The 56,723-nt window shown below is 64.5% G+C and carries 54 protein-coding genes (2 of these 54 only partly in view); 27 read left to right on the top strand and 27 right to left on the bottom strand.

Going from position 1 to position 56,723, the window contains the following annotated elements; genetic code table 11:
• The 10 genes from AC0L2O_RS00520 to AC0L2O_RS00475 all read right to left on the bottom strand — a co-directional run.
• Positions 1-313: the start of an ABC transporter substrate-binding protein gene (locus AC0L2O_RS00520; RefSeq protein WP_473368314.1), read on the bottom strand. The gene continues 1,196 nt to the left of window position 1, outside the view; the window shows 313 of its 1,509 coding nt (coding positions 1-313); its start codon is at positions 311-313; its stop codon lies beyond the left edge, outside the window.
• A 22-nt stretch (positions 314-335) separates the two neighbouring features.
• Positions 336-1,442: an ABC transporter ATP-binding protein gene (locus AC0L2O_RS00515; RefSeq protein ID WP_473368313.1), complete on the bottom strand. Its 1,107-nt coding sequence runs from the start codon at positions 1,440-1,442 to the stop codon at positions 336-338.
• On the bottom strand, positions 1,442-2,431 hold the full coding sequence (locus AC0L2O_RS00510) for an ABC transporter ATP-binding protein (RefSeq protein WP_473368312.1): 990 nt from the start codon (positions 2,429-2,431) through the stop codon (positions 1,442-1,444). Before AC0L2O_RS00510 ends, AC0L2O_RS00515 begins: the two co-directional genes overlap by 1 nt.
• Positions 2,428-3,138 (bottom strand): DUF1028 domain-containing protein, encoded by a 711-nt coding sequence (locus AC0L2O_RS00505; RefSeq protein WP_473368311.1) that lies wholly within the window; start codon positions 3,136-3,138, stop codon positions 2,428-2,430. The genes AC0L2O_RS00510 and AC0L2O_RS00505 overlap by 4 nt, the downstream gene beginning before the upstream one ends.
• Positions 3,139-3,148: 10 nt before the next feature.
• Positions 3,149-4,954, bottom strand: a complete 1,806-nt coding sequence (locus AC0L2O_RS00500) for a gamma-glutamyltransferase family protein (RefSeq protein WP_473368310.1) — start codon at positions 4,952-4,954, stop codon at positions 3,149-3,151.
• 81 nt (positions 4,955-5,035) lie between these two features.
• Positions 5,036-6,025: an ABC transporter ATP-binding protein gene (locus tag AC0L2O_RS00495; RefSeq protein WP_473368309.1), complete on the bottom strand. Its 990-nt coding sequence runs from the start codon at positions 6,023-6,025 to the stop codon at positions 5,036-5,038.
• On the bottom strand, positions 6,022-7,008 hold the full coding sequence (locus tag AC0L2O_RS00490) for an ABC transporter ATP-binding protein (RefSeq protein WP_473368308.1): 987 nt from the start codon (positions 7,006-7,008) through the stop codon (positions 6,022-6,024). Before AC0L2O_RS00490 ends, AC0L2O_RS00495 begins: the two co-directional genes overlap by 4 nt.
• 13 nt (positions 7,009-7,021) lie before the next feature.
• On the bottom strand, positions 7,022-7,990 hold the full coding sequence (locus AC0L2O_RS00485; protein ID WP_409189606.1) for an ABC transporter permease: 969 nt from the start codon (positions 7,988-7,990) through the stop codon (positions 7,022-7,024).
• Positions 7,991-8,971 (bottom strand): ABC transporter permease, encoded by a 981-nt coding sequence (locus AC0L2O_RS00480; RefSeq protein WP_369725424.1) that lies wholly within the window; start codon positions 8,969-8,971, stop codon positions 7,991-7,993.
• 115 nt (positions 8,972-9,086) lie between these two features.
• Positions 9,087-10,688: an ABC transporter substrate-binding protein gene (locus tag AC0L2O_RS00475; RefSeq protein ID WP_473368307.1), complete on the bottom strand. Its 1,602-nt coding sequence runs from the start codon at positions 10,686-10,688 to the stop codon at positions 9,087-9,089.
• 301 nt (positions 10,689-10,989) lie between these two features.
• On the opposite strand from AC0L2O_RS00475, the gene AC0L2O_RS00470 reads away from it, so the two are divergent.
• From AC0L2O_RS00470 to AC0L2O_RS00445, 6 genes are all read left to right on the top strand, one after another.
• Complete coding sequence (locus tag AC0L2O_RS00470) at positions 10,990-11,247, top strand: DUF6489 family protein (RefSeq protein WP_369725422.1); 258 nt, start codon at positions 10,990-10,992, stop codon at positions 11,245-11,247.
• Entirely contained in the window at positions 11,247-12,038 is a 792-nt protein-coding gene (locus tag AC0L2O_RS00465) for an esterase/lipase family protein (protein ID WP_473368306.1), read from the top strand. Before AC0L2O_RS00470 ends, AC0L2O_RS00465 begins: the two co-directional genes overlap by 1 nt.
• Before the next feature lie 47 nt (positions 12,039-12,085).
• Positions 12,086-13,636: a wax ester/triacylglycerol synthase family O-acyltransferase gene (locus tag AC0L2O_RS00460; protein ID WP_473368305.1), complete on the top strand. Its 1,551-nt coding sequence runs from the start codon at positions 12,086-12,088 to the stop codon at positions 13,634-13,636.
• Between the two features lie 10 nt (positions 13,637-13,646).
• Positions 13,647-14,642 carry an alpha/beta fold hydrolase gene (locus AC0L2O_RS00455; RefSeq protein ID WP_473368655.1) on the top strand — a complete coding sequence of 332 codons (996 nt, stop codon included), beginning with the start codon at positions 13,647-13,649 and terminating at the stop codon, positions 14,640-14,642.
• 132 nt (positions 14,643-14,774) lie between these two features.
• On the top strand, positions 14,775-18,011 hold the full coding sequence (locus AC0L2O_RS00450; protein ID WP_473368304.1) for a bifunctional cytochrome P450/NADPH--P450 reductase: 3,237 nt from the start codon (positions 14,775-14,777) through the stop codon (positions 18,009-18,011).
• Positions 18,012-18,128: 117 nt separating this feature from the next.
• On the top strand, positions 18,129-18,803 hold the full coding sequence (locus AC0L2O_RS00445) for a spermidine synthase (protein WP_473368303.1): 675 nt from the start codon (positions 18,129-18,131) through the stop codon (positions 18,801-18,803).
• A gap of 170 nt (positions 18,804-18,973) precedes the next feature.
• On the opposite strand, the gene AC0L2O_RS00440 is transcribed toward AC0L2O_RS00445, so the two are convergent.
• The gene (locus tag AC0L2O_RS00440; RefSeq protein ID WP_473368302.1) at positions 18,974-19,894 is read right to left on the bottom strand and encodes an alpha/beta fold hydrolase; all 921 of its coding nucleotides are present in this window, start codon (positions 19,892-19,894) and stop codon (positions 18,974-18,976) included.
• A 164-nt stretch (positions 19,895-20,058) separates the two neighbouring features.
• On the opposite strand from AC0L2O_RS00440, the gene AC0L2O_RS00435 reads away from it, so the two are divergent.
• The 16 genes from AC0L2O_RS00435 (at position 20,059) to AC0L2O_RS00360 (ending at position 34,217) form a co-directional block, all read left to right on the top strand.
• Entirely contained in the window at positions 20,059-20,439 is a 381-nt protein-coding gene (locus tag AC0L2O_RS00435; protein ID WP_369725412.1) for a hypothetical protein, read from the top strand.
• The gene (locus AC0L2O_RS00430) at positions 20,436-21,518 is read left to right on the top strand and encodes an alpha/beta fold hydrolase (RefSeq protein ID WP_473368301.1); all 1,083 of its coding nucleotides are present in this window, start codon (positions 20,436-20,438) and stop codon (positions 21,516-21,518) included. The genes AC0L2O_RS00435 and AC0L2O_RS00430 overlap by 4 nt, the downstream gene beginning before the upstream one ends.
• Positions 21,515-22,108, top strand: a complete 594-nt coding sequence (locus AC0L2O_RS00425; RefSeq protein ID WP_409189597.1) for a GNAT family N-acetyltransferase — start codon at positions 21,515-21,517, stop codon at positions 22,106-22,108. The genes AC0L2O_RS00430 and AC0L2O_RS00425 overlap by 4 nt, the downstream gene beginning before the upstream one ends.
• A 199-nt stretch (positions 22,109-22,307) precedes the next feature.
• Positions 22,308-22,763: a phasin gene (locus AC0L2O_RS00420; RefSeq protein ID WP_100179008.1), complete on the top strand. Its 456-nt coding sequence runs from the start codon at positions 22,308-22,310 to the stop codon at positions 22,761-22,763.
• 172 nt (positions 22,764-22,935) lie between these two features.
• Complete coding sequence (locus tag AC0L2O_RS00415) at positions 22,936-24,222, top strand: DUF445 domain-containing protein (RefSeq protein ID WP_409189595.1); 1,287 nt, start codon at positions 22,936-22,938, stop codon at positions 24,220-24,222.
• 188 nt (positions 24,223-24,410) lie between these two features.
• Positions 24,411-25,181 carry an esterase/lipase family protein gene (locus AC0L2O_RS00410; RefSeq protein ID WP_473368300.1) on the top strand — a complete coding sequence of 257 codons (771 nt, stop codon included), beginning with the start codon at positions 24,411-24,413 and terminating at the stop codon, positions 25,179-25,181.
• Positions 25,182-25,274: 93 nt separating this feature from the next.
• Entirely contained in the window at positions 25,275-26,141 is an 867-nt protein-coding gene (gene paaX / locus AC0L2O_RS00405; RefSeq protein WP_473368299.1) for a phenylacetic acid degradation operon negative regulatory protein PaaX, read from the top strand.
• 76 nt (positions 26,142-26,217) lie between these two features.
• A complete protein-coding gene (paaA, locus tag AC0L2O_RS00400) occupies positions 26,218-27,210 on the top strand; it encodes a 1,2-phenylacetyl-CoA epoxidase subunit PaaA (RefSeq protein ID WP_473368298.1) in 993 nt (330 codons plus the stop codon).
• 10 nt (positions 27,211-27,220) lie between these two features.
• A complete protein-coding gene (gene paaB, locus AC0L2O_RS00395) occupies positions 27,221-27,508 on the top strand; it encodes a 1,2-phenylacetyl-CoA epoxidase subunit PaaB (RefSeq protein ID WP_008136594.1) in 288 nt (95 codons plus the stop codon).
• Complete coding sequence (gene paaC, locus AC0L2O_RS00390; protein ID WP_473368297.1) at positions 27,508-28,284, top strand: 1,2-phenylacetyl-CoA epoxidase subunit PaaC; 777 nt, start codon at positions 27,508-27,510, stop codon at positions 28,282-28,284. Before paaB ends, paaC begins: the two co-directional genes overlap by 1 nt.
• On the top strand, positions 28,278-28,781 hold the full coding sequence (paaD, locus tag AC0L2O_RS00385; protein ID WP_473368296.1) for a 1,2-phenylacetyl-CoA epoxidase subunit PaaD: 504 nt from the start codon (positions 28,278-28,280) through the stop codon (positions 28,779-28,781). The genes paaC and paaD overlap by 7 nt, the downstream gene beginning before the upstream one ends.
• A gap of 138 nt (positions 28,782-28,919) precedes the next feature.
• Complete coding sequence (gene paaE, locus AC0L2O_RS00380; protein ID WP_473368295.1) at positions 28,920-30,002, top strand: 1,2-phenylacetyl-CoA epoxidase subunit PaaE; 1,083 nt, start codon at positions 28,920-28,922, stop codon at positions 30,000-30,002.
• Between the two features lie 55 nt (positions 30,003-30,057).
• Positions 30,058-30,507: a hydroxyphenylacetyl-CoA thioesterase PaaI gene (paaI, locus tag AC0L2O_RS00375; protein WP_473368294.1), complete on the top strand. Its 450-nt coding sequence runs from the start codon at positions 30,058-30,060 to the stop codon at positions 30,505-30,507.
• Positions 30,508-30,539: 32 nt separating this feature from the next.
• Entirely contained in the window at positions 30,540-31,871 is a 1,332-nt protein-coding gene (paaK, locus tag AC0L2O_RS00370) for a phenylacetate--CoA ligase PaaK (RefSeq protein ID WP_369725390.1), read from the top strand.
• A 179-nt stretch (positions 31,872-32,050) separates the two neighbouring features.
• Complete coding sequence (locus AC0L2O_RS00365; protein ID WP_369725388.1) at positions 32,051-33,055, top strand: quinone oxidoreductase family protein; 1,005 nt, start codon at positions 32,051-32,053, stop codon at positions 33,053-33,055.
• Positions 33,056-33,161: 106 nt separating this feature from the next.
• Positions 33,162-34,217: a YeeE/YedE family protein gene (locus AC0L2O_RS00360; protein ID WP_473368293.1), complete on the top strand. Its 1,056-nt coding sequence runs from the start codon at positions 33,162-33,164 to the stop codon at positions 34,215-34,217.
• Here AC0L2O_RS00360 and AC0L2O_RS00355 read toward each other — a convergent pair.
• Positions 34,196-35,113 carry a DMT family transporter gene (locus AC0L2O_RS00355; RefSeq protein WP_473368292.1) on the bottom strand — a complete coding sequence of 306 codons (918 nt, stop codon included), beginning with the start codon at positions 35,111-35,113 and terminating at the stop codon, positions 34,196-34,198. The genes AC0L2O_RS00360 and AC0L2O_RS00355 overlap by 22 nt on opposite strands.
• Positions 35,114-35,213: 100 nt before the next feature.
• Between AC0L2O_RS00355 and pdxR the strand changes: the two genes are divergently transcribed.
• Positions 35,214-36,641: a MocR-like pyridoxine biosynthesis transcription factor PdxR gene (gene pdxR / locus AC0L2O_RS00350; RefSeq protein ID WP_473368654.1), complete on the top strand. Its 1,428-nt coding sequence runs from the start codon at positions 35,214-35,216 to the stop codon at positions 36,639-36,641.
• A gap of 4 nt (positions 36,642-36,645) precedes the next feature.
• Here pdxR and AC0L2O_RS00345 read toward each other — a convergent pair whose 3' ends face one another.
• Genes AC0L2O_RS00345 through AC0L2O_RS00325 form a run of 5 tightly spaced genes read right to left on the bottom strand, consistent with a single transcriptional unit; the run spans position 36,646 to position 41,406 of the window.
• Complete coding sequence (locus tag AC0L2O_RS00345; protein WP_473368291.1) at positions 36,646-37,869, bottom strand: bifunctional alpha/beta hydrolase/OsmC family protein; 1,224 nt, start codon at positions 37,867-37,869, stop codon at positions 36,646-36,648.
• Positions 37,870-37,895: 26 nt separating this feature from the next.
• Positions 37,896-38,561 carry a sulfite oxidase-like oxidoreductase gene (locus AC0L2O_RS00340; RefSeq protein WP_473368290.1) on the bottom strand — a complete coding sequence of 222 codons (666 nt, stop codon included), beginning with the start codon at positions 38,559-38,561 and terminating at the stop codon, positions 37,896-37,898.
• A 3-nt stretch (positions 38,562-38,564) separates the two neighbouring features.
• A complete protein-coding gene (locus AC0L2O_RS00335) occupies positions 38,565-39,887 on the bottom strand; it encodes an MFS transporter (RefSeq protein WP_409189584.1) in 1,323 nt (440 codons plus the stop codon).
• A gap of 31 nt (positions 39,888-39,918) precedes the next feature.
• Positions 39,919-41,139 (bottom strand): cytochrome P450, encoded by a 1,221-nt coding sequence (locus tag AC0L2O_RS00330; RefSeq protein WP_473368289.1) that lies wholly within the window; start codon positions 41,137-41,139, stop codon positions 39,919-39,921.
• Between the two features lie 57 nt (positions 41,140-41,196).
• Entirely contained in the window at positions 41,197-41,406 is a 210-nt protein-coding gene (locus AC0L2O_RS00325; RefSeq protein ID WP_369725377.1) for a ferredoxin, read from the bottom strand.
• A gap of 150 nt (positions 41,407-41,556) precedes the next feature.
• Here AC0L2O_RS00325 and AC0L2O_RS00320 point away from each other — a divergent pair, with 150 nt between their 5' ends.
• Positions 41,557-42,204 carry a TetR/AcrR family transcriptional regulator gene (locus tag AC0L2O_RS00320; RefSeq protein WP_473368288.1) on the top strand — a complete coding sequence of 216 codons (648 nt, stop codon included), beginning with the start codon at positions 41,557-41,559 and terminating at the stop codon, positions 42,202-42,204.
• Here AC0L2O_RS00320 and AC0L2O_RS00315 read toward each other — a convergent pair.
• The 4 genes from AC0L2O_RS00315 to AC0L2O_RS00300 form a co-directional block, all read right to left on the bottom strand.
• A complete protein-coding gene (locus AC0L2O_RS00315) occupies positions 42,201-42,839 on the bottom strand; it encodes an aspartate/glutamate racemase family protein (protein WP_473368287.1) in 639 nt (212 codons plus the stop codon). The genes AC0L2O_RS00320 and AC0L2O_RS00315 overlap by 4 nt on opposite strands.
• Before the next feature lie 69 nt (positions 42,840-42,908).
• Positions 42,909-43,922: an amino acid ABC transporter substrate-binding protein gene (locus AC0L2O_RS00310; RefSeq protein ID WP_473368286.1), complete on the bottom strand. Its 1,014-nt coding sequence runs from the start codon at positions 43,920-43,922 to the stop codon at positions 42,909-42,911.
• A gap of 12 nt (positions 43,923-43,934) precedes the next feature.
• A complete protein-coding gene (locus AC0L2O_RS00305) occupies positions 43,935-45,284 on the bottom strand; it encodes an aspartate aminotransferase family protein (protein WP_473368285.1) in 1,350 nt (449 codons plus the stop codon).
• 3 nt (positions 45,285-45,287) lie between these two features.
• Positions 45,288-46,160, bottom strand: coding sequence for a MurR/RpiR family transcriptional regulator (locus tag AC0L2O_RS00300; RefSeq protein WP_473368284.1), 873 nt, complete (start codon positions 46,158-46,160; stop codon positions 45,288-45,290).
• Positions 46,161-46,247: 87 nt separating this feature from the next.
• Here AC0L2O_RS00300 and AC0L2O_RS00295 point away from each other — a divergent pair, with 87 nt between their 5' ends.
• Positions 46,248-47,435, top strand: coding sequence for an amino acid ABC transporter permease (locus tag AC0L2O_RS00295; protein ID WP_473368653.1), 1,188 nt, complete (start codon positions 46,248-46,250; stop codon positions 47,433-47,435).
• Positions 47,436-47,437: 2 nt separating this feature from the next.
• Positions 47,438-48,544 carry an amino acid ABC transporter permease gene (locus AC0L2O_RS00290; protein ID WP_473368283.1) on the top strand — a complete coding sequence of 369 codons (1,107 nt, stop codon included), beginning with the start codon at positions 47,438-47,440 and terminating at the stop codon, positions 48,542-48,544.
• Positions 48,545-48,729: 185 nt separating this feature from the next.
• Here the strand turns inward: AC0L2O_RS00290 and AC0L2O_RS00285 are convergent, their stop codons facing one another.
• Positions 48,730-50,148, bottom strand: a complete 1,419-nt coding sequence (locus AC0L2O_RS00285; protein ID WP_473368282.1) for an amidase — start codon at positions 50,146-50,148, stop codon at positions 48,730-48,732.
• Between the two features lie 125 nt (positions 50,149-50,273).
• Entirely contained in the window at positions 50,274-51,050 is a 777-nt protein-coding gene (locus AC0L2O_RS00280; RefSeq protein WP_473368281.1) for an SDR family oxidoreductase, read from the bottom strand.
• A gap of 156 nt (positions 51,051-51,206) precedes the next feature.
• Between AC0L2O_RS00280 and AC0L2O_RS00275 the strand changes: the two genes are divergently transcribed.
• Positions 51,207-52,280, top strand: coding sequence for a tartrate dehydrogenase (locus AC0L2O_RS00275; protein ID WP_473368280.1), 1,074 nt, complete (start codon positions 51,207-51,209; stop codon positions 52,278-52,280).
• 179 nt (positions 52,281-52,459) lie between these two features.
• Here the strand turns inward: AC0L2O_RS00275 and AC0L2O_RS00270 are convergent, their stop codons facing one another.
• The 4 genes from AC0L2O_RS00270 to AC0L2O_RS00255 all read right to left on the bottom strand — a co-directional run.
• A complete protein-coding gene (locus tag AC0L2O_RS00270; RefSeq protein WP_473368279.1) occupies positions 52,460-53,533 on the bottom strand; it encodes a malate/lactate/ureidoglycolate dehydrogenase in 1,074 nt (357 codons plus the stop codon).
• A gap of 9 nt (positions 53,534-53,542) precedes the next feature.
• Positions 53,543-54,454, bottom strand: a complete 912-nt coding sequence (locus AC0L2O_RS00265) for an NAD(P)-dependent oxidoreductase (protein WP_473368278.1) — start codon at positions 54,452-54,454, stop codon at positions 53,543-53,545.
• Positions 54,455-54,466: 12 nt separating this feature from the next.
• Positions 54,467-55,717 (bottom strand): allantoate amidohydrolase, encoded by a 1,251-nt coding sequence (locus AC0L2O_RS00260; protein WP_473368277.1) that lies wholly within the window; start codon positions 55,715-55,717, stop codon positions 54,467-54,469.
• 118 nt (positions 55,718-55,835) lie between these two features.
• Positions 55,836-56,723, bottom strand: partial view of a LysR family transcriptional regulator gene (locus tag AC0L2O_RS00255; protein WP_473368276.1) — the 3' portion only. It continues 30 nt past the right edge of the window; 888 of the gene's 918 nt are visible here — the last part of the coding sequence; its start codon lies off the right edge, out of view — the gene reads right to left on this strand; it ends in the stop codon at positions 55,836-55,838.

The following is a 56,723-nucleotide window of genomic DNA, read 5'->3' as shown; positions in this document are numbered from 1 at the left end:
CGGCCTCCGCGTCGAACGATTCGCCGTCGTGGAATTTCACGCCGGGCCTGAGCTTGATGACGAGGCCTTTGCCGTCATCGACCGTCTCGCTCGACAGCGCGAGCTGCGGCACGATGTTGAGCTTCTCGTCGATGTCGAACAGCTTGTCGCAGAAAGCGGAGAAAACGATGCGCCCGACATAGGTGCGTGCCAGGGTCGGATCGAGGATATCGGGATCCTCAGCGAGGCCGATACGCAGCGTGGTCTGCGCCTGGGCGGCCCCAAGCGACAGCAGGAACGCAGCCGCGGTTGCGGCCAGGCGAAATATCTTCATCGGACAGTCCCCATTGCTCCGGCTACGTTGTTGCAGGCCTTGCACTCTGTATACCAACCCCGGCCGGGCTCGCGCCTTCCGTCTTTCGGCTGAAGGCTGCGACTAATTTTGCCAGTTCCGGCGTGAACCCGCCCGCTGTGGGCAGGATGCTGTCCGCCGGAGGCAGCTCGCTGACGCGATGGCAGGCGGTGGCGTGGCCAACCTCGTCTGCCCCCAACGCGGGCGCCTCGGTGCGGCAACGGTCGATCACGAAGGGACAGCGGGTGTGGAAGCAACAGCCGGCTGGCGGATTGAGCGCGCTCGGGATCTCGCCTTGCAACACGACCTTCGCCCGCCTGGCGCGAGGCTGAGGCACCGGGATCGCTGACAACAGCGCGCGGCTATAGGGGTGGCGCGGCGCGGCGAACAGCGCATCCGCCTCGGCCGTCTCGACGATCTGGCCGAGATTCATCACGGCGACATGGTCGGCGATGTGCTTGACCACCGCGAGATCATGCGAGACGAAGATGTAGGCGAGGCCGAGCCGATCCTGGAGCTCGCGCAGGAGATTGAGGATCTGCGAGCGGATCGAGACGTCGAGCGCCGAGACCGGCTCGTCGCAAATGATCAGCTTGGGCTCGACCGCGAGCGCGCGGGCGATCGCGATGCGCTGGCGCTGGCCGCCGGAGAACTCGTGCGGATAGCGCCGCGCCAGCCGCGGCTCCAGGCCGACCAGCCGCAAAAACTCCTCGACACGTTCGCGCCGCCGCGCCGGCGGCACCAGATTGTGCAGCGCCAGCGGCTCGGTGAGGATCTGGCCGACGGTCATGCGCGGGTTGAGCGAGGCGTAGGGATCCTGGAAGATGATCTGCGCCTCGCGGCGGAACGCGCGCAAGCCGCCGGCGTCGAGCGCGAGGAGATCGCGCCCGTCGAAGCGCACGCTGCCTGCATCCGGCTCGATCAGCCGCAACACGAGGCGGCTGACGGTGGATTTGCCGCAGCCGGATTCGCCGACCAGGGCCAGCGTCTTGCCGGCCTCGAGCGAAAATGACACGCCATCGACCGCTTTGACATGCGCCAACGCCCGGCCGAACAGCGAGCGCTCGGCGACGAAATGCTTGACCAGGCCTTGGACCTCGAGCAACGCCATCACGACACCAGACGTTCGAGCGGCGCGCGGATGCAGCGCGAGAGATGGCCCAAGCTGGTTTCGACCAGCGGCGGCGGCGCCTTGGTGCAGGCCTCCAGCACAAACGGGCAGCGCGCGGCGAAGCGGCAGCCTTCGGGCGGCTGCGCCATGTTCGGGACCATGCCCTCGATCGTCGCTAGCTGCTCGGCGCGGTGGTCGAGCCGCGGAATCGAGCCGAGCAGGCCGACCGTATAGGGATGTTGCGGCGCCGCGAACAGGGCGTCGACCGGCGCGCGCTCGACGATCTCGCCGGCATACATCACCGCGACCTCGTCGCAGACCTCGGCGACCACGCCGAGGTCGTGGGTGATCAGGATGATGGCAGCGCCGCTCGCGGCCTTCAACTCGCGCATAAGCTCCAGGATCTGCGCCTGCAGGGTGACGTCGAGCGCGGTGGTCGGCTCGTCGGCGATCAGCAGGCGCGGGTCGCAGGCGAGCGCCATCGCGATCATCACGCGCTGGCGCATGCCGCCGGAGAGCTTGTGCGGATATTCGTCGATGCGCCGCTCGGGCGACGGGATGTGGACGCGGCGCAGCAGGTCGATCGCCCGCTCGCGCGCGCTCTTTCGCGAGCCGCCACGGTGACGCAGGATCGTTTCCATGATCTGGTCGCCGATGGTAAAACTCGGGTTGAGCGAGGTCATCGGCTCCTGGAAGATCATCGCGAGCCGGTTGCCGCGGAGGTCGCGTAGCGTCTGGTCCGAGGTCTTCAGGAGGTCGAACCCGTCGAAGTGGATCGCGCCTGATATTTCCGCGCTTTGTTTCGGCAACAGTCCCATGATCGCCAGCGACGTCACGCTCTTGCCGCAGCCGGATTCGCCGACCAGGCCGAGCGTCGCGCCATTGGTGACACTGAGGTCGACGCTGTCGACCGCGTGGGTGACCCGGCCGTCGTCGCCGTGGAAGCGGATACGCAGATCCTTGATCTCGATGAGCGGGCTCGCGCTCATGATTGCCTAGCGCGCGCCGCGGCGATGCTGGCGTCGATCACGCTGCGATCGGTGTTGCCAGCCGGGTTCTGCCGGGTCGGCAGCGAGCCACGGAAGTGGACCCAGAGTTCGTGACTGACCTGTTCGAGCCGTTCGAGCTCGCCAAGGGGATCGGGATGATCATCGGCGCGAATGTCCAGCGCCGGCCATTCCTCCTCGCCATGAATCAGGAGAGCTGCCGACTGCTTGCCCCGCTTGTCGCCGCCGGCGGCCTCGCCCGCACGCATCGCCGCGAGTAGGCGGCGCGGGAAGGGCAGGCTGTTATTGGCGATATAGGTTTTGGCGGTCTCACTGAGCACGTCGGCGCCGGCGAGCATGTTGCCGGCCACGGAGTAGCCGCTGCCTGCGATATGCCCGCACCAATCGACGCAATCTCGGCCGGTATGCGCGGCGATCTCGCCACTGGCGTCCATGATGTGGACTTGCCGGCTTTCGCGGCCGTCGTCGGTCGCGAGTACCGCGGCGAGCACGTCATGCGCGTTGAGACCTTGACACAACAGCTTGAGGCCATCGATGCCGTAGTAAGGATTGACGAAGGCCTGCGTCGCGACGGCGCCGACGCCAGCGGCGATATAGGGCACGCGTGCCCCGACGGCGAAGAAGCGGGTCGCAACCGCGATGCCGAACTGGCCGGTAGCAGAATCGCGCGCGATGATCGACCAGGTCATATGTTGTCCATCAGCGCCCGGCGGCGTAGCCCTGCATGCCGCGTGGATTGGCGGCGGCACGGCGGCGTACCCCGACCCGCGAGGCCGCGGTCAACCGGCCCTCGGACCAGTCCGGTCCGATCTCGACGATATGCCCGCGCTCGCGCAGGTTCTCGATCGTTGCGTTGGGGATGCGATTCTCGACCACGAGCACGCCGGGGCGCGCGGTGCGCGGCCAAAACGAGATCGGGAAATGCTCGGAGTGCCAGGCCGGTGCGTCGATGGCTTCCTGGAGATTGAGGTTGCAATGAACGTGGCGCAGAAAGAACTGCGTGATCCATTGATCCTGCTGGTCGCCGCCGGGCGAGCCCCAGGCAAGGTACGGCTCGCCGTCGCGCAGCGCCATGCTCGGCGACAACGTGGTGCGCGGCCGCTTGCCCGGCGCGAGCGAGCTCGGTTGGTTCTCCTCCAAATCGAACATTTGTGCGCGGCTGCCGAGGCAGAAACCCAGCTCGGGAATGACAGGTGAGGATTGCAGCCAGCCCCCCGACGGCGTCGACGACACCATGTTGCCGGCATTGTCGATGATGTCGAAATGCACGGTGTCGCCGCGCACCTCGCCGAAGCGCCCCACGGTCGGTTCGCCGGCGCCGAGCGCGCCGACGGCCTCGCGCTGGCCTTCGGCGCGGCGCAACTTGACAACGCCGCCAAAGCCCTCGACCGCGCCAGGCCGGAGATCGAGCGAAGCTTTCTCGGTAACCAACTTGCGACGTTCGTCGTTGTAAGCGTCTGACAGCAGCGTCGCGATCGGGATCTCGCTGAATTTGGGATCGCCGTAGAATTTTTCGCGGTCGGCGAATGCGAGCTTTGCGCATTCGATCTGGAGATGGATGAATTCAGGCCCGGTCGGATCGAGCCCGTCGAGCGCAAAGCCCTTCAACAGCGCGAGTTGTTGCAGCGTCACCGGGCCCTGGCTCCAGACGCCGGCCTTGCAGACCGTGTAGCGGCCATAATCATAGGTGAGGGGAGCCTCGATGGTCGGCTGCCAGCGCGCCATGTCGTCGGCCGAGAGCACGCCGCGGTGCGGGGAGCCGCTGACGTCCATCACGTCTTGCGTTCGGCAGAATTTGTCGATGGCCTCCGCAACGAAGCCTTGCGACCAGGCCTTGCGCGCGCGCTCGATCTCGGCATCGCGGCCTCCGCCGCCGCTCTCCGCTTCGCTGAGGATGCGGGCGTAGGTCGCTGCCAGCGTCTTGTTGGTGAAGAGCGTGCCGGGCCTCGGCACCTCGCCATTCGGCAGGTAAACCGCGGCCGAGGTCGGCCAGTGCTTACGGAACAATTGCTCGACGGTCTGAATCGTGGCGCAGGCCCGCTCGACCAGGGGATAGCCGTCGCGCGCATAGGAAATCGCGGGCTCCAGCACGTCGCGCAGCCGCAGCGTGCCGTAGTCGCGCAGCAGCATCATCCAGGACTCGAACGTGCCGGGCACGCAGGCCGCGAGCAGGCCGGTGCCAGGCACCATGTCGAGGCCCTCGCTCTTGTAATGCGCGATCGTGGCGCGGGCCGGGGCCGGACCCTGGCCGCAGATCACCTCGGTGTGGCCGCGCTTGACGTCATGGACGATGATCGGCACATCGCCGCCGGGGCCGTTCAGATGCGGCTCGACCACCTGGAGCGTAAAGGCGGTGGCGACGCCGGCATCGAAGGCATTGCCGCCCTTTTCCAGCGTGGCCATGCCGACGGCGGTCGCGATCCAATGCGTGGTGGCGACCACCCCGAACGTGCCTTCGATTTCAGGCCTCGTCGTGAAGGGATCGGGATTGACAATGCTGGCCATGGCTCACCTCACTTGCGGCGCGCGCAATTGATCACAGGCGATGCCCTGCCGCCAATGCGCGGGCCGCATGGCACGCGCGCGTCACGCCGGGACCGGCACGCTGTTAACCGCATGACAGGCGACACCGTCGATCAGTTCCGGAACCTGCTTGCGGCAGAGGTCGAACGCCAGCGGGCAGCGCGGATTGAAGGCGCAGCCCGGTGGCGGATTGATCGGATTCGGGATCTCGCCCTTGACCGGAATGCGCTGGCGGCCGCTCATCGCAAGATCAGGCACGGCGCCGAGCAGCATCTTGGTGTAGGGCATGCGCGGGCGGGCGAACAACTCCTTGCCTTCCGCGATCTCGACGATACGGCCGAGATACATCACGCCGACGCGGCTCGCCATGTGGCGGACGACCGCGAGGTTATGGCTGATGAACATGTAGGTCAGGCCGAACTTGTCCTGGAGGTCACGCATCAGGTTGAGGATCTGCGCCTGCACGGAGACATCCAGCGCCGAGGTCGGCTCGTCGCAGACGATGAATTCGGCGTCGGAGGCGAGCGCCCGCGCGATCGCGATGCGCTGGCGCTGGCCGCCGGAGAATTCGTGCGGAAATTTCAGCCGGTCGTCGGGATGCAGACCGACCAGGCTGAGGAGTTCGCCGACGCGGCCCTGGATGTCGCGCTCGCCCTGGATCAGGTCGAAGGCGCGGATCGGCTCCGAGATGATGGCATCGACCCGGAAGCGCGGATTGAGGCTCGCATAGGGATCCTGGAAGATCATCTGGATGCGGCGGCGCAGTTTCCGCCGCGCCTGGGCCTGGCGCGGATCGGTCATCGAGATGCCGTCGATCAAGACGTTGCCGGAACTCGGCGGCAGCAGGCCGACGACCATCCGCGCCACCGTGGTCTTGCCGGAGCCGGACTCGCCGACCAGCGCAAAGGTCTCGCCCTTCCTGATGTCGAAAGTGACGCCGTCGACAGCCTTGAGATATTCGAGCTGCCCGCCTTCGAGCGCGCGATTGAGCCAGGGCTTCGAGACGTCGAAGACGCGGCGCAGATTGGTGGCCTGGACGAAGGGGACGCTCATGCCGCGCTCTCCGCCGGCACGCCGTCATAGAGGTGGCAGGCGACCGATTGGGCGCCGCGCGGCAGCGGCTCCGGCCGCTCCACGCGGCAGCGATCGAAAGCGAATGCGCAGCGCGGATTGAACGAACAGCCCCGCGGGATCGCCGACAGCCGCGGCATCGAGCCGGGAATCTGCATCAGACGCTTGTCGTCGCCGGCAAGCGTCGGGATCGCGCCCATCAAGCCCTTGGCGTAAGGGTGCAGCGGATTCCTGACCACGTCCTGCACCGGACCGATCTCCGCGACGCGGCCGGCATACATCACCGCGACGCGGTCGGAGGTCTCGGCGATCACGCCCATGTCGTGGGTCACCAGCATCACCGCGGTGCCGTGGTCGCGTCCGAGCCGCTTGATCAACGAGATGATCTGCGCCTGCACGGAAACGTCGAGCGCGGTGGTCGGCTCGTCCGCGATGATCAACTCCGGCTCGGCGCAGATCGCGAGCGCAATCACCACGCGCTGGCGCATGCCGCCGGAGAATTCGTGCGGATAGCCGTCGATGCGCTTGTCGGGCGCCGGGATGCCGACCTCGGCGAGCAGGTCGATCGCCCGGCGGCGCGCGGCGGTCTCGGACAGGTTCAGATGTGTCCTGATCGTCTCCACGATCTGGTCGCCGATCTTGTACAGCGGATTGAGCGAGGTGAGGGGATCCTGGAAGATCATGCCGATGCGTTTTCCGCGGACGCGGCGCATTTCCTCCGGCGGCAGATTGTCGATGCGCAGGCCGGACAGGCGGATCTCGCCGCCCGAGATGCGGCCCGGCGGATCGATCAGGCCAATCACCGCGAGCCCCGTGACCGACTTGCCGGCACCGGATTCGCCGACAACACCGAGCACCTCGCCCTTGGCGATGTCGAAGGAGACGCCGTCGATCGCGCGCAACGTGCCGCGGCGTGAGGCGAACTCGACTTGAAGATTGCGGACGGAGAGAACGGGTTCGGTCATGAGAGAGGGATACTCATCGGAGCTTTGGATTGAGCGCGTCGCGCAGCCAGTCGCCGAGCAGATTGATCGACAGGATCAGCGCTGCGAGTGCGAATCCGGGGAAGGCGACGATCCACCATTCGCCCGCGAACAGATAATTGTTGCCGATGCGGATCAGCGTTCCCAGCGACGGCATGGTCTCCGGCATGCCCGAACCGAGGAACGACAATGTCGCCTCGGTGATGATGGCGAGCGCGAGATTGATGGTGGCGATCACGAGAATCGGCCCCATCGTGTTCGGCAGCACGTGCCGCAGCATGATCACGGGGGCGGGCAGGCCAATGAGTTGGGCGGCGGCGACATAGTCCTTGTTCTTCTCGACCATGACGGAGCCGCGCACCGTGCGGGCGTATTGCACCCAAAAGCTCAACCCGATCGCGAAGACCAGGACGGCCAGCATGCTCATCTCGTCGAGCTTGTTGCCGAAAACCGATTTGGCGATGCCGTTGATCAGGAGCGCGATCAGGATCGCCGGAAATGAAAGCTGCACGTCGGCGATGCGCATGATCAGCCCGTCGACGGCCCCGCCGAAATAGCCGGCCGTCAGCCCGAGCAGGATGCCGATCGCGCCGGAAAAGACGACGCCGAGCACGCCGACGAGCAGCGAGATGCGTAAGCCGTAGAGAATCGCAGACAGCACGTCGCGACCCTGTTCGTCGGTGCCGAGCAGGAACGGGCTCTGGCCATCTGCGGTCCAGAGCGGCGAGATGCGCGAATTCATCAGCTGGAGCTGCGCCGGGTCGAACGGATTTTGCACCGAGAACACGGGGGCAAAGATCGCGATCAGGAAGAACAGCAGCGTCACCGCCGCCGCGACCATGGTGATCTTGGAGCGGCGGAATGAATAGAACAGGTCGCTGTCGAGCGCGCGTTTGAACCAGCCCGGCGCGGCGGCGCGCGAGCCGCGTTCTTCGACCTTGTGCGGGACGACGGCTTCGCTCATTCAATGTGCCCGGCTGATCGTCGAGCGCAGCCGCGGATCGACGATGGTGTAGAGGATATCAACCACGAGATTGATGGTGACGAAGATCAGCGACACCATCATCAGATAGGCGGCCATGATCGGGATATCGACATTCTGCACGGCCTGCACGAACAGCAGCCCCATGCCGGGCCACTGGAACACGGTCTCGGTGATGATTGCGAAAGCAATTACCGAGCCAAATTGCAGGCCGGCCACCGTGATGACGGGGATCAGCGTGTTGCGCAGCGCATGACCGTAATGGATGGCGCGGGTGGTGAGGCCCCGGGCACGGGCAAAGCGGATGTAGTCGGTGCGCATGACTTCGAGCATCTCGGTGCGGACCAGTCGCATGATCAGCGTCATCTGGAACAGGCCCAGCGTGATCGAGGGCATGATCAGCGCCTTCAGTCCCGACAGCGTCAGCAGACCCGTCGTCCACCAGCCGATATGAACGACGTCGCCGCGCCCGAACGAGGGCAGCCAGCCGAGGGTCACCGAGAACAGGTAGATCATGAGAATGCCGATCAGGAAGGTCGGCAGCGAGATGCCGACCAGCGAGACCGCCTGGAATATGTGCGTGAGCCAGGAGTCGCGGCGGAGCGCCGAATAAACTCCCATCAGGATGCCGCAGAGCATCGCGAAGATGGTGGCGCAGATCGCGAGCTCCAGTGTCGCGGGCATCCGCTCCATCAGCAGATTGGCGACGGGCAGGCGGAACTGGTAGGACACGCCGAACTTGAACTGCGCGGCGTTGCCGATATAGCGGCCGAACTGCACGATCACCGGGTCGTCGAGGCCCAGCGATTTTCGGATCGCGGCGCGTTCGGCGCCCGACGTATCCATCCCGACCATCTGATTCACGGGATCGCCGGCGAAGCGGAACATCGAGAAGGAGATGATCCCGACCGCAATCATGACGCCAATGGCCTGGATGGCCCGGCGCAGTGTGAAAGCGAGCATCTGTTCCTTTCACATATCTTCAGGGGCACGCATCATTGCGTTAGCCCGAAACAGCAAGTCCCGGAAGCCATGTCTTGGTAGTATTGGCTTCCGGGACTTCACAACTGGTCGGCGCCTATTCGTCCTGCTTGGTCGCCCAGTACAACATCACCATGTTGTCGGCACGCTGGGTCAGCTTGACCTTCTTGGAAACGCCCCAGGCGAGCGCCTGCTGGTGCAGCGGGACATAGGCCCAGTCCTTCATCGAGATCTCGAACGCCTGCTTGATCAGGAGATCGCGCTTGGTCTGGTCGGATTCCACGAGGACCTTGTCGGCGATTTCGTCGAACTGCTTGTTGCAATAACCGGCGAGATTGGCTTCGCCGCGGTTGGGATCCTTGGGATCGTCGCGGCAGCCCATGATGTCGTGCAGCACGTTGTGCGAGTCGAGCGTATCCGGGGTCCAGCCCAGCATGAACAGCGAGGTCTTGTAGCCGCCGGGCTTGAGCACCTTGGCGAAATACTGGGCCTTCGGCTGCGCCAGCAGGTCAACCTTGATGTTGATGCGGGCGAGCATGCCGACGATCGCCTGACAGATCGCTGCGTCATTGACGTAGCGATCGTTCGGGCAGTCCATCGTCACCTCGAAACCATCAGGATAGCCGGCGTCCGCGAGGAGCTTCTTGGCGGCTTCGGGATCGAGCTTAGGCCGGGTGAAGTCCTTCGACAGCGGAAAGATCTCCGGCGCAACCATCAGCGCGGACGGCGTGGAGAGCCCGCGCATGACGCGATTCTTGATCAGGTCGATGTCGATCGCCCGGTAGACGGCTTCGCGGACGCGAACGTCCTTGAACGGGTTCTTGCCCTTGACGTTGGAGTACAACAGCTCGTCGCGCGACTGATCCATGCCGACGAAGATGGTGCGGAGCTCAGGTCCCGTCAGCACGGTGGCGTTCGGGCTCGCCTTGACGCGATCGATGTCCTGGACCGGAACCGGCTCGATCACGTCGACCTCGCCGGACAACAGCGCCGCAACACGCGTGGCGGGGTTGGCGATCGGCGTGAAGACGATCTCCTTCAGGTTATGTTCCGGCTTGCGCCACCAGTTCGGGTTGACCTTGAAGACGGTCTTCACGCCCGGCTGATGGCTCTCGATCATGAAGGGACCGGTGCCGTTTTCATGGAGCGAGGCGTAGCTGGGGGTCGTGGCGGCCGCCGGCGTCGGCGCCACCGCGTCGTTCGCCTCTGCCCATTTCTTGTCCATGATGTACCAGGTCGCCCACAACGCCGTCAGGATGGGATTGGGCGAGGTCAGGACGACATCGACGGTGTAATCGTCGACCTTGACGAACTTGGCATCGGCGGGAACACGGCTCTGGAAATTCGAGCCTTTCGCTCGCACGCGCTCGGCCGAGAACACCACGTCGTCAGCGGTGAAGGGGTCGCCGTTGTGGAATGTCACGCCCTTGCGGAGGTGAAAGCGCCAGCGCGTCGGCTCCGGCGTCTCCCAGCTTTCGGCGAGCGCCGGGATGATCTTCAGGTCCTTGCCGCGGGCAACCAGGCCCTCATAGACGTGACCGAGATGCGCACTGGTGGTCGACTCGTTCAGCGTGTAGGGGTCGAGCGATTTCAGCTCACCCTGGTTGGCATAACGCAGCGTCTGGCTCGACGCCGGCGAAACCGCCAACGCAAGCGCACCGGCGAGCGTCGCCGCAAACAAACTTCGTCCGACTGACATTCTTGACCCTCTCCACTGCCCGCACCGTGATTTTTGATTGTTCGGCGGGGCTGATCGATCCATGTTGCCCAGAGTTCTCGACCCGTGCAAGCGCCATTCCAGCAAGGAACGCGCCAAGTTGCGCCGCTTTGCAGCAATCCAGGGCGGCAATCCGGGTGGACCGAGGCGGCATTCGACTTTTGATTGACCATATCCGCCGATTGCGCAAGCCCGCGCCCGCCACCCGCCTCAGGTCGCTTGCGTCGCACCACAACTCGCGGCGATACTGTGCTACGCCGCTCGAATCTCATCTGGAGGGGACATGAAAGTTAACATCGAAATCGACTGCACCCCTCTCGAAGCCCGCCAGTTCATCGGATTGCCGGATGTGTCGCCGATGCAGGTTGCTGTGATGGAAAAGCTGCAGCAGCAGGTGTTGAGCAACATCGACAAGGTCTCGCCGGAATCGCTGATCCAGAGCTGGTTCACCTTCGATCCCAAGATCGCGGAACGGTTTCAGGACATGTTCGTCACCATGGCCGGTCTCGGCACCCCGCGCAGCGGCGACAAGAAGAAATAATGCGGCCCCAGCCGCAGGATTCAGACCGGCTTCGTCCGCCGGGGCTTGGTCTGCTGCTTGCCGAAGCGCGCAGCCTTTTCGAACTCAACCTCAGCTTGTTGCTGTCGCCGGTGCTGATGCGTGCGCCCAGGGGCGACGGCCATCCGGTGCTGGCGCTGCCGGGCTTTCTTGCCAGCGATCTGTCGATGGCGCCGATGCGGCGCTATCTCAGCGAGCTCGGCTACGATGCGCATGCCTTGCGGATGGGCCGCAATCTCGGCGGCATGGCGCGGATGCGCCAGGGGTTGCGCGCCCGCCTCGCCGAAATCCATGCCGCGAGCGGACGCAAGGTCAGCCTGGTCGGATGGAGCCTCGGCGGCGTCTATGCCCGCCATCTCGCGCTTGAAGCGCCAGAGATGGTCCGCAATGTCATCACGCTTGGCAGCCCTTTTGCCAACGATGTGCGGGCGACCAATGCGACGGTGCTCTACGAGATGATGTCCGGCGAGCGTGTCGAGGATTTCGCCGAGCTGCGCGAGGCGATCGCCGGCGACCTTCCGGTGCCGGCGACGTCGATCTATTCGCGCGCCGACGGCATCGTGAACTGGCGGACCTGTCTCCTGCGTCCGTCCGACCGCGCCGAGAACATCGAGGTGCACCTGGCGAGCCATATCGGGCTCGGCGTCAACCCCGCCGCGCTTTGGGCCGTGGCCGACCGCCTGGCGCAACCGGAGGGAGAGTTCTGGCCGTTTGACCGCGGCGGGCCGTTTGCCATTGCATATGCCCCGCCGGAACGGGCAGTATCGACCTGACGAGAAGCGCCAGCCAAGGCGCCCGTCAAGACTCTCGGGAGGGAACTATGGCTGACGGTAAGAAGCTGTCGTCGCTGGACGCGTCATTTTTGTATCTGGAAACGCCGGAAATGCCGATGCATGTCGGCAGCATGGCGATCTTTCGCCTGCCCGACGACTACAAGGGCGATTTCTTCGAAGACTTCAAGGCGATGATCGTCTCGCGCCTGCATATCGCGCCGATCCTGAAGGCACGGCTGGAGAAGGCGCCGCTCGACATCGACCATCCCTCTTGGGTCGAGGACGACCAGTTCGACATCGACCGTCACATCTTTCGCGCCAGCCTGCCGGCGCCGCGCGACCGCGCCACGCTCGAGCGCATCGTCGGCTGGATGCACGCCAAGCTCCTGAACCGGGCCCGCCCGCTCTGGGAGTTCTACGTGTTCGAGGGCATGAAGGACAACGAGGTCGGGCTCTACTCCAAGATGCACCATGCCGCCATCGACGGCGGCGCCGGTGCGGCGCTGACCAACATGATTTACGACATCTCGCCGATCCCGCGGAAGGTCGATCCGCCGGCGGCCGGCGCGAAGTCCGGACAGGAGCCGCGCGACATCGCCGCGAACCTGCTTGATTCCTATCAGCAGCTGTTCACCCAACCGCTCGACGCCTCGACCGCCGCCCGGAATCTGCAACTGCCGCGCACCGGCAAGAGCGACATCGGTTCGATCCTGTTCGACAATGCGATGTACCAGATCGAGAGTGCAGTGCGCTTTGCCGGGAACATCCCGACCATGGTCAAGAGCGTCTCCGACGTGCTCGGCAAGATCTCCGATCCGAAGTCGCGCGAGAGCCTCGCCAGCATAGTGTCGCCGCCGACCATGCTCAACAAGTCCATTTCCTCAGAGCGCAGCTTTGCCGGCGTGTCGATCTCGCTGTCGCGGGCGAAGGCGCTGGCCAAGCAGGCCGGAGGCAAGCTCAACGACGTGGTGCTGGCGCTCGCCTCCGGCGTGGTCCGCCGCTACCTTCAGCAGTACGGCACGCTGCCCGCGAAATCGCTGACCGCGGCCGTGCCGATCTCGCTGCGCGAGGAGGGCAACACCGAGGCAAACAACCAGGTGTTCGGCATGATCTGCTCGATCGCGACCAACATCGACGACCCCAAGGCGCGGCTCGAAGCCATCATCGCGCAATCGACCAAGTCCAAGGAGATGTCCCATCCGCTGCGGGCACTGATGCCGCAGGTGTCCAACATCTCGATGCTGGGTGCGCCGATCATCGTGCAGATCATGGCGCTGCTCTACAGCCGCTCGGACCTGTCGGACGTGCTGCCGCCGGCTGCGAACATCACGGTGTCCAATGTGCCGGGGCCGCGGCAGACGCTTTATGCGGCCGGCGCGGAGCTGCTGCACATCTTCCCGGTGTCGATCTCGACGCACGGGCAGGCGCTCAACATCACCGTGCAGAGCTACCGCGACCAGCTCGATTTCGGCTTCATCGTCGGCGCCAACATCATTCCGCATGTTCAGGTGATGTGCGACATGCTGCCCGAGGAGTTCGCCGCGCTGGAAGCCGCCTATGCGCCGCCGGCGGCCGAGATCAAGGGCGCCGCCGAGTAGGAAATTCATGATGATTGAAATGCCGCCGCTCAAGTTCGCGCAGACGAACGGAATCCGCATGGGCTATTACGAGGCGGGCCCGGTCACCGACACTCCGCCCATTGTGCTGTGTCACGGCTGGCCCGAGCTCGCGTTCTCCTGGCGTCACCAGCTCAAGGCGCTGAGCGAAGCCGGCATCCGCGTGATCGCGCCGGATCAGCGCGGCTATGGCGCGACCGACCGGCCCGAGCCGGTCGAGGCTTACGACATGGAGCACCTGACCTCCGATCTCGTCGGTCTGCTCGATCATCTCGGGATCGAGAAGGCGATCTTCGTCGGCCATGACTGGGGCGGCTTCGTCGTCTGGCAAATGCCGCTGCGGCACCCCACGCGCGTTGCGGGCGTGGTCGGCGTCAACACCCCGCATTGGGATCGCGCGCCGATGGATCCGATTGTGCTGTTCCGCCAGCGCTTCGGCGACCAGATGTATATCGTCCAGTTCCAGGATCCAGCGCGGGAGCCCGATCGGATTTTCGGCAGCCGCGTCGACCAGACCTTTGATGCGTTCATGCGCAAGCCGTTGTCGCGGCCGGAGGCGAAGCCTTCTGAGGCGCCGGTTGCGGGCGTCGGCGCCTCGTCGAAGACGAACCTGGCTTTTCCGCAGATGGTCGCGGCCTACGACGCCAAGCTCGATCCGCGCATGCCGATCCTGTCGACTGAGGAGAAGAAGGTGTTCGTCGATACCTTCACGAGGACCGGCTTCACCGGCGGCATCAATTGGTACCGCAACTTCACCCGCAACTGGGAGCGCACGAAGGGACTGGACCATCACGTCCACGTGCCGTCATTGATGATCATGGCCGAGAACGACGCGGTGCTGCCGCCGTCGGCAGCCGACGGCATGGAGAAGCTCGTGCCCGATCTGGAGAAGTACCTGGTCAGGGACAGCGGCCATTGGACGCAGCAGGAGAAGCCGGAAGAGGTCAGCGCCAAGCTGATCGAATGGCGTAGAAGGCGGTTTGGCTAGGGCTCGTCATTGCGAACTCGTCATTGCGAGGAGCGAAGCGACGAAGCAATCCAGTCTGCCTCCGCGGATATATTTCTGGATTGCTTCGCTTCGCTCGCAATGACGACATTGAGGCAGGGGGACTACATTTCGATGTCATCCAAGAACCGACTGGATCCGATCCCGCAGCCGCCGACCAAGCCGGTGGTCGGCAACATGCTGTCGCTGGATTCGGCGGCTCCCGTTCAGCATCTGACCCGGCTTGCCAAGGAGCTCGGTCCGATCTTCTGGCTCGACATGATGGGCTCGCCGATCGTTGTCGTCTCCGGCCACGATCTCGTGGACGAGCTTTCGGACGAGAAGCGTTTCGACAAGGCCGTGCGCGGGGCATTGCGGCGGGTGCGCGCAGTCGGCGGCGACGGCCTGTTCACGGCCGACACCAAGGAGCCGAACTGGAGCAAGGCACACAACATCCTGCTGCAGCCCTTCGGCAACCGCGCCATGCAGTCCTACCACCCGAGCATGGTCGATATCGCCGAGCAGCTGGTCCAGAAATGGAGCAGGCTCAATGCCGACGACGAGATCGACGTCGTTCACGACATGACGGCGCTGACGTTGGACACGATCGGCCTCTGCGGGTTCGACTACCGCTTCAACTCGTTCTACCGGCGCGACTATCACCCTTTTGTCGAGTCGCTGGTGCGCTCGCTCGAAACCATCATGATGACCCGCGGCCTGCCGTTCGAGCAGCTCTGGATGCAGAAGCGGCGCAGGACGATGAGCGAGGACGTCGATTTCATGAACCGGATGGTCGACGAGATCATCGCCGAACGCCGCAAAGGCGCAGAGGCCGTCGACGACAAGAAAGACATGCTGGCCGCGATGATGACCGGCGTCGACCGCTCGACCGGCGATCAGCTCGACGACGTCAACATCCGTTACCAGATCAACACCTTCCTGATCGCGGGCCACGAGACCACCAGCGGCTTGTTGTCCTGTACGCTGTATGCGCTGCTGAAGCACCCGGACATCCTCAAGAAGGCCTATGACGAGGTCGACCGCGTGTTCGGACCCGACGTCGACGTCAGGCCGACCTACCAGCAGGTGACGCAGCTCACCTACATCACGCAGATCCTGAAAGAGGCGCTGCGGCTGTGGCCGCCGGCGCCGGCCTACGGCATCTCGCCGCTGAAGGACGAGACCATCGGCGGCGGCAAGTACAAACTCAGGAAAGGCACGTTCGTCACGATTTTGGTGACGGCGCTGCATCGCGACCCCAGCGTCTGGGGGCCCAATCCCGATGCTTTCGATCCCGAGAACTTCAGCAAGGAAGCGGAGGCCAAGCGGCCGGTCAATGCCTGGAAGCCGTTCGGCAACGGCCAGCGCGCGTGTATCGGCCGTGGCTTCGCGATGCACGAGGCGGCGCTTGCGCTCGGCATGATCCTGCAGCGCTTCAGGCTGGTCGACCATCAGCGCTATCAGATGCACTTGAAGGAAACCCTGACGATGAAGCCGGAAGGCTTCAAGCTCAAGGTGCGGCCGCGCGCCGAGCGCGAGCGCGGCGCCTATGGTGGACCTGCCGTGGCGCCGGCGGGCGCCGGCACCGCCGCGCCGCGTGTCGCCGCGCGCCCCGGGCACAACACGCCGCTGCTCGTGCTGTACGGTTCCAATCTCGGCACGGCGGAAGAGCTCGCGACCCGGGTCGCCGATCTTGCCGAAGTCAACGGCTTTGCGACCAAGCTCGCGGCGCTCGACGATTATGCCGGCAAACTGCCGGAACAGGGCGGCGTTCTGATCTTCTGTGCCTCCTATAACGGCGCACCGCCGGACAACGCCACCGAGTTCGTCAAATGGCTGCATGGCGACGCATCAGAGCAAGCGCTGACGAAGGTGCGCTACGCCGTGTTCGGCTGCGGCAACAGCGATTGGGCCGCGACCTATCAGTCGGTGCCGCGCTTCATCGACGACCAACTCGCAGCCCGTGGTGCGCGCAGTCTCTACGCGCGGGGCGAGGGCGATGCGCGGAGCGATCTCGACGGCCAGTTCGAAAAATGGTTCGCGGCTGCCGCCCCTGCGGCCATGAAGGAATGGGGCCTTACCTCGGACTTCAGCCGCGGCGCCGATGACCAACCGCTTTACAAGGTCGAGCCGGTGGCGCCGGGTGCGGTCAATGCGATCGCAGCGCTCGGTGGGGTCGTCGCGATGAAGCTGCTCGTCAATGAGGAGCTTCAGAACAAGAGCGGGCCAAATCCGTCGGAGCGTTCCACGCGCCACATCGAGGTGCAGTTGCCGCAAGGCGTGAGCTACCGCGTCGGCGATCATCTCAGCGTGGTGCCGCGCAACGACCCGGCGCTCGTCGATGCGGTGGCGCGACGCTTCGGTTTCCTGCCGGCCGACCAGATCAGATTGCAGGTCGCCGAGGGACGCCGCGCGCAATTGCCGGTCGGGGACAGTGTGTCGGTGGGACAGCTTCTGACTGATTTCGTCGAGCTGCAGCAGGTCGCGACCCGTAAGCATATCCAGGTCATGTCGGAGCATACGCGCTGTCCGGTGACCAAGCCGAAGCTGCTCGCTCTTGTCGGCGATGAAGCCGACGCCGGCGAGCGCTATCGCGCCGAGATCTTGACCAGGCGCAAATCGGTGTTCGATCTGCTCACGGAACATCCGGCCTGCGAGCTGCCGTTCCACGCCTATCTCGAAATGCTTTCCCTGCTCGCTCCGCGCTACTACTCGATTTCGTCCTCGCCATTGCTCGATGCCAGCCGCTGCAGCATCACGGTCGGCGTGGTCGGCGGCCCGGCTGCGTCCGGCCGCGGCCTCTACAAGGGCATCTGTTCGAATTATCTCAGCGAGCGCCGTACGGGCGAAACGATCTACGCCATAGTGCGCGAGACCAAGGCCGGCTTCCGTCTGCCGGATGATTCATCGGTGCCGATCATCATGATCGGCCCGGGCACGGGACTGGCGCCGTTCCGCGGCTTCCTCCAAGAGCGCGCCGCGCGCAAAGGGAAGGGAGCCACCCTTGGTCCCGCGATGTTGTTCTTCGGCTGCCGCCATCCTGAGCAGGACTATCTCTATGCCGACGAGCTGAAAGCCCTGGCGGCAGATGGTGTGACTGAACTCTTCACCGCGTTCTCGCGCGCCGATGAACCGAAGACCTATGTGCAACATCTCCTTGCCGCGCAAAAGGACAAGGTCTGGCCGCTGATCGAGCAGGGCGCCATCGTCTATGTCTGCGGCGACGGCGGCAAGATGGAGCCGGACGTGAAGGCCGCGCTCGTCGCCATCCATCGCGAGAAGAGCGGCGGCGATACGGCCACGGGCACGCGCTGGATCGAGGACCTCGGTGCGAAGAACCGCTATGTGCTTGACGTTTGGGCGGCTGGGTAGCCCGGCTTGTAGCCCGGATGGAGCGCAGCGCTCTTTCGTCACGCGAGCGCTTCCCGGATTGCGCGTCGCTCCATCCGGGCTACGAAGCTGCGAAGCAAATCGTGCTAAAGCTCCCGCATGATTCCCTGGGAAAAACTCGATACCGCCAAAATCCCCGGCTCCGATGAAGAGCTTCGCCTGATGCGGCGAGGCAAGGAGTTTTCCATCAAGCTCGGTAGCAACGAGCTGATGAACAGCCGTCTGTCGGGCTCGGAGGCCGCCCTTGCGACGCTTGCGGCGAAGCAGATCGAAAAGCTCGGAAAGCCGGTCGTCCTCATCGGCGGGTTGGGCATGGGCTTCACGCTGCGTGCGGCGCTTGCCGTGCTTGGAAGCAAGGCGAAGATCGTCGTCTCCGAACTTGTGCCGGCGGTGGTCACCTGGGCGCGCGGGCCGATGGCGCAAGTCTTTGGCGACAGCCTCGATGATGCCAGGGTGAGCATCCAGGAAACCGACGTTGGCGAAATCATCCGTGCGCATCGATCGGCTTTCGACGCCATTCTCCTCGACGTCGACAACGGACCGGAAGGGCTGACCCGGAAGGGTAACGATACGCTCTACGATGCGAGTGGGTTGAAGGCGGCGAAGGCGGCGCTACGGCCGGGAGGCGTGCTCGCCGTCTGGTCTTCGGGACCCAACCCGGCATTCACCAAGCGTCTTGGCAGCGCAGGTTTCGACGTTAATGAAGTTAATATCCGCGCGACCGGCAGAGGTGGTGGCGCGCGCCATGTGATCTGGATCGCGAAGAAGAGCTAGGCCGCCTGCGTCGCTCTTGTAGGGTGGACAAACCAAAGCGACTTGTCGGCCGTAGCTCGCAGAGCGAAGGCGGAAGCGTGCCCACCATTTTTATCGTTGTCGTGGAGCGACGGTGGGCACGGCGCGCAAAGACGAACTGGTGTTGTTGTTCGCAGGATTTTCCGGATCGGCTACGCCGCCTGTGCTGCCGCGCCATGGGCGTGCTTGTCGATAGCGTCGATGATCTCAGGCCAGAACCGCGCGGGCAGTGCATGGCCCATGCCTTCGATCATCAACAGCTTTGCGCCTGGGACCGAAGCCGCCGTGTCCTGGCCGCCTTCCGGCCGCACCAGCGGATCGACCGTGCCGTGGATCACCAGCGTCGGCGTCTTGACGCTGTGCAGCCGTTCCTTGCGGCTGCCGGAGGCGAGCACGGCGCGGAGTTGGCGACCGACGCCGGCCGGATTGAGCCCGCGGGCAAACACGCGTTCGGCGCGGCCAGGATCGAGCGCTTCCTCCTCCGGAAACGAACCCACGCGCAACACCTTCCATGTCTCACCGTAGCGGACGATGAACTCTTCCTTGCTGCGCGGCGGCGGCGCCATCAGCATCGCGGCGGCCTCGCGGGTCGGCGGCGGCACGCGCGGATTTCCGGTCGTCGACATGATCGAGGTCAGCGAGCGCACGCGCTCGGGAAACGAGAGCGTCACCTCCTGCGCGATCATACCGCCCATGGAGGCGCCGACCAAATGCGCCGACTGGATGCCCAGCGCATCCATCAGGCCGACGGTGTCCCTCGCCATGTCGATCAGCTTGTAGGTCGCGGCCACGGGAATCCTGAGGAAGCGCAGCTTCAAGAGCTCCAGCGGCGTCAGGCGCTTGCCGCCGCTCAAATGGCTGGACTTGCCGATGTCGCGATTGTCGAAACGGATCACGCGAAAGCCGCGCGCGGCGAGCTGCTCGCAGAAACCATCGTCCCAGTGGATCATCTGCGCCCCGAGCCCCATGATCAGCAGCAGCGGCTCGGCGTGGTCATTGCCGAAGATCTCGTAGCAAATATCGATGCCGTTGGCGCGGACGGTCTGTGGCGGTTGATGGGCGGAGGCGGTCACGGGCGCGTTCCCTCAAGTTCTCGATCGTTGCTGTATCGCATGGTTTCCTCGCGCGAAGAAGCCGTGTTCGCCACAGCTGTCGCTTGCCGGTTGACCGGCACCTCGCAACGGTGTGGTATGACCGAAAAAGCAGGGCACATGCCCTCCACATCCGGAGGATTCTGATGGCCGACGAGATCACCGATCCGGTCGCCTTGTGGCAGAAGATGGTTGGCGAGATGGAAAAGGGCTTCAACTCCTTCGCCACCAAGGCGATGGAGACACCCGAATTCTCGCAGGCCGTGAATCGTGCGGGCGGCGTTGCTGCAGGTGCTCAGAAGCAGTTCGGCGATCTCATGGAGAAATACCTGCTCTCGATGAACCTGCCGAGCCGTGAGCAGATGACCGGGATCGCCGAGCGGCTGCAAGCGATCGAAGGCCAGATCGGCGAGATCAAGTCGATGCTAAGCCAGATGTCGTCCAACTCGGGCGACGCGCAGATCGGTGGGGCGCCGCGGCCGCCGCGCACCAAGCGTCCGCCCTCCGAAGGCGGAGAGCAAAAATGAACGCGCCGACGGGACTCGATCTCGCGAGCATTCCGGAGCGCATCCAGTCCGAGGTGCAGCGCGCGATCCAGCGCAGCATCAAGGGCGTCGAATATTTCTCGACCTCCGGTCCCACGCTCGGCTCGACGCCGAAAGACGTGCTGCATTCGCGCGGCACGATGAGCCTTTATCACTATCGGCCGATGTCCGACGAGATCTATCGCGTGCCGGTCCTGGTCGTGATGGCGACCACCAACCGCGGCTACATCCTCGATCTCGTGCCCGGCCAGAGCTTCATCGAGTTCCTGCTGAAGCGCGGCTACGACGTCTACATGCTCGACTGGAGCGCGCCTCGGCCGGAGGAAAAGAGCCTGCGGATGGAGGATTACGTTCTCGACTTCATCCCGGATTGCATCCGCCGCGTACAGCAGGATTCCGGCGAGCAGGACGTCTCCGTCATCGGCTATTGCTTCGGCGGTGTGCTCTCGCTGCTCTATGGCTCGATCGTCCCGGACGGGCCTATGAAGAACTTGATCTGCTTCACCACGCCGATCGATTTCCGCGAGATGAAGCTGTTCTCCAATTTCTCCGACCGCCGCTATTTCGATGTCGACCGCCTCGTCGACAGCGTCGGCAACGTGCCGCCGGAGATGATCCTGTCATCGTTCGAGATGCTGCGCCCCGCCTCGCGCACCGTGAGCCAGATCCAGCTCTGGGAGAACATCTGGAACGACGAATTCGTGAAGTCGTATCGCATGTTCGATCGCTGGGCGACCGACACGCTGCCGCTCGCGGGCGAATATTTCCGTACCATCACCAAAGACCTGATGTGGGACAACAAGCTGTTCAACGACACCATGTCGGTCGGCGGCCGCGCGGCCAAGCTCGAGAACATCAAGGTGCCGTTCCTGCACGCCGTCGCCGAACATGATCACATCGTGCCTTATGACGCGGCAAAACATCTGATCGCGAAGATCGGATCCGAGGACAAGGAAGAGGTGATGCTCAAGGGCGGTCACGTCTCCCTCGTCGCCGGCGCCAACGCGGTGAAGCGGCTGTGGCCAAAACTAGATTCCTGGCTGGGGACAAGATCGACATGAGTGAACAGCGAGCCTATCCACGTCGGGTCAAGACCGAGGCCGGCGAGATCGAGATCCGCCTGATGTCGCCCGCGGACGAAGCCGCCGTGCTGGCCTTCGGCAAGGGCCTGCCGAGCCATGATCTGTTGTTTCTACCGCGCAACATCAGCGAGCCAAAAGTGCTCTCGGCCTGGGTCAAGGAAATCGAGCGCGGCGCGATTCAGAGCCTGCTCGCGGTCAAAGACGGGAAGGTTGTCGGCTGCGGCACGCTGGTGCGCGATCCGCATTCCTGGTCGCCCCATGTCGGCGAGATCCGCATGGTGGTCTCGCCCGAGGTCCGCGGCAAGGGAGTGGGCAGGGCGCTGTCGCAAGAGACCTTTGCGCTTGCGCTCGGGGCCGGCCTCGAAAAGCTCTCGGTGCAGATGACCGTCGACCAGCAGGCGGCGATCGCGCTGTTCGAGAGCCTTGGCTTCAAGGCGGAGGCGCTGCTGCGGGACCACGTGCGGGACGTCGGCGGCAAGACCCACGACATCGTCGTGCTTGGCCACAACATCGCGCAGGTCCAGGCCCAGATGGAGGCGTACGGGCTGCCGGGCGCCGTCCAGCACTGAGCGCCTTCGCGACCCGACTGGAACCGCCCGGCTAGCAAAGCGGCACACTGCCTTCCCTCGAGGCTGATCACGATTTCGTGATATCGCGATGCAACATAGATGTTGCGACGCACAATTAACTATGCCATATAAGCCGTGCCCCGGGCCAAACGGACGGGGTGAGCCCATAGCTCAAAGCAATGAGGATGGAGAGACCCCAATGACCACCGAAACCAATACCGCTTTCGAAGGCTTCAAGGACGCATTCAAGAACATCCAGAACCTGGAAGTTCCCGAGGCCGCCCGCGAGTTCGTCAAGAAGTCCGCCAACACCGCCAAGGACCGTGCTGCCGAGGTGTTCGCTGGCTCCGAGCGCGTGACTGCCGCCGTCGAGAACGCAGTGACCGAGTCCGTCACCGAGGCCGGCAAGATTAGCCGCAACATTCAGCAGGCGATCTACGAGGACGCCGAGGCGTTCTTCTCCGGCATCGACAAGCTCGCGTCCGCCAAGTCGTTCAGCGAAGCCGTCGAGATCCAGTCGGGCCTGCTCCGTGCCCGCGGCGAAGCCTTCGTCTCGCGCGCCAAGGCGACCACCGACTATCTCGGCAAGCTCGCCGCCAACGGCGCGAAGTCCGCTCAGGACAACTTTGCCAAGGTCTACAACAAGACCGCCTGAGTCTGGCGCCCTGAGACCAAACTGAATTTGAGGCCCGCTTCGGCGGGCCTTTGTTTTTGCGCCGCGTCATCATCGGTCGTCATTCCGGGGCGCCCAAAGGGCGAACCCGGAATCTCGAGATTCCGGGTCCGGTCCTGCGGACCGTCCCGGAATGACGTAACCTTGGTGAATCATGACTGCTCCCACCACCTTCTCCTTTGACACTCCAGGCGACACCGAGCGTGCGGCCGAGCTGCGCCGCGTCAAGGCGCTGGCGACGCTGGTGCTGGCCTCGACGCTCGCGCTCTTCGTCATCGCGAAGTTGCTGCTGAACGTGCATCCTGTGTTCGGCTTCATCGCCGCCTTCGCGGAAGCCGCGACGATCGGTGGGCTCGCCGACTGGTATGCCGTGGTCGCGCTGTTCAAGCGGCCGCTGGGCCTGCCGATCCCGCATACCGCTATTATCCAGAGCAATCAGCAGCGCATCGGCGACAAGCTCGGCGAATTCATCCAGGTGCATTTTCTCGACGCCGGTCCGGTCGAGGCCAAGCTCAACGAGATCGACTTCGGCTCGTTCGTCGCGGAATGGTTGCGCGACCGCAAGCGCAGCGACGATCTGGCGCGCTTTGCGTTGCGGCTGTTGCCCGAGGCTTTTTCCGCAACCGAGACCTCCGGGCTGATGACATTCATCATTCGCCGGATGTCCTCGCAGCTTCAGGCCATTGACCTCGCGCCGCTCGCCGCCGGTACGCTGCGTGGCTTCGTTGCGGAGGGGCGGCACCAGATTCTGTTCGACGATCTCCTGCGCGTGATGCACGAGACCCTGAACCAGACGGAGACGATGGCGATGATCCGCGAGAAGGTGCGCGCGGAATTGCCGACCCTGCTCAGGCTCTATCGCGCCGACAAGTTTCTGGTGAACAAGATCGTGGCCTCGGCCACCGCCTTCTTCAATGAAGTCCGCAGCGATCCCAAACATCCGTTCCGCGGCGAGTTCGATCGCATGGTCCTGAGCTTCGTCGATCGCTTAGGCACCGACCGGGCCTATATCGATCGCATCGACGGCTTGAAGCGCGATCTGCTGGCGCGACCCGAGCTTGCCGATCTCGCCCGCACCGTCTGGGCCAACACGCGCTCCTTCATCGAGCGCAGCGCGAGCGGCGAGACGCAGGTGCTGCAGCATCATCTCGCCGGCATGTTCGTTGCCGCCGGTGAGGCGCTCGCCGGCGATGCCGAGCTGCGCGGCGAGATCAACAAGGGCCTGGTGACGGTGCTGCGAAGTTTCGTCGCCGACCAGAAGAGGGGCGTCTCGACCTTCATCTCCGACCAGGTCAAATCGTGGAATATGACGCAGCTGATTTCGCTGATCGAAATCAACATCGGCCGCGACCTGCAATACATCCGTTTCAACGGCTCGCTGATCGGCGGCCTCGCCGGGCTCACGCTCTACTCCGTAGAATTCCTGCTTCGATTGTTGTGACTTTTGCGTCACGGACGTTGGCATTCACGCACGCGCCTATTGTGGCCCCGTGTCACTCCCGCTTGAATGTCGGGAACCGGCCGCCTAGCTGATTCATGTTGCGCTGCGGAACGTTTGAGAAGCCGGCGTATTGGAATTGATACCCATTTGCCGGCATCGCGACCGGCAGCTGCCCAGGGGAAATATTGATGACCGCTTCTGCCCAGACGCTGCGTCCGCCGTCCCGCACTTTGATGTTTCTGGAAGGCCGCGCGATCCACGAACTCGGTGCATTCCTCGGCGCGCTGCCGCTGTTGAGCCTCGCGCCGCGGGGCGACGGCCATCCGGTGCTGGTGCTGCCCGGCCTCGTGGCGTCCGATACGTCGACGCGCCCGCTGCGTTCGTTTCTCGCGAGCAAGGGTTATGCGGTCGCCGGCTGGCGCCAGGGACGCAACTACGGCCTGCGCCCGGGCGTGCAGGATGCGATGCTCGATCTGATCGAGGAGCTTAACGACACGCATGGCCGCAAGGTTAGCCTGGTCGGCTGGAGCCTCGGCGGTCTCTATGCGCGCCAGCTCGCCAAGATGGTGCCGGCGCGCGTGCGCCAGGTGATCACGCTCGGCAGCCCCTTCGCGGGCGATCCCAAATCGACCAACGCCTGGCGCGTTTATGAATGGGCCAGCGGACAGCGCGCCGACCAGGCCGATCCGCGCTTTGGCGGCGACCTCGCCGCTCCACCACCGGTGCCGACCACCGCGATTTTCAGCCGCACTGACGGCGTCTGCGCCTGGCAGGGCTGCATGGAGAAATCGGGTACCCAGACCGAGAGCGTCGAGGTCGAGAGCAGCCATTGCGGCATGGGACACCATCCGGCCGCTGTTTACGCGGTGGCCGATCGCCTCGCGCAGAAGGAAGGCGCGTGGCAGCCTTTTGATCGCAGCGGCTGGCGCAGCCTGGTCTATCCCGATCCGCATCGGTAGTGCGCTTCTTCGCCTCGCCCCGCGTGCGGGGAGAGGCAGCAGCGTCGCGCCGGTCCATTGTCCCGCCTGATCAAATTGCGCTAAGCCTCGCGCATGGCGTATCCGCTCCCCCGCATCGTCGATCAGCTCAAGCGCGAGCCGTCGCGCACGGGCTCCATCGTTGTCACCGTGTTCGGCGACGCGATCGTGCCGCGCGGTGGCTCGGTGTGGCTCGGCACGCTGCTGGCGTTTTTTGAAGGCCTCGCGATCGACAGCGGCGTGGTGCGCACGGCGATGTCGCGCCTCGCCGCCGACGGCTGGCTGACGCGCGAAAAAGTCGGCCGCAACAGCTTTTATCGGCTCGCCGAAAAGGGCCGCCAGACCTTCGAGGCTGCGACCCGCCACATCTATGATCCGCCACAGTCCGACTGGACCGGTCGCTTCGAGCTCCTGCTGATCGGCAATGGCGAGGATCGGGACGCCTCGCGCGAGGCGCTGCGCAACGCGGGCTTCGGCAGTCCGTTGCCGGGCGTGTGGGTGGCGCCGTCAGGCGTGCCGGTCCCGGACGAGGCCGCGGGCGCGATCCGTCTTGAAGTCTCGGCCGAGGACGACAACGGGCGGCGTCTGCTCAGCGCAAGCTGGCCGCTCGACCGGACCGCGGAGGCCTACCTCAAGTTCATGACAATGTTCGAGCCGCTCCGCGCTGCGATCGCGCGCGGTACGTCCCTCTCCGAGGCCGACGCTTTTACCGCGCGCATCCTGCTCATCCACTACTACCGCCGCGTCGTGCTGCGCGACCCGCTATTGCCCGAGAGCCTGCTCCCTGTGGATTGGCCGGGCAGGGCCGCCCGTGAACTCTGCGGCGAGATCTATCGCGCGCTGCTCGCCCGGTCCGAGCAATGGCTGGACGCCCATGGAACCAATGAAAAGGGCGCGCTGCCGCCGGCACGGAAACTCCTGGAAAGGAGGTTCGAGGCTTGAGCTATATGTTACAGAAATATCTTGCATGAATAAATTCTTGTTATATATTGTCTCCCAATAAATCGGGAGGATGCGCATGTATACCCAGGCGCTGAACACGGCCGACACCGACGATCGCGGTCTCGAGGACGCGGCCAAGGCTGCGCAATTCCAGGCGCGCATCGACGCCGAGGAGCGGATCGAGCCGAACGACTGGATGCCGGCGGCCTATCGCAAGACGCTCACCCGCCAGATCTCCCAGCACGCCCATTCTGAAATCGTCGGCATGCTGCCCGAAGGCAACTGGATCACCCGCGCGCCGTCCCTGCGCCGCAAGGCCGCCCTTCTGGCCAAGGTGCAGGATGAGTGCGGCCACGGGCTGTATCTCTACGCCGCCGCCGAAACGCTCGGCACCTCGCGCGAAGAGCTGGTCGACGCGATGCTCGCCGGAAAAGCCAAGTACTCATCCATCTTCAACTACCCGACGCTGACCTGGGCCGATATCGGCACGATCGGCTGGCTGGTCGACGGCGCCGCGATCATGAACCAGATCCCGTTGTGCCGCTGCTCCTATGGCCCCTATGCGCGCGCGATGATCCGCGTCTGCAAGGAGGAGTCCTTTCACCAGCGGCAGGGCTACGAGATCATGCTGACGCTGTGCCGCGGCTCGGACGAACAGAAGGCGATGGCGCAGGACGCGTTGAATAGATGGTGGTGGCCGGTGCTGATGATGTTCGGCCCGCCGGATGTCGCAAGTCAGCACAGCGACACCTCGACCAGGTGGAAGATCAAGCGCTTCTCCAATGACGAGCTGCGCCAGAAGTTCGTCGATGCCACGGTGCCGCAGGCGCAATATCTCGGACTTGCCATTCCCGATTCCGGCATGATTCAGGATGCCGACGGCCACTGGCGCTACAGCGAGATCGACTGGACCGAATTCAAGCAGGTGCTGGCCGGCAACGGCCCCTGTAACCGCGATCGTATCGCCGCCCGCCGCAAGGCGCACGACGAAGGGGCTTGGGTGCGCGAGGCGGCAGCTAGCTATGCCGCGAAGCGCGCGCATCGCCAGACCGCGCAAGCCGCCGAGTAGGGAGATCGTAATGGCCACGCCGAACACGCCGCTATGGGAAGTCTTCATTCGCAGCCGCAACGGGCTCGCGCACAAGCATGTCGGCTCGCTGCATGCGAGCGACGCCACCATGGCGCTGCAGGCCGCCCGCGATATCTACACGCGCCGGGGCGAGGGCCTCTCGATCTGGGTGGTGCCGTCGACCGCGATCACCGCGAGCGATCCCGCCGAGAAGGGCATGATGTTCGAGCCGGCGGAATCGAAGATCTACCGGCACCCGACCTTCTACGAGGTCCCGGAAGAAGTGGGGCACATGTGATGGCGAGCGCCAACATCCAGATCGCCGAAACGCCGCTGGTGCTCTACGCGCTGCGCCGCGCCGACGATGCGCTGATCCTCGGCCATCGGCTGTCGGAGTGGTGCGGACACGGGCCGATGCTGGAAGAGGACATGGCGCTCTCCAACATCGCACTCGACCTCATCGGCCAGGCCCGCGAACTCTATACCTACGCCGCCAAGGTCGAAGGCAAGGACCACGACGAGGACAAGCTCGCCTATTTGCGCGATGTCCGGCAGTACCGCAATCTGCTGCTGCTCGAGCAACCGAACGGCGACTTCGCGCAGACCCTGGTGCGGCAGTTCTTTTATTCCGCCTTCGCCGATCTCTACTGGCGCGCAATGATGAGCTCGCGCGATGCGACGCTCGCGGCCATTGCCGCCAAGTCGGAGAAGGAGAGCGCCTATCACCTGCGCCATGCCTCGGAATGGATCATCCGGCTCGGCGACGGCACGGACGAAAGCCACGCCCGCGCGCAGACTGCGATCGATCACCTCTGGGCCTTTACCGGAGAGATGTTCGCGGTGGATGAAGGGGAGCGCGCTCTGATCGATGCCGGTGTCGCCATCGATCCCGGCAGCTTGCGCGGTCGCTGGCTGGCGACGCTCGCCGGTGTCATCGGCGAAGCAACGCTCGAGCTGCCGCAGACCGACTGGATGCAGCAGGGCGGCCGTGCCGGACGTCACAGCGAGCATCTCGGCCATCTCCTGTCCGAGCTGCAATCGATGCAGCGGACGTTTCCGGGGCTGACATGGTGACCGTGCTGGAACACGACAGCGAATTGCGTCGGCGCGCCTGGGACGCCGCGGCGAGCGTGGTCGATCCCGAAATTCCGGTGCTGACCATCGCCGATCTCGGCGTGTTGCGCGATGTGACCTTGAGCGGCGATCACGTCGAAGTCGCGATCACGCCGACCTATTCGGGCTGCCCGGCCATGAACATGATCGCGCTCGAAATCGAGCTCGCGTTGGAACGCGCCGGCTTTCGTCATCCGAAGGTTCGCACGGTTCTGTCGCCGGCCTGGTCCACGGACTGGATGAGCGAGGAGGGGCGCCTCAAGCTGCGCGCCTATGGCATCGCACCGCCGCAGGCTGCGAGCTCACGCCGCGCACTGTTCGGCGAGCAGGCCGTCGCGTGCCCGCAATGCGGCTCGGAGAAGACCGAACTCCTGTCCGAATTCGGCTCGACCTCCTGCAAGGCGCTGTGGCGCTGCCAGGCGTGCCGCGAACCTTTCGACTATTTCAAGTGTCATTGAGAGAAGCACCATGCCAACCCCGCCGTCATTGCGAGTGAAGCGAAGTAATCCAGACTGCCTCCGCGGACATAGTCTGGATTGCTTCGTCGCAAGAGCTCCTCGCAATGACGGCGGTGGGATCAATGTAGGGTGTCCATGATGTCCGCAGCCGCCCCGCGCTTCCACCGCCTGGCCGTCAGCGATCTCCGTCGCGAAGCGTCCGATGCCGTTTCGATGACCTTCACCATTCCCGGCGATCTCGCCGGTGACTATGCTTTCTCCCCCGGCCAGTATCTCACGCTCCGCACCACCCTCGACGGCGAGGAGGTGCGCCGCTCCTATTCCATCTGCTCCGGCCCCGACGACGGCGAGATCCGCATCGCGGTGAAGAAGGTCGACGGCGGCGCGTTTTCGAGCTGGGCGGCGGACGAACTCAAATGCGGTGACGAGCTCGATGTGATGACGCCGACCGGACGTTTCGGTGCGATCGCGCCGGCGGAGGTCGGCCGAATCCATGTCGGCTTCGCTGCCGGCTCCGGCATCACGCCGATCCTGTCAATCGTGAAGGGCATTCTGGCCCGCGAACGCAGTAGTCGCTTTTTCCTGTTCTACGGCAACCGCGCGACCGACAACATCATGTTCCTCGAGGCGCTCGAGGAGCTGAAGGATCGCTTCATCGACCGCCTCTCGATCTTCCACGTCATCTCCGGTGAGGAGCAGGACATCCCGATCCTGCATGGCCGGCTTGACGGCGACAAGGTGAGGGTGCTGCTACGCTCACTGGTGCCGGCCGCGAGCGTCGATCATGTCTTCGTCTGCGGTCCGCTTGGCATGAGCGAGGACATCGAGGCGACCTGCCGCGATCTCGGCATCGCCGACGATCGCATCCATGTCGAGCGCTTCGTCTCGGAATTTGGCGGCAAGCCGCGGCCGAAGAAAATCGTTGCGCCCGATGCGCCGCCGAAGGCCATTGCCTCCCTGATCATCGACGGCAAGCGCCGCGACGTGCCGGTTGCCGAGGATGAGGCGATCCTCGATGCCGCGCTGCGTGCCGGCGTCGATCTGCCTTTCGCCTGCAAGGGTGGCATGTGCTCGACTTGTCGTGCGAAGCTGGTCGAAGGTGAGGCCCCGATGGACATCAACTATTCACTGGAGCCGTGGGAGCTGAAGGCCGGTTTTATCCTGACCTGCCAGGCCAAGCCCTCGTCGGAGCGGGTCGTGGTCGATTACGACCACGTTTGACAGCTTGAACCAACCAGCAGAACATTAGGAGCAAACAATTGGCCGGGAGAAGCGCGTGAACGTCAAAGCCGCCTTGTCACCCGAGGACGTGGCCCGCGCCTGTGCCGATGCAATGTGGGCGGAGGACGATGCGTCCAAAGGCCTCGGCATGGAGATCGTCGAGGTTGGCCCGGGCTTTGCGACATTGGCAATGACGGTGCGGCCGGACATGGTCAACGGTCAGCGCATCGCCCATGGCGGCTTCATCTTCACGCTCGCCGATTCCGCCTTCGCCTTCGCCTGCAATTCGCACAATGATCGCGTCGTTGCGGCGCAGGGCCAGATCACTTTCATCAGACCGGGCAAGCTTGGCGATCGGCTGGTTGCGAAGGCGCGCGAGATCAGCCGCAGCGGCCGCTCCGGCATCTATGATGTGCGCGTCACAGCCGGCGACACTGTCGTCGCCGAATTCCGCGGGCATTCGCGTGTGATTCCCGGCACCTGGCTGTCGGCGCAAGATCAATAAACACAAGAACAAATCAATGTGGGGAAACAAGGATGGCTTCGACGAAGCTGATGGAAGGCGGCCCTACCTATAGGCCCGAGCTGGACGCGCATGAGCGTGCGTCGCGCGACGAGATCATGGCCTTGCAGACGCAGCGCCTCGCCTGGTCGCTGAAGCACGCCTACGACAACGTCGCGCATTATCGCAAAGCCTTCGACGCAGCCGGCGTGCATCCGTCGGATTTTCGCGAGCTGTCCGACCTTGCGAAATTCCCTTTCACTGTAAAGACGGATCTGCGCGACAACTATCCCTTCAACATGTTTGCCGTGCCGCGCGAAAAGCTGGTGCGGGTGCATGCTTCGTCCGGCACGACGGGCAAGCCGATCGTCGTCGGCTACACCCAGCGCGACATCGACACCTGGTCGGACGTGATGGCGCGCTCGATCCGCGCCGCCGGCGGCCGCACCGGCATGATCATCCACAACGCCTATGGTTACGGCCTGTTTACGGGTGGCCTCGGCGTGCACTACGGCGCTGAAAGGCTGGGCTGCACAGTGGTGCCGATCTCGGGCGGCATGACCGAGCGGCAGGTGCAGCTCATCAACGATTTCCGGCCCGACATCATCACGGTGACGCCGAGCTACATGCTGGCGATCCTCGACGAGTTCAAGCGCCAGAAGCTCGATCCGCGCCAGTGCTCGCTCAAGGTCGGCATCTTTGGTGCCGAGCCCTGGACCAATGCGATGCGCGGCGAGATCGAGGATGCCTTCGACATGGACGCGACCGATATCTATGGCCTTTCCGAGGTGATCGGCCCCGGCGTCGCGCAGGAGTGCATCGAAACCAAGGACGGCCTGCACATCTGGGAGGACCATTTTTATCCCGAAGTGATCGACCCCGAGACCGGTGCAGTGCTGCCGGATGGCGAGAAGGGCGAGCTGGTCTTCACCTCGCTCACCAAGGAAGCTTTTCCGGTGATCCGCTATCGCACCCGCGACCTGACGCGGCTGCTGCCGGGCACAGCGCGGCCCGGTATGCGGCGGATGGAGAAGGTGACCGGGCGCTCGGACGACATGATCATCTTGCGCGGCGTCAACCTGTTCCCGACCCAGATCGAGGAAGTGCTGCTCGCGACCGACTGGTGCGGCGGACACTTCGTGCTGGAGCTCACCCGCGAGGGCCGAATGGACGAGCTGACTATCATCGCGGAAGCTCGCGCGGAGAGCTGGGACGGCAGGGGGCTCGTTGACCACGCCGATCGGATATCGACCCACATCAAGAACACGATCGGCATCAGCTCCAGGGTGCGGGTGGTTGCGCCCGCCACGCTTGAGCGCTCGCTCGGCAAGGCCAAGCGCCTCTTCGACAAGCGGCCGAAGGATTAGGTCTTACCCCTCATGGTGAGGAGGCGCGTAGCGCCGTCTCGAACCATGCAGGCCAGGATACTGCACGCGGGCCTTCATCCTTCGAGACGCCGCTGGCGCGGCTCCTCAGGATGAGGGGAGGCAGGTTGACTTGGGTCTCTCCAAGGGCGACAAGGCCCGCGAGAAATCGTGGGTTTTCGATGTCATCAGCCGATTCCAAAACCACCGAAGCGCGCTGCGTTCGCCTCAATGCCAAGGCCGAGAACGTCGCCGCGATTGCGCCGGTGGTTGAGCGTCACACGCTCACGCGCGGTCCGAACGATCTCCTGATCGAACTCAAGGCCGCCGCCGTCAATCCGTCCGACGTCAAGGCCGCAACCGGACTGATGCCCTATGCCATCTTCCCGCGTACGCCTGGCCGCGACTATGCCGGCGTGGTCGTCGAGGGGCCGGCGGGCTCGGTCGGACGCGACGTGTTCGGCTCCTCCGGCGATCTCGGCATCCGTCGTGACGGCACGCACGCCACCCATCTCGTCGTCGAGGCCGATGCCGTGGTGGAGAAGCCGGAGGCGGTGTCCTGGGAGGAGGCCGCCGGCATCGGTGTTCCCTTTGTCACCGCCATGGAAGGTTTTCAGCGCGCCGGCGTGCCCTGCAGCGGCGAGACGGTTTTGGTGTTCGGCGTCAACGGCAAGGTCGGCCAGGCCGCGGTGCAGATCGCGACCTGGCAGGGCGCGCGCGTCATCGGCGTGGTTCGCAAGGCCGAAGGCTATGAAGGCCACAGCAACGCGCCCATCGACGTGATCGACGCCTCTGTCGACGACGTCGCCTCGCGCGTGCGCGAACTGACCGGAGGCAAGGGCGCCGAGATCGTCTTCAACACCGTGGGCGATCCCTATTTCCAGGCCGCGCACAAATCGCTCGGCTTGCGCGGCCGGCAGATTCTGATCGCCGCGATCAACCCGATCGTGCAGTTCAACATCCTCGAGTTCTACCGGGGACAGCACACTTACGTCGGCATCGACACGCTCGGCCTGCCGTCGATCGCGACAGGCGCGGTGCTACGCCACCTCGCTCCGGGCTTTGCCGGCGGGCATCTGAAGCCATTCCCGATCAAGGCAAGCGCCGTCTATCCGCTCGTGCGCGCCAAGGAGGCCTACGCTGCCGTCGCTGGCTCCTCGCGCGACCGGGTCATCCTGAAGCCGTAACACACCGTCATTGCGAGCGCAGCGAAGCAATCCAAAAATGCATCCGACGAGACAGACTGGATTGCTTCGCTGCGCTCGCAATGACGAAGAGACCTGAGAGCAACTGATGGAAGCCAACCAACTCGTCATCCTTGCCGGCCTCGGCATCGGCCTGGTCTACGGCGCCGTCGGCCTGCTCAGCGGCTTCTGCCTGATGAGCAGCATGCGCGGCTATCTTGTGGAGGGAGACGGTCGACTGGTGCGGACCTATGCGCTGGCGATCGCCGTTGCGATCGCGGCCAGCCAGTACCTCGCCGGCAGTGGCGCGGTCGATATGGGCAAGTCGATTTATCTGCAACAAACGTTTTCGGCGCCGGTGCTGTTTCTCGGCGGTCTTCTGTTTGGCTACGGCATGGTGCTGTCAAACGGCTGCGGCTCGCGCGCGCTGGTGCTGCTTGGGCGTGGCAATCTCCGTTCTTTCGTTGTCGTCATCGTGCTGGCGATCTCTGCGCAGATGACGCTCAAAGGCCTGATCGCGCCTGCTCGCATCGCGCTGGTTCAAGCGTCGCAGACGACGGTCAACACGAATTCGCTGCCGTCCCTGCTGGCGGCGCTCGGTCCCGGTGAAGCAATCTCGCGCGCGCTGGCCGCTGCCGCGATCGTCGTGGCGCTGACCCTGTTTGCTTTTGCGCACCCGGCGTTCCGGCGCTCGCCGGGCCAGGTCATGGCGGGCGTCATCGTCGGTCTCCTCGTTGCGGGCGGCTGGTTCGTTACCGGCTATCTCGGTGCCGACGACTTTAATCCGGTCCAGGTGACGTCGCTCACCTTCATCGCGCCGATCGCGGATGCCGTGCAATATGCCATGCTCTCGACCGGCCTGAGCCTGAATTTCGGCATTGCGACGGTTGCCGGCGTCTGCGCCGGCAGTCTGGCCACCGCGCTCGCAACAGGCCGCTTTCATCTCGAGGGTTATTCATCGCCACGCCATATGCTGCGCTCGGCCGGTGGCGCCGCGCTGATGGGGATCGGCGGCGTGATGGCGTTCGGATGCTCGATCGGGCAGGGCTTGACGGGGCTCTCGACGCTTGCGATGGGCTCGTTCATCGCGGTGGCCGGCATTCTGATCGGCACCGTCGCGGGCCTGCGCGGTGCGCTACGCGTTCAACCCTTAGCGACGGCCTGAGTGCGCAGCAGGCGGTCCCCCAATGTCGCAAGACCGATGCCGGCGACAATCAGCCCGGCCGCGATCACGAGGCTTATATCGATGGGCTCACCGAGCAGGATCGCGGCGCTGGCGATACCGACGAGGGGCGTGCCGGTGGTGCCGAGCGAAGTCGTCAGCGCCGAGATGCTCTTGTTGACCATCGACATCGCCCAATAGGCCAGCGCCGTCCCGATCAGGCCGGAATACAGAAACAGCAACACGAGTCTCCACGACCATTCTGCGTGCGGTAAGCTATGTGTGATCGCCGCCGATCCAGTCAGCACGATCGTTGCGACGAGCACCTGCCAGATCAGAAGCTGAAGGGGCGACGCGATCCAACGGTGCGCGCGGATATAGATGATGTTCGCAGCCCAGGAGATCGCGGCCAGGATGACCATGCCGGCGCCGAGCACGACGTTGGTATTGGTCCAGTCAATCGATGCCGGGTTCAGGATCACGGCAAGGCCGATCAGCCCGAGCAGGGCGCCGGCGAGCTTTGGCGCGGTCAGCGTATCTTTCCCGAGCAGAGGCGCGGCGATCGCGACCCAGAGCGGCGTGGTGTAGCCGAGCACGATAGCCTTGCTCGCAGGCAGGAAGCGCACACCCGCCGCAACCAGGACCGAGAACACCGTCATGTGCAGCAGCGCCACGCTCAGGACCACAGGAATGTCGCGCCGCTCCGGAATCACCAGATTGTTGCTCAGTCGGAGGATCACGAACAATGCAGCTAGGGCGATCCAGCTCCGGATCGCCGAAGTCCACAGTGGCGGGAGGAACTGAACGAGCTGCTTCGTCACGGACCAGTTCACGCCCCAGGCCAGCACGACGATGAGAAACAGCCCGATTGCCGTGCGGGGAGACATGGAAGGGTTCATTGCAACATCCTTGAAGCAGTCCGATGCAGTGGATAGCATCCGGATTGGCACCTGAAGGAGTGCCAGATTGGAGAACATTAAGGTGCCAGTTTCCGAGGCGATGATTTCTGCCCTGATCGACCTTAAGCGCGCCGGCGATGAGGGACTGGTGGATCAACTGACGAGCCAGCTTCGGAGTCTGATCGCGGCCGGTCGTATTGGCAGAGGCTGTGCATTGCCATCGAGCCGACGGCTTGCCAGCGATCTCGGCGTTTCCCGCAACACCGTTACCTATGCGTTCGAGCAGCTCGCCGCGGAGGGATATCTCGAGGCGTCGCATGGCCGTCGTCCTCGGGTGACGATCGACGGCAATGAGCGCATCGAGCAGGCGGGCGCGGCTACGAGCGTCCGTTCCTCCAAGCCGCAGTTCTCACCTTGGGCTTCGAAGCTCAAGAAGACTGACTGGCCGATGTCCTATCAGGCTCCGCTAAAGCCGCTGCGGCCGGGGCATGGCGATTTCAGGGAGTTTCCGAACGAGGTCTGGGCGCGCTGCCTGCGCCGCAGCGCCCTGCGCGCGGCGCAGCGCGAGCTTGGTCCGGTCAACCGCACACGCCTGCGCGAGGCGCTCGCGCTTTATCTCGCGACCAGTAGGGGTGTTCGTGCGACGGCGGGCCAGATCATGATCCTGCCGAGTGCACAGGCTGCGCTGAGCTTGATCGCAGCTGTGCTCATCTTGCCCGGTGACGAGGTCTGGGTCGAGGATCCCGGCTATCCCGGTGCCGCGGCTGCTTTCCGCACGTCCGGCGCCCGCGTGACAGGCGTGATGCTGGATGAACAGGGAATGCGGCGGATGCCGGGATTAGCCGCGCCAAAGCTCATCTTCATGACGCCGTCGCATCAGCATCCCACCGGACGGCTGATGTCTCTCGCGCGCCGCACTGAATTTCTGGCGCTTAGCAGGCCCGGAAAGACCTGGATCGTGGAGGACGACTACGACGGAGAATTCCACTATGATAATCGCCCGGTGCCGTCCCTGCAGGGGCTCGATGCCCATGGCCGCACATTCTACGTCGGCACCTTCTCGAAGGCGATGACGTCGGATATCCGGCTTGGCTATCTCGTCGTGCCGGCTGCGTTGGTCAGCACCCTGGAAATCGCGCAGCGGCACATCGGGTTGATCGCTTCCAGCCACATCCAGGAGGCGCTGGCCGAGTTCATTGCCGACGGGCATTTCCTGGCGCACCTGCGCCGAGTGCGCCGGCTCTATCATGCCCGCCGCGATCATCTCGTCGAGCAACTGCAGCGCCATCTGTGCGGTGTCCTCTCGGTCGAGATCCCCTCCGGCGGCATTCAGCTTGTTGCGCGTCTTAAACGGGGCGCGGCGGATCAAGCGGCTGTGAAACGGTTGGTCGCCGCGGGCGTTGAAACGCGAGCCTTGTCCAGTCTGGCGCTCGGCCCACCGCGCGATCATGGCCTACTGCTTGGCTTTGCGGCGTGGCGCGACAATGAAATCAGTGCCGCGGTGCGGACGATGGCGTCGTGCTTCTAGCGCGCTACTCCACCGCCTTCGTCACGATGCGGATCTCCGAGGTCAGCGTGCGGTGCACGGGGCACTTGTCGGCGATCTCCAGCAGTTTCTTGCGCTGCTCGGTATCGAGCCCGCCGTCCATCGCGATATTGCGTTCGATCTGGTCGAGCATACCCTCGCGTGTTTCGCACTCGTCGCAGTCCTTTGCGTGGATCTTTGAGTGCTTCAGTGTGACCGTGACACGGTCGAGCGGAAGCGATTTTCGATCGGCATAGAGGCGCATGGTCATGGAGGTGCAGGCACCGAGACCCGCAAGCAGGAAATCGTAGGGACCCGGGCCGGCATCCTCGCCGCCGGCGGCGACCGGCTCGTCCGCTGTCAGGCGATGCGGACCGACCGAGATGATCTGGTTGAATTTGCTCTTGCGGGTCTCCTGGACCACGACCAGGCGCGGTGCCTCAGGGAGATCGATCGCCTTCGCGGGTTCGGCCGTCTCGATGTAACGGCTCGCCCAGGCGGTGATGACGTCGGCGGCGTAGAGTGCGTCGGCCGGCTTCGTCAGCAGATGATCGGCGTGGTCGAGCGAGACGAAGCTCTTGGGATGCCTGGCCGACACGAACAGCTTGGTCGCATTGTCGATGCCGACGGTATCGTCGACCGGTGAATGCATCACCAACAGCGCCTTGTGCAGGCCGGTGACGTCCTTGATCAGCTCGTGCTCGCCGATATCGTCGAGGAACTCGCGCTTGATCCGGAACGGACGCCCTGCAAGCGAGACTTCGATCTCACCCAGCGTACGGATGTCGTCGATATGCTGTTTGAACAGGCCGGTGACATGGGCGGGATCGGATGGGGCCGCGATGGTCGCAACCGCCTTGGCTTCAGGGATTTGAGCGGCAGCCGCAAGGATCGCGGCGCCGCCGAGGCTATGGCCGATCAGGATCGACGGCGCCCTGCGGGTCGCGCGCAGATGATCTGCCGCGTGCACGAGATCGGCGACGTTGGAGGAGAACGTCGAATTGGCGAAATCGCCTTCGCTGGAGCCGAGCCCGGTGAAGTCGAACCGCAGCACCGCGATGCCCTTGGCGGCGAGCGCGACCGAGATGCGCTTGGCCGCCAGCGTGTCCTTGCCGCAGGTGAAGCAGTGCGCGAACAACGCGAAGGCCGCGGGCTCACCGTCCGGCAGCTCGAGCGCGGCCGAAAGCTGATGGCCGCCTTCGCCGGTGAACTGAAAGCGTTCGGTGGGCATGGGCTTCCCCCGTTCTTGTTTGAATCCTAGTCGCCGGAGTAGCGCTGTTCAGCCCAGGGATCGCCGCGGTTATGATAACCGCGGACTTCCCAGAAGCCCGACGCATCCTCGGCCAGGAACTCGATGGCCTGGAGCCATTTGGCACTCTTCCAGAAATACAGATGTGGCACGACCAGCCGCACCGGGCCGCCATGTTCTTCGGTCAGCGGCTTGCCAGACCAGCTATGTGCGAGTAGCGCGTCCTCGGCAGCGAAATCTTCCAGCGCAAGATTGGTGGTGTACCCGTCAAAGGAATGCAGCACCACGAAGCGCGCGTCGTCGCGCGGCTGGCAGGCCGCGAGCAGGTCACGCGTGGCGAGCCCTTCCCACTGGTTGTCGTAGCGCGACCAGGTCGTGACGCAGTGGATGTCCGAGGTGAACTGCGTCTGCTTCTGCGCGGCGAACTCGGCGTAGGTCCAGAATAGGGGGTTCTCGATCGCGCCATAGACGTCGAGCCGCCAGCGCTCGCGCGAGACCGGCGGCACGACGCCGAGATCGAGCACGGGCCAGTCCTTGGTGAGATGCTGGCCGGGCGGCAGCCGCTGGTCCTCAGAGCGCGTGATCCGGCCCGTGAGGAAGCGCCCCTCGCGCGCCCATTTTTCCTTGGTGCGCGTCAGCTTGCTGTCGGATGGCGGCTCGTTGTCGTCGGCCATGGCCTACTCGTGGCGGTGCATCGCGGAAGCATGCTTGGTGTCGCGCATCGTCGAGTAGATGATCAGCGACAGGCAGATGATGCTGCTGAGGTAAAAGTAGAACCACTCCTCGTGCCCGATGCTCTTGAAATAGAGCGCGATCGCGGGTGCGGTGCCGCCGAAGATCGAAACTGTGATCGCGTAGGGCAGGCCGACGCCGAGCGCACGGACATTGGTCGGGAACAACTCGGCCTTCACCACCGCGTTGATCGAGGTGTAGCCGGCGACGAAGAGCCAGGCGCAGCAGATCAGGACGAACGCGATGAAGGGCGATTTGGTCTCCTTCAAGGTCATCAGCAGCGGCACGGTCGCGAGCGTGCCGGCGACGCCGAAGAAGATCAAAAGCGGCTTGCGTCCGATCTTGTCGGAGATCGCGCCATAGATCGGTTGCAGGATCGTCGCGAAGACCAGCGTGCCGAAGATCACGAAGGTGGTCTGGTCCTCGGTCAGGCCGACCGAGAGCTTGACGAAGGTCTGCATGTAGGTGGTGAAGGTGTAGAACGCCGCGGTGCCGCCCGCGGTCAGGCCGACCACCAGCAGCAGCTCCCGCGGATATTTCAGCAGGTTGGTGATCGAGCCGGTGGGCTTGACGACCTTCTTGGCTTCCTCGAAGGCCTCGGTTTCGTGCAGGCCGCGCCGCATCACCGCGGCAAAGATCGCGAGCGCCGCGCCGATCGCAAACGGGATGCGCCAGCCCCAGGCCTTCAGCTCCTCCGGCGTGAGGAAGACCTTTTGCAGGAGCAGCAGCACGACGATCGCGGTGAGTTGGCCGCCGATCAGCGTGACGTATTGAAAGCTCGAATAGAAGCCGCGATGCTTGGGATCGGCGACCTCGCTCAAATAGGTGGCGCTGGCGCCATACTCGCCGCCGAGGCTGAGGCCCTCGATGACGCGCGCCAGCGCCAGGATCACCGGCGCGGCAAAGCCGATCGTGGCATAGGTCGGCGTCAGCGCGATGATCAGCGAGCCGAAGCACATGAAGACGACCGACAGAGTCAGCGATATCCGCCGCCCGTAATGATCGGCGATATAGCCGAACAGCCAGCCGCCGAGCGGGCGCATCAGGAAGGTCGCCGCGAACACCACGGCGATGTTCAATTGCTGCACGACGGGATCGCTGCCGGGGAAGAAGGCCGGGGCGAAGTACAGCGCGAACGCCGTATAGGCGTAAAAGTCATACCATTCGACGAGATTGCCGATCGAGCCGATCAGGATCGCCTTGATTCGCCGCTGGGCGTCGGCGACGTCAAAATGCTCGGAGGCCGGTTTGATTGCCTGCTTTGTCACGTCCGCCCCCCATGGAATTATCTCTGGGAGCCTACATCGCCTTTCCGAGCAAAAATGGCAACTGGCGGGGGCCCCTGACTGTGCCCTGTGACCAGGTTACGGTGCCTGCCGGGTCGAGCCGAAAGTCCGGAATCCGCTTCAGCCATTCCTCCAGCGCGACCTGCATCTCCATCCGCGCCAGGTTGGAACCGACACAGCGGTGGATGCCAAGGCCGAAGGCCGCGTGGCGGTTTTCCCGCCGGTCAATGACGACCTTGTCAGCATCCGGAAACATCTTTGGATCGCGATTGGCGGCCGGGAAGGACAGCAGCACCATATTGCCCGGCTTGACCGGGCAACCCGAGACCGTGGTCTCCTTGACCACCTCGCGCGCCATCGTCACCGGCGAATAGGCGCGCAGGAGTTCCTCCACAGCCGTGGGGATCAGCCCGGGTTCGGCGATCAGGCGCTCGCGATCGGCCGGCGTCCGGGCGAGGTGCCAGAGCGAGGAGCCGATCGCGCTCCAGGTGGTGTCGATGCCGGCAATCAGCAGCAGGCGCAGCGAGCCCAGCACGTGGGCTTCCTCCAGCGGCTGGCCGTCTTTGCGCTTGGCATTCATCAGATAGGAGATCAGATCGTCGGTCGGCTTCTTCCTGCGCTCCTCGATATGAGCCCTGAAATAGTCGCTCATCTCGTGCACCGCCTCGAGCAGCCTGCTCTCGTCCTTGATGCCGAGTTCCAGGATCATGTGGATCCACTTGATGAAAAGATCGCTGTCGCTCTCGGGGATGCCGAGCATGTGGGCGATCGCGCGCACCGGGATGTGCTTGGTGTAGCACGCGGCTGCATCGATCCTCCCATCGGCGATGAAGCCGTCGATTAATTCGTTGCAGATGGCGCGCATGCGCGGCTCGAGCTTCTTCATCGCATCCGGCGTGAACGGCGGCAGCAGCAATTGCTTGGCCGGCTTGTGCACGGGCGGATCGGAAGTGATCGGCGGGGCCGCGTTCTGCGTCACCTCGGGCCGCACGTCCCGGACGATGATGCGGCGCGACGAGAAATGCTCGGTGTCATTGGCGATCTCCCGCACCGCCTCATAGGTCGTCGGCATGTAGCAGCCGAGAAAGCGTTCGGTGCGCACGACCGGGCTCGCGGCGCGCAGTTCATCCCAGATCGGGAAGGGGTCTTCGGTCCATTGCGGATCGGTGTGGTCGAAATCGTTGACCCAGTCCGTCACGGGGGGATGGGCGGCAGGTTGGCTGACGTCGGACATCTCGGAATCCCTTGAAGCTCGTGTTCGCTGAAGGCACGTAGACGGGCAGAAGCCGCGCTACTCCTCGATCACATCGATTGCGATTTCCGGACAGTTGGACTTGGCGAGCCAGGCCTTGTCTTCGAGGCCCGGTGGAACCGTGCCGTCTCCGGCCTCGTGGGCGTTGCCGTATTCGTCCAGTTCGAACAGCTCGGGCGCGAGCGCCTTGCAGCGTGCATGGCCCTGGCATTTGTCGGGATCGACGCGAACCCTCAGTCGCTGTGTCATTGCGGCTTCCCTGGTCGTGCGCGCGGTCCGGAGGACGTCGCGCTTCCTCTTGTCAATTTTATCGGCGGCATTCGCCAGCTTTAAGTTATATGCTATTACATTCGCGGCAGGCTTCCCCTGTCAAGCGCAAACTTATAGGCTCAGCGCAACATGCGCCCACAACTTGCCCGCAAGCCGCAGCACACTTACCACCACGGCGATCTCCGCGACGCCCTGATCAAGGCCGCGCTGCGCGAGGCGGAGCAGGGCGGGGCGGAGGCGATCAGCATCAAGGCACTGGCAAAGCAGCTCGGTGTCTCGCAGCCGGCGCCATACCGGCATTTCGCCGACCGCGAGGCTTTGCTTGCGGCGGTGACCGCGCACGCCTTCCGGCAACTCAGCACGATTTTGCGGGAGGCGATGGCGAAGCCGTCGAAGCAGTCAAAATTGTCGCGACTGGCGCAAGCGACGCTCGAGTTCGGGCTGCGGCGCAACGGCATCTACCGGTTGATGTTCGCCTCGCGCACGGTCTCGTGCGCGGCCAAGGACAGCGAGCTGCACGAGGCCACACGCGAGACCTTCGCGCTGGTGATCGAGGCGCTGGAGGCGCCGGCGGTCGGTTATCTGCGTGAGCGGCACGCGCTCAAGATCTGGGCGGCCTTGCATGGCGTGGTGACGTTGGCCGAGCAGGGCCTGTTCACCGGCGAGGCCGCGCATGCCACGCGCGAGGAGCTGGTCGAGGATTTCGTCAATGAGACGAAGACGGCGCTGGCGGTTGCGATCAAGAACGCGCGCCGTAAGGCAAAGGCTCGCGCTTAGGGCTTCGTTGAGAGAAGCTTCATCAGCTTTTGCACTGCGCTGTCCGGCGTGGTCACGACGGGGCGGCCGGTCGCCTCCGCAACCAGCGGCGCGGTGGCCGCGATGCTGAATTGCGCGAGCGCGACGACGTCGCAATCGCGCAACTCCTGCGATGCTTCCGCAATCAACCGGTCATGTGTGGCGCGGTCGCCACGATCGAGCGCCGCCAGCGCGCCGTCGGCAAGTTTCGGCACGACCTGGACGGAGGCGGGAAATTCCGGCGGCATCGACACCAGCGTCGGCGGGAAGGTCGAGAGCAGGCCGATCCGCTTGCCCATCGTCACGGCCTGCTCGATCATGGCCTCGTTCGGCTTCAGCACCGGCATCGGCGCATGCGCGGCCGCGACCGCCTCGATGCAGGGACCGAACGCCGAGCAGGTGAACAGGATCGCGTTCGCGCCCGTCGCGACCGCATAATTGCCGAGTGCGAGAAAGCGCTCGGTCATGGCGCCGGTAAGCGCGCCGTCCCGCGCCAGATCCGCCGACAGGCTGTCATCAAGCAGGTTCATCAGCCGCGCCTGCGGCCAGGCCGTTGCGAACGCAGCCTCGATCGGCGCGATGGAGTGCTTGAGGGCGTGGATCAGAGCGATGCGCATGGGGTTCGGTTGCTGCCTCTTCTCCCTCTCCCTGTTTTTACAGGGAGAGGTGAAAACCGCGCCGACCTTTTACTTGAACGGCACCGCGTACATCAAGCCGCCCTTGCTCCAGAGACCGTTGAGGCCGCGCTCGAGCTTGAGGGGGCTCGCCTTGCCGACGTTGCGCTCAAAGATCTCGCCGTAATTGCCGGTCGCCTTGATCGCCGTGACCAGCCATTTGTTGTCGAGCCCAAGCCGCGAGCCGAGATCGCCGGAGACGCCGAGCAGGCGCTGCACCGCGGGCGTCTGCGACTTCGCCATGTCGTCGACATTGGCTTGCGTCACGCCGAGCTCTTCGGCCTCGATCAATCCGTAATGCAGCCAGGTGATGATGTCGCTCCAGACCTCGTCGCCGTTGCGGGTGAATGGCCCGAGCGGCTCCTTGCTGATGGTCTGCGGCAGCACGACGTACTCGGCCGGGTTCGGCGCCGCGGTCGTCACCGCGCCCGCAAGTGCGGAGGCGTCCTGGGTCATGGCGTCGCAGCGGCCGCCGAAGAAGGTCTGGTACATGGTGTCGACCCGGTCGAACACCAGCGGCTTCCAGTCGATGCCGTTGGCGCGGCCGTAATCGCCGAGCGTGACCTCATGCGTGGTGCCCTGCGCGACGCAGACGGTGGCGCCCTTGAGGTCTTTCAGCTCCTTCACGCCGAGGTCCTTCTTCACCACAAAGCCCTGGCCATCATAGAAATTGATCGGGCCCTGGCGCAGGCCCAGCGTCACGCCGCGCAAATAGGTCTGGGTCGAGTTGCGGTAGAGCACGTCGATCTCGCCCGATTGCAGCGCCGTGAATCGGTTCTGCGCCGTCAGCGAGACGTAGCGCACCTTGTTGGGGTCGCCGAGTACGCCGGCCGCGAGCGCCCGGCAATAGTCCACGTCGAGACCCTTGTAATTGCCCTGCGAGTCCGGTGCGGAGAAGCCGGCAAAGCCGGCGCTGACGCCGCACACCAGCGTGCCGCGGTTCTTCACCGTCTCGAGCGTCGTCGCCGACGCAACAACCGTCGATGCCGCGAGCGCACCTGCCGCGATAACCACTTTCCTCATCATGATACTCTCCCCTCAGTGATTGACACTACGCAACACGTTGTCGACGGCCGTGCCGAGTTTCTCGACGATCAGGTCGATCTCGTCAGCCGAAGCGATATAGGGCGGCGCCAGCAGCACATGGTCGCCGCGGACACCGTCCACGGTGCCGCCGCCGGGATAGCAGCCGAGCCCGTTGGCAAGGGCCTCCGTCTTGATCTTCTGATTGAGCTTGAGCGCGGGATCGAACGAGGTGCGGCTGGCGCGGTCGGCGACAAGCTCGATCGCCCAGAACAGGCCGCGGCCCCTGATATCGCCGATATGCCGGTGATTGCCGAAACGATCCGTAAGCCGCTGCTCGAGCTGCCTGCCGCGCTGCTTGACCTGATCAAGCAGGCCATCCTCGCGGATCACATCCTGCACCGCGAGCGCGGCCGCGCAGGCGAGCGGATGCGCCATGTATGTGTGGCCGTGCTGGAATGCGCCTGAACCGACGCGGATCGTGTCGATGATCTTGCCGCTCGCAAGCATCGCGCCGATGGGCTGGTAGCCGCCGCCGAGCCCCTTTGCGATCGCCTGGATGTCCGGCGCGACGCCTTCCTGCTGCCAGGCATGCATGGTACCGGTGCGGCCCATGCCGCACATGACCTCGTCGAGGATCAGGAGCGCGCCATGCCGGTCGCAGATTTCGCGCACTGCCTTGAAATAGCCGTCCGGTGCAGTCACGGCGCCGGCGGTCGCGCCGACGACGGGTTCTGCGAGGAACGCAGCGACGGTCTCGGGACCAAGCCGCTGAAACTCAGCTTCGAGCTCCGCTGCAAGTCGTGCCACGAACTGCGCGTCCGATTCGCCGTCGCGCTTCTCGTGATATGCGAAGGCCGGCGTGACGTGGCTGAAGGCTGTCGAGAGCAGTGGCGCATAAGGCGCGCGACGCCAGGCGTTGCCGCCAGCGGCGAGCGCGCCAAGCGTGTTGCCGTGATAGCTCTGCCGCCGTGCGATGAAGTGCTGCCGTTGCGGCTCTCCACGCTCGATGAAATATTGCCGCGCCAGCTTGATGCTGGCCTCGATCGCCTCTGATCCGCCGCTGACGAAATAGGCGTAGGCGAGACCGCCGGGCTCATGGCCGACCAGCGTCTCGGCCAGCGCTTCGGCCGGCTCGGAGGAGAAGAAGGCGGTGTGCGCATAGGCCAGCGTCGAGGCCTGCTTCGCCATCGCCGCGATCACGCGCGGATGCTGATGGCCCAGGCATGAGACTGCCGCGCCCCCCGAAGCGTCGATCACGCGGCGTCCGTCCTCGGCAAAGAGATAAACCCCTTCACCGCCGATCGCCTTGGGCGGGGTCTCCCGCAACGAACGGTGCAGCACGCGGCTAGTGCGGGCGGCCATGGGTCAACCTTTCTCAGAGACGTAGGTGGAAGCCGCGGCGAGCCGCGCCTCGGTAGCCTGGAGGCGCTTCTTCGCGGCCGCGCCGCCGAGCGAGAACGTCACCGCGGCCAGCGACTGCGCAATCGCGAGCGCACCGGTAAGGCTCGGGAAGAAGCCGGGAGAGGACGCCGCTTCGAACAGCAACACATGATCCGCGCCTTCCGCCATCGGCGCGGTCACGCTGTCCGCGATCGCAATCAGCGTCGCGCCGGCGCGATAGGCGGCCTGTGCGACCCGGACGCTGGCGTTGGTGTATGGCATGAAGCCGATGACAATCACGGCCTCGCGGGGACGGAACGCGCCGAGATCGAGATCGTCCGGCCCGGACACGCCGACGATCTGCACGTGTTCGGGGCGGAACAGCCGCAGCTCATAGTTCAGCAGTTCCGCGACGCTGCGGCAGCTTCGATAGCCGGCGATCCAGATCCGCATGGCGTCGTGCAGCGCGCGAGCCGCGTCCGCGATCGGCTCGGCCGTGATGCGCGGCAGACCGGCGGCCTCTGCGTTGAGCTTCTCGGTAACGAGCGCAACATCGGCATTCGGGCCATGGCGGCGGCCCTTGGCCCGGCCGGAGAAAGGCGAGATCGGCGACGGCCGGCGTGCCTCGGTCAGCGCGGCACGCAATTCATCCCAGCCGGAATAGCCGATCGCCTTTGCAAGGCGCGTGAACGCGGCAGGATCGGCGCCGGCTTCCGCGGCGAGATCGCGCATCGAACGGGTGGTGGCATCGTAATCATTGGCGGCGACGAAGCGTCCGACCTCCTGCAGCCGCATCGGAAGCGACGGCAATGCAATGCGCAGTTCGCTCAACGGCGAGGATTTCGCGGGCTCGGCCATGAAACATTTGTTGCACGAACTGAAGATCGGTGCAACACTTGACGTGCGCTGCCGGAAATCACCGTGTTCGAGAAGGATTTTTGTGCTGTGACCAGCGATAATCCCAGGCCGCCGCCGCGCCGCCGGCTCTTTGCCGCGCTCGGACCGAATGGGTTGAAGGGCGTGTTCTGGCAAGTCGTGGTCGTCGGGATCGCGTTCGCGGTCATCGCGTTCCTCTGGTCGAATACCGTCACCAACCTCTCGGCTCGCCGCATCACGACCGGTTTCGCCTTTCTCGGCCGCGAGGCCGGCATGCCTATCGCGGACAGCCTGCTCGCCTACAATCCAAGGGATTCTTATCTCTGGGCCTTCGTCGTCGGCGTCGCGAACACTTTGCGTGTCGCGGTGGTCGGTATCGTGCTTGCGACGATTCTGGGCACGCTGATCGGCATCTCGCGGCTGTCGGCCAATTGGCTGCTCTCCCGATTCGCCGCCGTCTATGTCGAGGTGCTGCGCGACATTCCGTTGCTGCTGCAACTCCTGTTCTGGTACGTCCTGATGCAGGGCTTGCCGGCCGCGCGTGGGGCGTGGCGGCCGGTCGAGGGCGTGTTCCTCTCCAATCGTGGCCTGATTCTGCCTGCGGTCCCGGTCGGAGCGCCGCAGCTCTGCGTGCTTGGCGCGGCCGCGCTGGGGGTGGCCGTATTCTACGTCGTGCAGCGATGGCTGATCGCGCAGCAGATGCGTGATGGCAGGCCTCGGCCGGCCTGGCCCTTTGCGCTGGGCTTCATCGTCCTGCTGCCGGGGGCAGTGTCGTTGGCGCTGGGCGTATCCTGGACGATCGAATGGCCCGAGTTGCGCGGCTTCAACTTCATCGGCGGGCTGACGCTCTCGCCTGAATATTTTGCGTTGCTGATCGCGCTCGTCACCTACACCTCGGCCTTTGTCGCGGAGATCGTGCGCAGCGGCATCCAATCGGTGTCCCGCGGCCAGTGGGATGCCGCCAAGGCGCTCGGGTTGCGCCGCAGCTTCATGCTGCGGCAGATCATCTTGCCCCAGGCGCTGCGCGTGATCGTGCCGCCGATGACGAGCCAGTATCTCAACCTGACCAAGAACTCCTCGCTCGCGGTGGCGATCGGCTACCAGGACGTGGTCTCGATTGCCAACACCACGCTGAACCAGACTGGCCAGGCGATCGAGGCGATCGCGCTGATCATGGCCGTCTTCCTCACCATCAGTCTCGGCATCAGTTTCTTCATGAATTGGTACAATTCGCGCATCGCCCTGGTGGAGCGCTGAGCATGACGGCGATCACGGATATTCCGGAGGCACCGCGGGCCGCCCGCCGTCCGCAAATGGGCAACCCGGTGCTGCGCTGGCTGCGCACCAACCTGTTCTCGTCGATCCCGAACGGCCTCATCACCGTCGTGTTGCTGGCGGTCCTTGTGAAGGGCGCCGTCGGCTTTGCGCAGTGGGGCATCGCGAACGCGGTCTGGCTGACACCGGCAAATGATTCGAGCGCCTGTCGTGCCGCGCGTGGTCTTGGCGCCTGCTGGGCGATCATCCCCGAAAAGTACCGCTTCATCCTGTTCGGCACCTATCCGTTCGACGCGCAGTGGCGACCGGCGCTATCCGTGCTGCTGTTCATCGCGCTGTTCTATCTCTCCACCCGCCCAGCCTGGTGGCGCCGCGAGCTCGCTTTTCTCTGGATCGGCGCGCTGGCGCTGATCAGCTTGCTGATGTGGGGCGGCGTGCTCGGCTTGCCCTTCGTCTCGCAGGATCGATGGGGCGGATTGCCGGTGACGCTGATTCTCGCGACCTTCGGATTGGCGTTTGGCTTTCCGCTCGGCGTGCTGGTCGCGCTGGGCCGGCGTTCGAAACTGCCGGCGATCCGTTCGCTCTCGGTGATCTATGTGGAGCTAATCCGCGGCGTGCCGCTGGTCAGCCTGTTGTTCATGGCCAGCGTGATGTTTCCGCTGTTCATGCCCAGCGGATTCAACATCGACAAGCTCCTGCGCGCGCAGGTCGCGATCATCCTGTTCGCGGGAGCCTATCTCGCCGAAGTCATCCGCGGCGGGCTGCAGGCCGTGCCGCGCGGGCAATATGAGGCGGCGGACGCACTCGGACTATCCTACTGGCGCAAGCACCGGCTGATCATCCTGCCGCAGGCGATCCGTCACGTCATTCCACCGCTGGTCAACACCTTCATCGCCTTCTTCAAGGATACCAGCCTCGTCCTGATCATCGGCATCTTCGACCTGCTCACGACGGCCAAGACTGCGATCATCGATCCAGGCTGGCAGCAGTTTTCGGTGGAAGTCTACATCTTCGTCGCCGCGATCTATTTCGCCTTCTGCTTCGCGATGTCGCGCTATAGCCGGAGCCTCGAGGCGACGAGCGAAAGGTGACGTCTCTTCCCTTCTCCCCTTGTGGGAGAAGGTGGCGCGAAGCGCCGGATGAGGGATTGTTTCAGCGGATTCTTCTGCGAGTTCGCGCGCGGAGGGATACCCCTCACCCGTCTCGCCGCTATGCGGCGAGCCACCCTCTCCCACAAGGGGAGAGGGCAACTACCGAGCGCGCGGCGTAGATCGCCTTACTTCTTCACCTTCGGATCGATCGGCGTAGTGCCACTCAGACCCAGAATATCTTCCAACACCTTTGCGCCCGCGATGACCTGCGCATCTGCGCGCGGCGCGCCGACCACCTGCACGCCGACCGGCAGGCCTGACTCCGTGAAGCCGCAGGGCAACGACAGAGCCGGGCAGCAGGCCAGCGTGATGGCGTAGACGATGCCGAGCCACTCGACGTAGTTCTCGAACCTCTTGCCGGCGCATTCGGCGACATAGCGGTGCTCGATCGGGAACGGCGGCACGATCGTGGTCGGCACCAGCAGCAGATCGTAGGTCTTGAAGAACTCGATCGCGCGCGCGGTCATCCCGACGCGCTGCGCTTCGGCGCGCTCGATCTGCTCGATCGTCAGCTTAAGGCCCTCCTCGATGTTCCAGATCACCTCCGGCTTGAGCAGGTCGCGCTTGGTGCGCAGGAGATTCGCCTTGCTGATCGCGAAATCGAAGGCGCGCAGCACGTGGAAGCATTCATGTGCCTCGCGCCAATCCGGATGCGCTTCCTCGACGATCGCGCCGGCGTCCGCGAAGCGCTGCGCCGCTTTGCGCGTGATCGCCTTTACTTCGGGATCGACCGGGGTGATGCCGAGATCCGGCGAATAGGCGATGCGCTTGGGCTTCTTGCCCGATTGCGCCGCCGACAGGAACGAGGTCAAAGGCGCCGGCAACGACAGCGGATCGGCGGCATAGTCACCGCTCATGGCGTCGAGCAGCAGCGCGAGGTCCTCGACGTTGCGTGCCATCGGGCCCTGGACGCCGAGGTTGCGATCGACCGCCGATTTCGGCGTGTGCGCGACGCGGCCGATGCTCGGCCGCATGCCTACGACGCCGCAGAAGCTCGCGGGGCTGCGCAGGCTGCCGCCCATGTCCGAGCCGTGCGCGAGCCAGGCCATGCCGGTCGCCAACGCCACCGCGGCGCCGCCCGAAGAGCCGGCCGCCGATCTGGATGTGTCCCAGGGATTGAGCGTTGCGCCGAACACCTCGTTGAAGGTGTTGGCGCCGGCACCGAATTCCGGCGTGTTTGATTTTGCGTAGATGACCGCGCCGTTGGCCTCGAGGTTCTCGACCATGAGGTCCGACTTTGCGGGGATGTTATCCCTGAAGATCGGCGAGCCCTGCGTGTTCAGCACACCGGCGACATCGGTCAGATCCTTGATCGGCACCGGCAGACCCGCAAGCAGTCCGCGCGCGCCGGCCGGCTTCTGCATCAACGCTCTCGCATGGGTCCGGGCGCGATCGAAGCATAGCGTGGGCAGCGCGTTCACCTTGCCGTCGACCTCGACGATGCGCTGCTCCAGCACATCCAGAAGCTCGAGCGGCGAGACATCTCCGGATCGCAGCTTGTCGACAATGGTGCACGCGGTTGCGCGGATCAACTCTTGAGACAAGTGTTTACTCCTAGCTCTGGACTGTCATTCCGGGGCGACCGAAGGGCGAACCCGGAATCTCGAGGTTCCGGGTTCGATGCTTCGCATCGCCCCGGAACGACGGCGTCTAAATAATCTCGGAGCAATCAACCCCATCCCGCGCTGATGCCGCCATCCACGGTATAGATGACCCCGGACGTATAGCCGGCGCGATCCGAGGCAAGGAACGCCATGAGGTCACCGATCTCGCGTGCATGCGCGGGGCGGCCGAGCGGCAGGCCCTTCTGGAATTCCCTGTAGCGGCTCTCGTCGCCGAATTGGTGCTGGGCGCGCGTCTTGAGCAGCGTCACGTGGCGATCGGTGCCCACAGGGCCGGGATTGATGCCGACCACGCGGATGTTGTCGGCGAGGCTCTTTCCGCCGAGCGCGCGCGTAAACGCCATCAGGGCTGCATTGCCGGCGCTGCCGCAGATGTAGTTGGCGTCGAATTTCTCGCCGGCAGCCCCGATGTCGTTGATGATGACGCCGCCGCCCTTCGCCTTCATCTGCGCGTAGATCATGCGCGTGAGATTGATGTAACCGAACACTTTCAACTCCCAGGCATGCCGCCAGGTCGCCTCGTCGATCTTGTCGATGGAGCCGCCGGGAATGTCGCCGGCATTGTTGACGAGGATGTCGATGTCCGCGGCTTCCTTGGCGAGCCGCGCCAGGTCCTCGGGCCTGCGCAGGTCGACGATGCTCGTCGTGGCATCGATCTGGTGCGCCGAACGCAAGCCGTCCGCCAGCGCCCTGAGCTGCTCGCCGTTGCGGGCGGCGAGCAGGAGATGAGCGCCTTCCTCGGCAAACGCTTCGGCGGCGGCAGCACCAATGCCCTTGGACGCGCCTGTGATCAGGACGCGCTTGCCTCGTAGATGCAGATCCATCGGGTGTACTCGCAGGATGGGAACAGAATGAAATCACTAGGCGGTACGCCGCGCCACGGTCAACATTGCAGTGCAGCGTTGCACTGTCACCGAGTTTGGTCCATTGCAGTGCGGTCAAAAAGGCGGCGGCTGCCGGACGAAGCAAGGACGTTCTCGATGAGCAAGAAACAATACCGGATCGCGGTCATTCCCGGCGACGGCATCGGCAAGGAAGTGATGCCGGAGGGCCTGCGCGTGCTGGAGGCGGCGGCGAAGAAGCACGGAATTGCCGTGCATTTCGATCATTTCGACTTCTCGTCCTGGGACTATTACGAGAAGCACGGCCAGATGATGCCGGACGATTGGAAAGAGAAGATCGGCAAGCACGACGCGATCTATTTTGGCGCAGTCGGCTGGCCGGCGAAAATTCCGGACCACGTCTCGCTCTGGGGTTCGCTGATCAAATTCCGCCGCGAGTTCGACCAATATGTGAATTTGCGCCCCGTGCGGCTGATGCCCGGCGTGCCGTCGCCGCTGGCGAACCGCAAGCCCGGCGACATCGATTTCTGGGTGGTGCGTGAGAACACCGAAGGCGAGTATTCCTCGGTCGGCGGCCGCATGTTCCCCGATACCGATCGCGAGTTCGTCACACAGCAGACGGTGATGACCCGCGTCGGCGTCGATCGTATCCTGAAATTCGCCTTCGAGCTCGCGCAGTCGCGGCCGAAGAAGCACCTGACGTCGGCGACCAAGTCCAACGGCATCTCCATCACCATGCCCTATTGGGACGAGCGCGTGGAGGCGATGGCCAAGAAGTTTCCGGACGTGAAGTGGGACAAGTACCACATCGATATTCTCACGGCGAATTTCGTGCTGCATCCGGACTGGTTCGACGTCGTGGTCGGCTCCAATCTGTTCGGCGACATTCTCTCGGACCTCGGCCCCGCCTGTACCGGCACCATCGGCATCGCGCCGTCCGGCAACATCAACCCGGAGGGGAATTTCCCGTCGGTGTTCGAGCCGGTGCACGGCTCGGCGCCCGACATCGCGGGGCAGGGCATTGCCAATCCGATCGGTGCAATCTGGTCGGGCGCGATGATGTTGGAGCATTTGGGCGAGAAGGAAGCCGGTCGATCAATCGTCGATGCCATCGAGCGCACGCTGGCCGAACGCACGTTGCGCACTAAGGATCTCGGCGGCAACGCGGACACGACGGCCTGCGGCAAGGCGGTCGCGGAGATGGTGGATTAGTTCTTCCCCTCTCCCCTTGTGGGAGAGGGTGGCTCGCCGCGAAAGCGGCGAGACGGGTGAGGGGTCTCTCTCCGCGATCTAATCTGCTATGGCGAGCGTGGATAGAGACCCCTCATCCGGCGCTTCGCGCCACCTTCTCCCACAAGGGGAGAAGGAAAGACGAGCATGTCTCGCTCTGCCTACCCCGCGATCTTTTCGATCGCGGCCTGATCCAAGCCGAATCTCTTCCCCGCTTCCAAAATATCCCGCCATGTCGTCGGGTCGACCGGGATGCCTTCGGCCAGGCGCTTCTTCTTGGTTTCGCGCTCGGGCTCGCCGGCGATCTTCACCTTGTCGACGCCGGGGGCGGGCGGCGAGCCGGTGTGCCAGGCGACGAAGCTCTCGACTTCGCGCGCGAGGTTTTCGCCGGTGCCGAGCTTGTGCGGGTCGATGATGATCGAGAGCATGCCGTTGAGGACGTTGTGCTTGCCGTCGGACGGGCCCTTGACCACCTGCCCGCCGGAGAGCGCGCCGCCGAGGATTTCGCACACCAGCGCCAGCCCCGAGCCCTTGTGCTCGCCGAACGGCAGGATGGCGCCGTGCGGCGGGATCACGGTGTAGCGCGGATTGGTGGTGGGCTTGCCTTCATTGTCGATGATAATGCCGGGCTCGAGTTCGACGCCCTTGTTGTGAGCGACGCGGGTCTTGCCTTGCGCGATCTTGCTGGTGGCGAAATCAAGCACGATCGGGTCCTTGCCGGCGCGGGGGATGCCGACGCAGAACGGATTGGTGCCATGGCGCGCGTCGCTGCCGCCCCAGGGCGCCACGATCGGGCGCGAGAGTACGTTGACGAAGTGGATCGAGACCAGCCCGTGCGCGATGCACTGCTCGGCCCAATGGCCGATGCGGCCGATGTGATGCGAGTTCGAGAGGCCAACGACGCAGACGCCGCTGCGCTTGGCGCGCTCGGCACCCAGCTCCATCGCTTCATGGCCGATCACCTGGCCATAGCCGGTGAGGCCGTCGAGGGTGAGAAGCGGACCGGTGTCGAGCACGATCTTGACGTGCTGGTTCACGGCGAGACCGCCCGTAGTGACGCTCTCGACGTAGCGCGGGATCATGCCGACGCCGTGCGAGTCGTGTCCCTTCAGATTGGCCTCGACGAGATTGGTGGATACCAGTTCGGCCTCGCGATCGCTGGAGCCGCCGGCCTTGACGATGGTGCGGACGGCATCGGTGAGCGCTTCGGCCTTGATGGTGCGATAATCACCCATTGTTGGTTTCTATCCTTTCACGATCCGGCGGCAGTGGACCCACGCCGCCTCGATCAGGTTCTCGCTCGCCTCCGGCGTGCGGAACGCCGAATGCGCCGACAATGTCACGTTCGGGAGCTTGGTCAGCGGATGATCGCCGGGTAGCGGCTCGATGTTGAAGACGTCGAGGCCGGCATGGCGGATATGGCCGGACTTCAACGCATCGATCATCGCGGTCTCGTCGACAACCGCGGCGCGGGCGGTGTTGATGAGGATGATTCCGGGCTTCATCTTCGCGATCTTCTCGCGCGTGATCATGCCGCGCGTCTCGTCGTTGAGCAGCAGATGCAGCGATACGACGTCGCTTGTCCCTAGCACCGTGTCGAGATCCGTGAACGTGACCCCCGGGCAGCTCTTCGCCGAGCGGTTCCAGGCGATCACCTTCATGCCGCTGCCCGAGGCAATGCGCGCGACTTCCGCGGCAATACCGCCGAAGCCGATCAGGCCGAGCGTCTTGCCGGTGAGCTGCATGCCGTCCTCGCGCAGCCAATTGCCGGCGCGCATCTCGCGATCCATCATCGCGATGACGCGGGCCGAGGCCCACATCAGCGCGATCGCACATTCCGCGACCGCCGTGTCGCCATAGCCCTTGATCAGGTGCACGGAGATGCCGAGCTCGGCCAACTCCTCCGGGTTCATGTAGCTGCGTGCGCCGGTGCCGAGGAACACGACGTGCTTGAGCCCCGTGCATTTCTTCGCGACCTCGGTCGGCAGCGCGGTGTGATCGACGATCGCGATCTCGGCGCCACCGAGGATTTCGGGGTATTGCTCGGGCTTGATGTCGGGATTCCTGTGGATCCGCACCTTGGGATCACCGGGCTGCTCCAGCCGCTCCATGATCACGGCGAGCGCTTCATTGGCGTCGACGAAAACTCCGCGCATGTCTTTCTCCGATCAGGACGCGACGCCGGCGATCGCCAGCACCGTGTGCATCAGCACGTTGGTGCCGGCGGCGCAGTCGGGTTGCGTTGCGTCTTCAAGCTCGTTGTGGCTGATGCCGTCCTTGCAGGGGACGAACACCATCGCCGCCGGCATGACGGTGTTGAGGTTGCAGGCGTCGTGGCCGGCGCCCGAGGTGATGCGGCGGGAGGAATAGCCGAGCGTCTTGGCCGCATTCTCGACCGCTGCGATCAGCTTGGGATCGAAATGCGTCGGCGGCTTGCGCCAGACCAGATCGATCTGGACCTCGACCTTGCGCCGCGCGGCGATCTCGGCGATTGCGGCGCGAAGATCGCGATCGAGTGCATCCATGATGGCGCCGTCCGCGCTGCGGCAATCCATGGTGAAGGCGATCTCGCCGGGAATGACGTTGCGCGAGGGGTTGGCGATCACGGCTTCTCCGATGGTGCCGACCGCGTTCGGCCCGTGCTTCTTTGCAATCGCCTCCATCGCCAGCACGATCTCGGAGAGCGTCGCCAATGCGTCGCGCCGCAGCGGCATCGGCGTCGAGCCCGCATGGCTCTCGAACCCAAAGATCTTGCCGTCGTACCAGAGCACGCCCTGGCCGGAATCGACCACGCCGATGGTCTTGCCTTCGGCCTCCAAAATCGGACCCTGCTCGATGTGCAGCTCGAGGAAGCAGCCGAGCTTTTGGAACCCGACCGGCTTGTCGCCGCGATAGCCGATGCCGTCGAGCGCCTGGCCGACGGTGGTGCCATCGATGTCCTTGCGCGACAAGATGTCGTCGGTGGTGAAATCGCCGACATAGGCCGCGGATGCCATCATCGCCGGCGCAAAGCGCGAGCCTTCCTCGTTGGTCCAGTTCACGACGCAGATCGGCGCCTCGGTCTCGATGTCGGCGTCGTTCAGCGTGCGGATCACTTCCAGCGCGCCGAGCGTGCCCAGGATGCCGTCATACTTGCCGCCGGTCGGCTGCGTGTCGAGATGCGAGCCGATGCCGACGGGCGGCTTCGACATGTCGCGTCCCTTGCGCAGGCCGAACATGGAGCCGAGCACATCGACGTGAAACTCGAGCCCGGCGTCCTCGCAGGCGTTGCGGAACCAGTCGCGCACCTGCTTGTCTTCGCTGCTCAGCGTCAGCCGCCGCACGCCGCCTTTGGCCGTCGCGCCAAACTGCGCAGTCTCGTGGATGGAGCCCCAGAGGCGGGCGGAATCGATTTGCAGGTTGGTCGCGGCTCGGCTCATGCGGTCAGTCCATCTTAGCTGTCATTCCGGGGCGCTCGAACAGCGAACCCGGAATCTCGAGATTCCGGGTTCTCGCTCCGCGAGCCCCGGAATGACGAAAGAAAGTCCGGCGCCTTTTTCAATGACGCGCCAGCGCGGGCGCGTCAACCGCGAGGCTGCCCTGCGCAATCTGACATGCAAGCTCTGCGACGCGCTGCACCGCGACGACGTCCGGCGAGGCGAGCCAGCTCGCCGTGAACGTCAGCGGCGCGATCTCAAGATCGGTGTCGAGCAGTTGCAGCCGTCCGTCGGCGAGCTCTTTCTCGACGATGGCGTCCGGGATCACGGCAATGCCGAGCCCTTCGACCGCCATGTGGATGACGGTCGCAAGCGAGGCGGACGCGTGCAGGCGGATCGGCGGCAACTCGGGCCGGTCGAACACTTCGCGCACGACCTCGTAGGGCCGCGTCTTGCGAGGAAAGGTGATGATAGGAAACCGTGCAAGCTCGGCCCGCGTCACCGAGCCATGGCCAAGCCCGAGCGAGGGGCTTGCGAGAAAGCCGATCGGGTAGTCGGCAAGCACGCGGTTATGCACGCCAGAGGCGGACAGCGGTCCGACGACAAAGGCGAGCTCGATCTCCTGCGCGAGCAGGCGCGCGGTGAGGTTCGGCGTGATGTCGACCTCGATCTCCAGCGACAGGTTCGGATAGACCTCGTTCATGCTCTTGACGAGACGCGGCAGCCAAGTGTGCACGATGGTTTCGGCGACACCGAGCCGCATCACGCCGCGCATCGCCGAGCGATCGCCGATCTCGGCGATCATCTGAGCGCGCAGGCCGATCAGCTTCTCCGCATAGACCATCATTTGCCGCCCGCTCGGCGTCGGCGAGGCGACACGATGATCGCGGTTCAGGAGCCTCACACCCATCTCGCGTTCGAGCTGGGCGATGCGCTGCGAGATCGCCGGCTGGGTCGTATTGAGCCGCGCTGCCGCGCCGCGGAAGCTGCCGAGCTTCACGACCCACAG

It is taken from the genome of Bradyrhizobium sp. Kon10, from assembly GCF_055807395.1.
This window is presented reverse-complemented; position numbering and strand designations above follow the sequence as displayed.

Bases quoted from the DNA above. Each gene is read 5' to 3' on its own strand.
- AC0L2O_RS00515 (WP_473368313.1), bottom strand. From the start codon at position 1,442: ATGGCGTTGCTCGAGGTCCAAGGCCTGGTCAAGCATTTCGTCGCCGAG.
- AC0L2O_RS00510 (WP_473368312.1), bottom strand. From the start codon at position 2,431: ATGAGCGCGAGCCCGCTCATCGAGATCAAGGATCTGCGTATCCGCTTC.
- AC0L2O_RS00505 (WP_473368311.1), bottom strand. From the start codon at position 3,138: ATGACCTGGTCGATCATCGCGCGCGATTCTGCTACCGGCCAGTTCGGC.
- AC0L2O_RS00500 (WP_473368310.1), bottom strand. From the start codon at position 4,954: ATGGCCAGCATTGTCAATCCCGATCCCTTCACGACGAGGCCTGAAATC.
- AC0L2O_RS00495 (WP_473368309.1), bottom strand. From the start codon at position 6,025: ATGAGCGTCCCCTTCGTCCAGGCCACCAATCTGCGCCGCGTCTTCGAC.
- AC0L2O_RS00490 (WP_473368308.1), bottom strand. From the start codon at position 7,008: ATGACCGAACCCGTTCTCTCCGTCCGCAATCTTCAAGTCGAGTTCGCC.
- AC0L2O_RS00485 (WP_409189606.1), bottom strand. From the start codon at position 7,990: ATGAGCGAAGCCGTCGTCCCGCACAAGGTCGAAGAACGCGGCTCGCGC.
- AC0L2O_RS00480 (WP_369725424.1), bottom strand. From the start codon at position 8,971: ATGCTCGCTTTCACACTGCGCCGGGCCATCCAGGCCATTGGCGTCATG.
- AC0L2O_RS00475 (WP_473368307.1), bottom strand. From the start codon at position 10,688: ATGTCAGTCGGACGAAGTTTGTTTGCGGCGACGCTCGCCGGTGCGCTT.
- AC0L2O_RS00470 (WP_369725422.1), top strand. From the start codon at position 10,990: ATGAAAGTTAACATCGAAATCGACTGCACCCCTCTCGAAGCCCGCCAG.
- AC0L2O_RS00465 (WP_473368306.1), top strand. From the start codon at position 11,247: ATGCGGCCCCAGCCGCAGGATTCAGACCGGCTTCGTCCGCCGGGGCTT.
- AC0L2O_RS00460 (WP_473368305.1), top strand. From the start codon at position 12,086: ATGGCTGACGGTAAGAAGCTGTCGTCGCTGGACGCGTCATTTTTGTAT.
- AC0L2O_RS00455 (WP_473368655.1), top strand. From the start codon at position 13,647: ATGATTGAAATGCCGCCGCTCAAGTTCGCGCAGACGAACGGAATCCGC.
- AC0L2O_RS00450 (WP_473368304.1), top strand. From the start codon at position 14,775: ATGTCATCCAAGAACCGACTGGATCCGATCCCGCAGCCGCCGACCAAG.
- AC0L2O_RS00445 (WP_473368303.1), top strand. From the start codon at position 18,129: ATGATTCCCTGGGAAAAACTCGATACCGCCAAAATCCCCGGCTCCGAT.
- AC0L2O_RS00435 (WP_369725412.1), top strand. From the start codon at position 20,059: ATGGCCGACGAGATCACCGATCCGGTCGCCTTGTGGCAGAAGATGGTT.
- AC0L2O_RS00430 (WP_473368301.1), top strand. From the start codon at position 20,436: ATGAACGCGCCGACGGGACTCGATCTCGCGAGCATTCCGGAGCGCATC.
- AC0L2O_RS00425 (WP_409189597.1), top strand. From the start codon at position 21,515: ATGAGTGAACAGCGAGCCTATCCACGTCGGGTCAAGACCGAGGCCGGC.
- AC0L2O_RS00420 (WP_100179008.1), top strand. From the start codon at position 22,308: ATGACCACCGAAACCAATACCGCTTTCGAAGGCTTCAAGGACGCATTC.
- AC0L2O_RS00415 (WP_409189595.1), top strand. From the start codon at position 22,936: ATGACTGCTCCCACCACCTTCTCCTTTGACACTCCAGGCGACACCGAG.
- AC0L2O_RS00410 (WP_473368300.1), top strand. From the start codon at position 24,411: ATGACCGCTTCTGCCCAGACGCTGCGTCCGCCGTCCCGCACTTTGATG.
- paaX (WP_473368299.1), top strand. From the start codon at position 25,275: ATGGCGTATCCGCTCCCCCGCATCGTCGATCAGCTCAAGCGCGAGCCG.
- paaA (WP_473368298.1), top strand. From the start codon at position 26,218: ATGTATACCCAGGCGCTGAACACGGCCGACACCGACGATCGCGGTCTC.
- paaB (WP_008136594.1), top strand. From the start codon at position 27,221: ATGGCCACGCCGAACACGCCGCTATGGGAAGTCTTCATTCGCAGCCGC.
- paaC (WP_473368297.1), top strand. From the start codon at position 27,508: ATGGCGAGCGCCAACATCCAGATCGCCGAAACGCCGCTGGTGCTCTAC.
- paaD (WP_473368296.1), top strand. From the start codon at position 28,278: ATGGTGACCGTGCTGGAACACGACAGCGAATTGCGTCGGCGCGCCTGG.
- paaE (WP_473368295.1), top strand. From the start codon at position 28,920: ATGTCCGCAGCCGCCCCGCGCTTCCACCGCCTGGCCGTCAGCGATCTC.
- paaK (WP_369725390.1), top strand. From the start codon at position 30,540: ATGGCTTCGACGAAGCTGATGGAAGGCGGCCCTACCTATAGGCCCGAG.
- AC0L2O_RS00365 (WP_369725388.1), top strand. From the start codon at position 32,051: ATGTCATCAGCCGATTCCAAAACCACCGAAGCGCGCTGCGTTCGCCTC.
- AC0L2O_RS00360 (WP_473368293.1), top strand. From the start codon at position 33,162: ATGGAAGCCAACCAACTCGTCATCCTTGCCGGCCTCGGCATCGGCCTG.
- AC0L2O_RS00355 (WP_473368292.1), bottom strand. From the start codon at position 35,113: ATGAACCCTTCCATGTCTCCCCGCACGGCAATCGGGCTGTTTCTCATC.
- pdxR (WP_473368654.1), top strand. From the start codon at position 35,214: ATGATTTCTGCCCTGATCGACCTTAAGCGCGCCGGCGATGAGGGACTG.
- AC0L2O_RS00345 (WP_473368291.1), bottom strand. From the start codon at position 37,869: ATGCCCACCGAACGCTTTCAGTTCACCGGCGAAGGCGGCCATCAGCTT.
- AC0L2O_RS00340 (WP_473368290.1), bottom strand. From the start codon at position 38,561: ATGGCCGACGACAACGAGCCGCCATCCGACAGCAAGCTGACGCGCACC.
- AC0L2O_RS00330 (WP_473368289.1), bottom strand. From the start codon at position 41,139: ATGTCCGACGTCAGCCAACCTGCCGCCCATCCCCCCGTGACGGACTGG.
- AC0L2O_RS00325 (WP_369725377.1), bottom strand. From the start codon at position 41,406: ATGACACAGCGACTGAGGGTTCGCGTCGATCCCGACAAATGCCAGGGC.
- AC0L2O_RS00320 (WP_473368288.1), top strand. From the start codon at position 41,557: ATGCGCCCACAACTTGCCCGCAAGCCGCAGCACACTTACCACCACGGC.
- AC0L2O_RS00315 (WP_473368287.1), bottom strand. From the start codon at position 42,839: ATGCGCATCGCTCTGATCCACGCCCTCAAGCACTCCATCGCGCCGATC.
- AC0L2O_RS00310 (WP_473368286.1), bottom strand. From the start codon at position 43,922: ATGATGAGGAAAGTGGTTATCGCGGCAGGTGCGCTCGCGGCATCGACG.
- AC0L2O_RS00305 (WP_473368285.1), bottom strand. From the start codon at position 45,284: ATGGCCGCCCGCACTAGCCGCGTGCTGCACCGTTCGTTGCGGGAGACC.
- AC0L2O_RS00300 (WP_473368284.1), bottom strand. From the start codon at position 46,160: ATGGCCGAGCCCGCGAAATCCTCGCCGTTGAGCGAACTGCGCATTGCA.
- AC0L2O_RS00290 (WP_473368283.1), top strand. From the start codon at position 47,438: ATGACGGCGATCACGGATATTCCGGAGGCACCGCGGGCCGCCCGCCGT.
- AC0L2O_RS00280 (WP_473368281.1), bottom strand. From the start codon at position 51,050: ATGGATCTGCATCTACGAGGCAAGCGCGTCCTGATCACAGGCGCGTCC.
- AC0L2O_RS00275 (WP_473368280.1), top strand. From the start codon at position 51,207: ATGAGCAAGAAACAATACCGGATCGCGGTCATTCCCGGCGACGGCATC.
- AC0L2O_RS00270 (WP_473368279.1), bottom strand. From the start codon at position 53,533: ATGGGTGATTATCGCACCATCAAGGCCGAAGCGCTCACCGATGCCGTC.
- AC0L2O_RS00265 (WP_473368278.1), bottom strand. From the start codon at position 54,454: ATGCGCGGAGTTTTCGTCGACGCCAATGAAGCGCTCGCCGTGATCATG.
- AC0L2O_RS00260 (WP_473368277.1), bottom strand. From the start codon at position 55,717: ATGAGCCGAGCCGCGACCAACCTGCAAATCGATTCCGCCCGCCTCTGG.